This window comes from Pseudovibrio sp. W74, assembly GCF_001623085.1.
Lineage (GTDB): Bacteria > Pseudomonadota > Alphaproteobacteria > Rhizobiales > Stappiaceae > Pseudovibrio.
On record NZ_LMCJ01000024.1, the window covers coordinates 30,565 to 88,235 of the forward strand.

Here is a 57,671-nt window from a genome sequence, read left to right on the forward strand (position 1 = left end):
TACGCTGTAGGGCAGGCTTTGCTATATGAGGCAGCGTTGACAGAGGCGTGTGTTTGCACCACATGTGTGAGGAATGTTCTCTCTGCATGTTGGCTAACTGGTTGGGCTTAATGACAAAGCACATTGTTTGGGACTGGAACGGTACCCTACTGGATGATTTCGAAATCACTGCGCAATATGGCATCGACTATTTTGCAAAGGCTGGATTGAGCGGTGTGACGTTTGAGGATGTTCGCCAGCATCATACCCGTCCTTTTGCGGATTACATCAAGTCGCTGATGGGGCGTGCTGCTACTGAAAGCGAGCTTGCCACCTTCTACAGTGATTTCAGCAAAGTCTACGAGCCTGCGATGTATGATTTGCCACTGGCACCTGATGCGTTTCATGCTCTGGAGACCATAAGCGGGGCTGGTAAGAGCCAGTCAATCTTGTCCATGGCTCCCCATGAGGAGTTGGTCTCACTTGTTCGGCACAATGGTATCTACGAGCATTTTACCCGCGTTGATGGCGCGCGGGATTTGAAGAAGCATTTCAAAATCGATGCACTCAAAGCGCATTTCGATGAGCTGGGTGTGGAACCTGCCAGCGTCTGCGTGATTGGTGACAGCATTGATGATTTTGATGCGGCCAACGGTCTTGGAGCTTCTGCCGTTTTGGTTTCAACCGGCATGTACTCCCACGACCGCCTCGTCACCACAGGCGCCCCAGTCGCCACCAGTCTTACCGGTGCTGTCGCTGAGGCGCTGAAGTAGCGGATTATGAGCGGTGGTTACAGGCCGTCGATGAGATCACGACCTGCGAGGATCTGGAGGGATGAGCCTTCCAGGTCGGTTCCGACTGCCTCCTGCTGGCCGCCCAGATGTTTGGCGAGAAACAGTTCTACCATGGCATGATAGGCCCGACGGTTGTGCATTTTCTGAATGCCGTGGCCTTCGTCCGGGAAAAGGCCGTAGGTGACTGGGATGCCGTGGTCTTGCATGGCGGAGACAATTTGCTCTGACTCTGGTGGCTTGACGCGTACGTCTTTGCCACCCTGAACGATCAGCAACGGTTTTTCGATCTTCCCGACATGGGTGAGAGGTGAGCGTTCCTTCAGGAAAGCGCGGCCTTCTTCAGTTGTGTAGTCGCCAAGACGTGTTCTGTAGAGGGACTTCCACGTTTTCCAGTATTCAGGGATGGTGTCCAGAAAACTGAGCAGGTTTGATATTCCAACCAGATCAATTGCACAGGCAAACTTCTTCGGGGTTTGAGTCAGGCCAGTGAGTGCTGCAAAACCGCCATAGCTACCACCCATGATGGCGATGCGGTTGGGATCGGCTGTTCCTTCTCCGATGGCCCAGTCAACAGCATCGAGTAGGTCGGTTTGCATCTTACCTCCCCACTCATTTTTTGAGGCATTTATGAATGACTTTCCAAAGCCGGTGGAGCCTCTGAAATTGACGGATAGAACGGCATAGCCTCGGTTTGACAACCATTGGTGTGTTGGGTGAATACCCCATGAATCTCTCATCCAAGGGCCTCCATGGACCAACAGTACCATGGGATGGGGCTCTTCTGCTTTGACTGAACGTGACAGGTAGCAGACAAGGTCTAGCCCATCTCTAGTTTTGACGATTGCGGGTGACATTCTGACCAGCGGTAAGTCTTGTAATTTGGGTTGAGTGACAAACAGGAAGGTGCTTTTTCCGGTTGATGTGTCATAGCAGTAGAACTCAACGGGCTGGTTGTCCTGCACATGAGCAATAATGAGTTTATCAGCATTTTCTGAAAGGCTGCTGATTTCTATGTCTCCAGCGAACAGCTCTTTGAAAGCAGAGAGAACGGATTCAAACTGTGGGTCTATTCCCTTCCAATTGGTACGGGTAAATGTAGCCTTAGCTGCTAAAGGGCGCTGTGTGTGCGGGGCGAGCAACAGATTGCTGATGTCTGCCTGCGAGTCTTGTGCCAGAACGGCAATGGCTCGTGTTTGTGTATTTTCTGCTAGTGCAGCGGCTTTGTCTCGCCCGCGGCTGTCGATCCAGAACAGGGTTTGTCCATCTTCGCTGAACTCAACGGGTCTGGTGGTCAAACTATCTTCAAAAGGAATGAGAGTGTAGCGCTGCCAGTCTTTGCCGTCCGGTCTATGAAGATATTCAACCTCACCGTTATCGGTGTAGCGGCGGGCGAGGCGAACGTTGAAGTTGCTGTCCGTGAAGAATCCTGCAAACCTATCGTTTTGCATAATGAGCTGGCTGGCTCCAGTGCAAAGAGAAACCCTGTAAAGGTCGAAATGCTTTTTTGTCCTTACATTATGAGCCACCAAAATTTCATTGGGGTGTTTTCTCGATATTTCCTGAAGGTAGGCTTTTGCTCCGACCTTTGGCGTCAAGTAAACGGGATCGCCACCATGAATAGAGACGCTCATGATACAGAAGTTCTCATCGCCTGACTGATCCCGAGAAAACAGAATGTGATGGCCATCAAACGCCCACTCGAGCGTGAGACCAAGATGGCGATCTGTGAAGCTTGTGAGAGGGCGGGCTGTCTGCGGGTCTTCGATGCAAGCGAGCCAGAGATTGTGTACGCCGTTGATGGGGGCATGAAATGCGATCCATTGACCACAGGGGCTGATTTTAACCAGGCGACGCTCAATGGGATCGAAGAATGTCTTGCGGGGGATGAGGCGAGTTCGTTCCTTAAGCTGCATGGTCAGAAGCCTTAAATTTATTACAGAAAAAAGCAGATCAGGCCTTGGAATAGGTGGCCTTGAAAAACGGTAGAAGAGAGCTAAGCGAAAGTATTGCAGGTGCTTCTGACCCTGTCCAATCTCTGAATGGTGCACAAACCACAACCGGATGTCGATTGCTGAAGGCTGCTTAAGGAAAGAGCATAAGCCATAGATATTTTTTGCTTAGGAGGCTGCGTTAGATCAATGCAGACTGCCATTTACGGACGCATTGTTGATAATAATTCCGAATTGCAGGTGGACGTTTCTCGATGAAAAGAATTCTCTCAACCCTTCTTGTGAGTGTATTGATGGCGGGTGGTGCTCTTGCTGGGGAGGGCAAGACGTATTCCGTTAATCAGGTGACTGATGCCAGTGCGAACACACCTTCTCATATGTTCCGCTTTGAGCCTGATCTGCTTGAGGTGCCGTTGGGCGCTACTGTGAAGTTTGATAATTTTGATGGAAACCACACGGTTATTTCGATCAAGAAGCTGACGCCGGATGGCGGGCCGAAATTCAAGTTCAGCAAGATGTCTCCTGATCGGAATGTTACCTTTGATACACCGGGAATTTATGGTGTGACCTGCGGTATTCATGGCCGTTTTGGAATGGCGATGATCATCAAGGTTGGTGAAGACAGTGCCGAGGACTTGGAGGGGGCTCGTTCTGTGGTGCCGGGTGGCCGGATGGGTACCAAGATCTCCCAGATTTTGGATCGGCTTGAAGGCAAGTGAGCGTGTAGAGCTTGTGCGGAAGTTAGATAGAATAAAGGCAGCCGGTTGGCTGCCTTTTGTGTTTTGTGCTGATGCTTTTTAAAGCTCTATTCGGCCTGTGCCATGCTTCTTCGGGATTTGAGGTAGTGAGGTCCGACTTCAACAAGCAGGATACCGCTGAAGATGAGGGCGCAGCCGACCAGTCCGATTGGTGCGATGCGTTCGCCCAGAATGACGGCTGCAGCCAGAGCGGCGAAGAGGGCTTCTGAAGACAGCATGATGGCTGCATCGGACGGTGTGGTCCATTGTTGGCCAAATGCCTGGAAGGTGAAGGCCACGCCTCCGGACAATGCGCCTGCGAAGAAGATCTCGAACCACGCATCCTGAAGGGCTTGCACGGAGTAGGTTTCGAAGAAGAGTGAGGCTACCACACACACCACACCGAGGAAGGCGAACTGGATGACGGCAATCGTGATCGGGCGGCCAGAGGAGGTTGCGAGGCGTCCAACGAAGATCACTTGCAAAGCCCAGAAAACTGCGCACAAGAGCATGAGCAAGTCGCCGCCGTTCAAAGCTGTCAAACCACCGCCGAGCAGGTAAATGCCGAGCAGGGTGAACAAGCTTGCAGGCCACACGAGGAAGTTTGGCCTTCCTTTAAAGAACAGAGTGACAAGGATTGGCGTCAGCACAACATAGATCGCGGTTAGAAAACCGGCGTTGGTGACGGATGTTATCACGATGCCATACTGTTGCAGGACAGTGCCCAGAGTGAAGGCAACACAAACCATCAACAGCGCAGGAAGGTGGGCCTTGCCAAGTTTTTTGGTGTTGTGAACGCGGCGTTCGCGTAGCGCGAACGGCAAGATCACCAAGGTGGCGAGGAGAAATCGCAGGCCAGAAAACTGCAGGGGTCCAAGACTTTCCATTGCAGTTGATTGCGCGACAAAGGCCATGCCCCAGATGAGGCCGGCCATGAGAAGAAGTATGTTTGCAGATGCCCTAGTCATCCCGCAGCTGTACTGCAAGCGAATAGGTGCTGCAAGCGGTCTGTCAGCGCTTCCGTTGAATTTCTCTCAAGGCGATTTTGAGCTTCTTGACGGTGTCAGAAACGTAGCGTTTGTTTTCACTCGTGCTGCGTGTGCTGGCATTTGTCTTTTAGGATTACGCTCTAAAAGACAAACAAGACCATGATCATTATGCCAACGAAAGCGGCGATGACTGTTGCCGCAACAGGCCATGGTGATTGGGCGTGGCTGACGTGCTCTTTACGATGGTAGTCAACTGGCGAGGTTCTCATTGTGCTCCCCTGCGGCCCTGGTCAGTTGTTTTCCTGAGTAGGGGCCAATAGACGCGGATTACATCGAATACAGAAAGTATATATTACTGGATTTTGGTGTGTTCGAGATACCACAGGTTGAGCTTAAGCAGATCGCTCAATTGCAAAACTGCTATTGCCCATATTTTCTTATAGATTCAGAGCTTCGAGACCAGCCTCGAGATAATCAGGCAAGAGGGGGAGGCCCAAAAGGTATGTTGAGACCGGAGACGTGGATCGTTCGCGTGCTTCAGAGAAGGCAATGTCCAGGTCGTTCTGGTCATAATCACCGCGACCAATCCATGCGATGGCGACCAGTTCTGTCGCTTCGTCGATGTTGAGGTCGTCGATGATCTCTCTCAGTTCAGACTCAGAAAAGTCGTCATGCTCTTCTTCTGCAAGTCCGTCATGGTGGTGAACGTTTTCCAGCTTTTCCGTATCGAAGGAGAGGTCACCTTCGTGCCCGTCCTCGTAAGTGTCTGGCAGGCTTACGGAAACAGCGCGCGCTTTTTGTACGATCAAGCGAACAGTTTCTGCAGATAGTGCTAGTTCTACGGCCATCGTTCGTCCCCGCTTATTGCTGTAACAGAACGTTACTCCTGTTCGGAATTATTCTGCAAGTGGAACTTATGGAACAGCTGCCTGCAGTCCAATCGCGCTGAGTGACAGTATGGCGCTGCTGAGAGTAATAGGCGATTTAAGCGGCAGAAAAGAAAAGGGAATTGGTTAAATGGAGGTTAGCGCGTGACCGCAACTTATCCTATGTAGTTCTACCGGGCGGAATACTGGATATCGTTATGGTTAAAAAAAACAGTATATACCGCAGGGGTAGGGGTTGTTTGTGCGCTGCACCTACGAGTAGCATTTGATGTAAGGGCGAAAATACAATCAAATCTCCCAGAGTTTCTAGGTGCTGGCGGACCTGAGTGCTTTGTGCTGGCAGGGGTGTTTCTTACCCTGTCGGCACATCCAAAAAAGAGCCCCTTTTTCCTGAAATACCTGCGCTTAGATTTTGAATGCGTAGATTTTTGAAAGCACGAAGTTGAAGGTCATGGACACCAGTGTGGCGAGGATAACGGCCAGATAGGTGGAGAAGCCGTCGGTCAGGGTGATCAGCGCGCCATAGGTGCTGTAGTTGATGACCGCCCCCACGCTGTTGACCAGAACGAATCTCACATACTCCCCAAACGGATTGCCTTCAGAGCGGAAGGTGAAGATGCGATTCCAGAACCAATTGTTGGTCATGGCAATCCAGATGGAAAGGATTCGCGCAATGAGGGGATCAAGGCCGACCACTTGCCAGAAAAAGGCGAGGGCTACCAGATCGACCACAAGACCGGAGCCGCCAACCATTCCGAAGCGAATGAACTGGTTTTCGAGTAGTTTTCGCAGCAGGCTTTTCACGGAATTCAGGCTCTCATTTCTGATGGGACCAGCTAAATCTTCAGGTCTTTGGCTTGAGAGGCTGCTTAGCTTTGTTCCTCCGGAAATACAAGAGACGCAGCGTCACAGAACCCCTGATTATATCTGGGGAGTAATATTTAAAAAAATCTGCAGTCTTTGGCGAAATTTGAGCAGAAAAACTGGCGTGTTTGCGCTTGCCAAGCTTTGGTCTGCGCCTTAGGGTCTGCCCGCACTTATTTTGCGAAGAACGTACCCGCTTCTATTGGAGGGCATTATGGGCTTTATCGCTGACTCGCTGTCTCGTGTGAAACCATCTGCAACGATTGCAGTGACCACGAAGGCACGCGAACTGAAAGCCGCAGGCCGCGACGTTATCGGCCTTGGTGCTGGTGAACCAGATTTTGATACGCCAGACAACATTAAAGCTGCTGCAATTACAGCTATTAATGAAGGCAAAACAAAATACACAGCGGTTGATGGCACTCCTGAGCTGAAACAGGCAATCAGCGCCAAGTTCCTGCGTGACAATGGCCTGAAGTATGAGCCAAACCAGATTACTGTCGGAACCGGCGGCAAGCAGGTGCTCTACAATGCATTGATCGCAACCATCAATCCAGGCGATGAAGTTCTCATCCCAACACCATACTGGGTGTCTTACCCTGACATGGTGCTGCTGGCTGGTGGTGAGCCTGTGGTTGTTGAAGCGGATCAGAAGACCTTCAAGATCACGCCTGAAGCGCTGGAAGCGGCGATTGCGCCTAAAACCAAGTGGTTGATCTTCAACTCACCATCCAATCCGTCTGGTGCTGGCTACACGCGCGATGAGCTGAAAGCTCTGACCGACGTTCTGCTGAAGCATCCGCATGTCTGGATCATGTCTGACGACATGTATGAGCACCTTGTCTATGATGACTTTGAGTTCACCACACCTGCGCAGATCGAGCCTCAGCTTTATGATCGCACTTTGACCGTGAATGGCGTTTCCAAAGCGTATTCCATGACCGGCTGGCGTATTGGTTATGCGGGTGGTCCTGCTGATCTGATCAAGGCGATGGCGAAGGTTCAGTCCCAGTCCACTTCCAACCCATGCTCCATTTCTCAGGCAGCTGCGGTTGAAGCGCTGAATGGGACGCAAGACTTCATTCCAGTCAACAACAAGGTTTTCCAGGATCGTCGTGATCTGGTTGTGTCTATGTTGAACCAGTCTTCTGGTCTTGAGTGTCCGGTTCCAGAGGGTGCGTTTTACGTGTTCCCATCTTGCGCTGGCACCATTGGCAAAACTGCGCCATCTGGCAAGGTGATCGAGACTGATCTGGACTTTGCAGGTGAGCTTCTGGAAACTGAAGGTGTTGCTGTTGTTCCGGGTTCCGCGTTCGGTCTGGGTCCAAACTTCCGCGTTTCCTACGCGACTTCCACTGAAGCTTTGACTGAGGCTTGTACTCGTATTCAGCGCTTCTGCGGAAATCTGAAGTAAGCTTATTTGGAAAGAGAACGCCGGAGACCTCTTTGGCGTTCAGCTTTCAATACAAAAAAGGCGCTGCATCACGCAGCGCCTTTTTTGTTTTAGGTGTTTCAGGGCACCAAAAAAACTTTGGTGTTTTGTTTGTGCGTATCCTTATCCGAAAACCGGAATCCACTTTTCGGGGATACGCTTTTGGATGCTTAGTCCGGGAGGAGAGCATCCAGAATGTAACTGTTGTTGACGAATGTGCCGCGGCTTTCCTCAACCAATGTCTGTGCATCGGCGAAGGAAAAACGGACGCCTGCCATGATAGAAGCGTTTTCGAGCTTCTCAGAGCGCAGGTCTGCGAACATTGTCATGCCGTTGGCGGTTTCAGTCCCTGGCTTGAACTCCATACCCATTGCGTAGATATGGCTGTCGCGCAGATAGCGGTAACCCGCGTAAAAGCGTGCATTTTCGCTGGCATAGTAAGATGCGGTTGCACCACCCATGACAGAGCCCGTATCGTCGATCATCTGAACGCCGATGAGGCCGTCAACAGACAGGTTTTCAAAGTGAACCTGTGCTTCTGCACCTACGTAGCCGAAGGAACCGGCTCCACCGTTGATTTGCGCTGCAGAGCCAACAACACCGAAGTAGTTGTAGTCCTGCGTGCGGAAGCCCATGCGGCCTGTGCCAGCATAAAAGCCATAATCCTTGGTCCCGCCTGCGGTCGCATCAAATTGTGATGCAAAGCCTGGACCCTGCCCGAAAGCAGCTGTTCCTGACAACAGGCCCAGCATCTTGCCTTCGAGAGCCCCGAAAGCAGTTGTAATGCGGGCATTGATGGGATTTGCCTGCGCGATCGCTGGAAGAGTTGCAATGGCTATTGCACCGGTTACGCCAAACAAAAGTGTCTTCAAATTTGAGCGCATTGCTGATTCTCCGTACTCAATTTCTGAGTGGAGACTCTCGTGTTTTATTTAAAACATTGTTCTAAAGTGTCCCAAAATGGGTCAAATCGTTAGGCTTAATATCTATGGTTAATAATTGGTATACAGCTTTATGAAACCTTCTGAGAATGTAGGGTTTATCGATAATTTTTCCGTAAGTCCTTCTGCATGCAGGACTTCTCTTAGATGACTTTGAGCGGCTTAAGGGATGCTTAGGGTTAACCCGGTGAGGTGACGGATAGGGCAGGTTGGTCTGTGATGCGTTTATGGTGAAAATCCTAATCACAATTTCTAACGCATATCACTAGGTAAAAATAACGCTGGAACTAAGCGGAGCATTCACTGTGATCGTAGCAAGGCTTTGACAGTCCGTACGCTTTGGTTTCCCATTGTGAAAAGGTCGTAGAGCCTGAGCACTGGAGAACAATAATGAAGAAATGCCTTGCTTTTGCTGCTGTTGCCGCTCTTGGTCTCAGCACTTCCGCCTATTCTGCAGACACGCCTGCACCTCCTCCTGCAGAACCCCAAAAGGATCGCCCTGGTGTTGAAGTTGGATCTTTGACCTGTGATCTGGTTGCCGGGACCAACTTCATTGTTGGCTCCTCTCATGAACTGTCCTGTGTTTTCAAATCGCCGAGCGGAAAGCGTATCGAAGGATATACCGGCACCATCAACAGCTATGGTATCGACATCGGACCCGTCACATCCGGAACGTTGGTTTGGGGTGTTGTTGCGCCGAAGGCTAACTTGAAGCCGGGTTCTCTTGCCGGGAATTACGGCGGTGTGTCTGCCGGTGTCACGCTGGGTGCTGGCGTGCAGGCGAATGTCCTGCTGGGTGGTCTGAATCGCTCTATCGCTTTGCAGCCTTTAAGCTTGCAAGGACAGACCGGAGCGAACATCACAGCTGGTGTCACAGGGCTGCGGCTGACCAAGCAGTGATCCTTTAATTCTTAGGGGGATTGTGAATCCTAACCCTTTGATCTTTATAAATAGCGCCGGTTCATATTGTGCGGCGGACTGTCACGCTTCAGTCCGCTGTTGTTTTGGCGCTTGCATATCACTGTGTTTCCGAGTGACGATACTTATCCAGAGTCTTATAATACTCTGGAAGGCGCGTGTGATTTTGCGCCGCCATGGCGCAAACGCCCGTGTCTGCTTCCCAAACCCAAACAGGGAGTATGGATCATGGGAGACAAGCATGTCGGAGTTGCCGGAGGCAGGGTTCGCAGCCCTCGTTCGGTTGCCATAATTGGACCTTTCGCAAGTGGCAAGACCACACTGCTGGAAGCTCTTCTCGCACGAACGGGGGCTATTGGGCGACAGGGAAGTGTTGACGCGAAAAGCTCGCTGGGTGACAGCAGTGACGAAGCGCGTGATCACAGCATGAGCGTTGAGGCGAACATTGCCACCTGCACCTATAAGGGCGATCACTTCACATTTATCGACTGCCCCGGATCCGTAGAATTTCTTCACGAAGGCAACAGTGTCTTAAACGGCGTAGATATTGCCGTTGTGGTTGCTGAGCCAGATGAAAAGAAGACAGCAGCTCTTCAACTCATTCTCAAATCACTCGAACAGCGGAACATCCCGCATGTTCTCTTCCTGAACAAAATAGACAAGGCAACAGGTAGTGTGCGCGCGATGCTTCAGGCATTGCAGCCAGCTTCGAGCCTTCCAATGGTGTTGCGCCAGATCCCGATCTGGGAGGACGGCACTGCGACAGGCTTTATTGATCTGGCGCTGGAGCGGGCCTTTGTCTACCAGGAAGGCAAGCCAAGTAAGACCATCGAGATTCCAGATGATGAGCGCGCCCGTGAGGTGGAAGCGCGCTATGCCATGATGGAAATGCTGGCAGATCACGATGACGTTCTCATGGAGCAACTTTTAGAAGACGAAGCTCCTGAGAGTGAGGTCATTTTTGATGATCTTGTGCAGGAAATGCAGCGCGGTGAAATCTGCCCTGTGTTCATTGGCAGCGCGATCAAAGGCAATGGCATCCGCCGCTTGCTGAAGGCTTTGCGCCATGATGCACCAGGTATCGTTGAAACCCGCAAGCGTCTGGGGCTCAAGGAAGATGATGCCATTCTTCAGGTGCTGAAAACCTACCACACTTCACATGGCGGCAAGCTCTCTGTTGCCCGTCTGTTTGGTGGGGCTGTGAAGGAAGGTGCGCTTCTTTACGACAGACATGGGGAAGAGTATCGGCCATCTGGTCTGTTCCAGATGCAGGGTTTGCAGCCAAAGAAGATTACAGAGGCTGTTGCTGGTGATCTGGTGGCTCTTGGCAAGCTGGATAACATTGAAACCGGCATGACCCTTGGTGTTGGTGCCAAGCCTTCGCAAAGTCTGTTTGTCGTTGATACTCCGGATGCAGTTCTTTCCAAGGGGATTACGGCGACAGAACGGAAGGATGAAGTCAGACTCTCTACTGCGCTTTCCAAGTTGGTGGATGAAGACCCATCCCTGAGCATTACCCAGGTCCAGAGCACGGGCGAGACCGTACTGGAGGGGCAGGGCGAAATGCATCTGCGTGTTGCTCTTGAAAAACTGACCGGGCGCTATGGGTTGTCTGTGAAGAGCTTTGAACCTCGTATTCCATATAAGGAAACCATTCGCGGTACGACTGAACTGCGCGGACGCCATAAAAAGCAAAGTGGTGGCCACGGTCAGTTTGGCGATGTGGTGCTGGCTATCCAGCCTATGCCACGTGGTGAAGGGCACAGCTTCAACGACACGATTACTGGTGGTGTGGTGCCTAAGCAGTACATTCCATCTGTCGGGGATGGCGTGAAAGAAGCTCTTGAAAAAGGGCCTCTAGGCTTCCCAGTCGTGGATGTGGCAGTGACGCTGAAGGATGGCTCCTATCACTCCGTTGACAGCTCCGATCAGGCTTTCCGCATGGCAGGCATTCTGGCCATGAAAGATGGCTTGAAGGAATGTAAGCCAGTTCTTCTTGAGCCCGTTGATAAGGTTGTTGTGGCCTGTCCGTCAGATACCACAGCTCGTATCAATGCGATTGTTTCCGGTCGCCGTGGACAAATCCTTGGGTTTGATGCCCGCGATAACTGGGATGGCTGGGATGAAGTGGAAGCCATGATCCCTGAGAGCGAACTCAGCGACCTTATTGTAGAGCTTCGCTCTGCAACAGCTGGTGTGGCGACGTTCTCTCGTAACTTTGACCACCTCGCCGAGCTTTCCGGCAAGGCTGCGGACAAAGTGATTGAGGGTGCAACAGCACCAGCCTGATACTCCAAAGCTTGCGCGCGTATTCTTGTCCGAAAACCGGAACCACTTTTCGGGAATACGCTCCAAAGTGAGACAGAAAAAGAACCCGGGGCAATGCTCCGGGTTTTTTGTGTTAGCTAAGGGCTACTGCATTCCTCCTCAGATCAAGGTTTGATCGGTGGCAGGGATGCTGTTTGGGCCATGAGGCGGGCGAGGATGGACCAGTCTTCGTCTGCATATCCAGCTGCGATTGCAGTGCGGAGTTGGTTGGCGACGACGTCTGCTGTGGGGAGCGGTACTTTGAGATCCTGAGCTGTTTGTTGCGCCAGGTTGACGTCCTTCAGGCCCAACGAGGTTTTGAAGCCGGGAGAGGGGTTTTGCTCGCGGGCGATGAGTGGAGCGTAGGCTTGATAGACGGGAGCGCTGAACAGTGTTTCTGTTATTAGTGTGAGGAAGGTCTCCGGATCTATGCCCGCCTTTCTTGTCAGGGTGAAGCTTTCGGCCAAAGCTTCCACCGCTGCCGCTATCATGAAATTCATGCCCAGTTTGGTGACTGCAGCTTGGCGCGGTGTTGGGCCCATCCAGAATTGCCGCATGGATATGGCTTCCAGAACAGAGCGGGCTTCATCCATTGTGCTGCGTTCGCCTGCTGCGACGGCGACCAGTTGCCCTTCCGCGGCTTTGTCTGGACGGCCAAGGACTGGCACACATAAGAATCTGACATTAGCGTGCTCGTGGGCGGCTGTGAGGCGGTCTACCATTGGTGGGCTGATGGTGCTGTGGGAGATGGAGATGCTGTTTTCTCTCAGTGGCAGTGCCAGAGTGTCTCCGGCGAGATAGACGGCCTCAACAGCTGCATCATTTGACAGCATTGAGCAAACGATATTGCAGTCTGCAAAGTCTTGCAGAGATGTGGCTTGTTGTGCTCCCTCCGCGACTAGATCAGCGGCTTTTTCCGGAGAGCGGTTGTAAACTTTCAGAGCATGATTTTTGTTGATGCGCTGGGCCATTCCAAGGCCCATGGCGCCCAGGCCGATAAATCCGATTGTCATGGTGCCGTTCCTTTGCCCTGTCTGACATACGCTGCGCGTTTCAGAATAAGCTGGAGGCGTATTTGAAAGGGTGTCTTGAACCTGCTGAATTTAAAGAAATCTAATCTGATTGGATGTTGATGGCGGCTTTGAACCGAATGGTCTGACAGTTCGTCCTGTGCCCGCCTTCCGTGATCACGAAAAGGATCACGGGGGGTTTACTTGAAGTTTAAGGGGTTTCGCCGCTAAGTCATAGGCCAATATTGGTAGACATTACCGTAACCCTTACCTGCTTGGAGATGGCAGCATGAACATTATTCATAGGCCTGAATGGATTATTCCGGAAAGAGAAGCGACACCTGAGGATGTGTTCTTCAACCGGCGCAGGTTTATGAAGGGCTTGGGCGCTGTTGGCCTTGGTCTGGCTGCTGGTGGTACTGGTCTGGTGAGCAGTGTGTTTGCACAGGATGGCAAAGACCCGACCCTTGATCTCTACCCAGCTGAGCGGAACCCTGATTTCACCCTGAAGCGGGCAATTACGCCTGAGAGTGTGACATCCGTTTACAACAACTTCTACGAGTTTGGCTCACACAAGCGCATTTCCGGTGCTGCGCAGGCGTTGAAGACACGTCCGTGGGCGATCACCATTGATGGTATGGTTGATAACCCGCAGACCATCGATTTTGATGATCTGGTGCGCAAGATGCCTTTGCAGGAACGCCTTTATCGTCACCGCTGTGTTGAAGCGTGGGCGATGGCTGTGCCGTGGACTGGCTTCCAGCTATCCGAGCTGGTGAAGTACGCTGGTCCGCAGAATGGTGCCAAGTATATCCGCTTTGAGACCTTTGAAGATTCCGACGTGGCCAGCGGCCAGCGTCAGTTCTGGTATCCGTGGCCTTACGTTGAAGGCTTGACCATGGATGAGGCCATGAACGACCTGGCGTTTGTAGCGACGGGTATCTATGGCAAGCCGTTGCAGAAGCAGTATGGCGCGCCGATCCGCTTGGTGATGCCATGGAAGTACGGCTTCAAGTCCATCAAATCCATTGTGAAGATCACCTTTACTGATCAACGTCCGGTCAGCTTCTGGGAGAAGATTGGCCCGAGCGAGTACGGTTTCTGGGCGAATGTGAACCCTGAAGTGCCGCATGCTCGCTGGTCGCAGGCTTCTGAGCGTTTGCTGGGTACGGATGAGCGCGTGCCAACACAGCTTTACAATGGCTATGCGGAGCAGGTGGCGCACCTTTATAAGGATCTGGAAGGGCAGAACCTTTATCGGTAAACGCTTGCTGATAAGCTTTTAAAAGGCCTGAGTGGTTTGGTTGCGAATGAGCGACAAAGCCACTCGGGCTTTTTTGTGCGCGTTGTGATGTGGTGTTGGGTTTGGCGAATTAGCCTATTCACTCAATGGGTTTTTAGAGCTGTAGGATTAGGCAGGATTGAACTGGAAGGATAACCTGCCGGTTGTTGTGGATAACTGAAAAGCGGCTTGTCCTCGTTAAAAGAGGAATCAAAGTGTGCCGCTGTTATTCTGCCGGAATGTGCAAAGTGATTTGACTGCCGAGCCGTTCCGCTCTGTCAGCTTCGCTTATGGCGTGGGAGATTTCGCCATAGATTGCGAAAAGTGCGCAGGCAACCAGAGTGTAAAATGCTTTTCTCAGGTCATTCACATCCATTACCTCGGATATTTGCCAATAGGTATGATTCGATAAGTAAAGGATGCAAACTGATTTGTAATTTCGCTGATTAGAGGTGGTGAAATTTGACTGTTTGAAGATTTACCTAGGAAAAATATAGTTAATTTGAGTAGGGATTGCAGAAACTACTAGTTTATGTGAGTTGGGAATACCTTGAATCTGATGGGTTTTCCCAAGGTGGTGCTGCGCAATAGCCTGATGAATCCGCATGTCTCTGCGTGTATCCGGGATAGTTGATTTTTTAGTGTGCCCAAGAAGTAAGCGACCCTAGGTCTGTTTTTAGGCAGGGCGATTTTGAGCATGTCATGCGTGTTTGTCAGCGGCTGTAACTGCTCAGCAAAAGACCTTTCAAAACAGCTTTATAGCGCGTCAGATGAGCTGCTGGCCTTGTGTGCTGCGAGGTGCTTGGAGAGGTTTGCTGACTAAAAGACTTAGGGAGACCCTTGGTCATCTTTGGCATTTGGCAAAAAAAAACCGGACCATGCGGTCCGGTTTCGAAGTGATGAATGATAAAGCACCTAATGGGTGCAATCACCTTCCAGAGGGGAACAGTTGATCGGATGTTGATGTCACTGGGAGGAGAGGTGTGACAACAACTGATCAACAGCAGGTGTATATATGCAGTGCAGCGCCGAAACAGCAATCCTTAATTTTTGCATTGCAGCTATGCATTTTTAAGGGGGCTTAAAGCTCTCGGAACTTCATTGCAGGATTTGACAACTATCAGAAAGCTAACTCTGCGTAAGATGTTGTCATTTCGGGATGAGAGGGCGTGAAAAGGGCCTCGCAGACGGTCTGAGAGGCCTCAAAAGAGATCTGGAATATTATTTATTTTGCAGTGCAAAACTTGGGGTTGAAACTCCTGAGCTGGCTCATCAAGCCAACTTAGCTCTTTTGCAGAGTTCTAGCCTAGTGTGTCCAACGTTCTGCATAGGAGACGAGGAAGTCTCTGAATGCAGTTACACGAGCGGTGTTTTTCAGCTCAGATGGATACACGAAGTAGGTATCAAAGCTTGGCAGCTCTTCCTGTGTGACAGACATAACGCGTTTGATGCCTGCGCCCGGCTCAACCATGTAGTCCGGCAGAATAGCGATGCCGACGCCGGTCTGTACGGCTTTTTTGATGCCAGACAGGTTGTTCACGCGCAAGGAGACATCGCGGCGCTCGCCGTTTGGCAAACCGGCTGTTGCAAGCCAGTTCATCGCGCGCAGGTAGGAGGCCATGTTGTCACCGATGGTGATCAGACGGTGGTGGTCCAGATCATCGATGGTGCTTGGGCTGCCAAAGCGCTCAATATAGGTCGGTGAGGCGTAGACGTGGAAGTGCACCGTAAACAGCTTGCGCTGGATGAGGTCCGGCTGTGTTGGCTGGCGCAGGCGGATGGCGACATCGGCTTCACGCATGCCCAGATCCAGCTCATCATCCATGCAGATGAGTTCCAGACGCATGTCCGGGTAAAGGTCCACGAACTCGTTGACACGGGCGGTGAGCCAAGTTGAGCCAAGACCCACTGTGGTGGTGACACGGAGCGTGCCGCTTGGCTTTTCCTTGGTGTCTGTCAGGCGGGACTGAACGGTTTCCAGTTTCAGCAGAACTTCGCGGGCGGTTCTGTAAAGAAGCTCGCCTTGTTCTGTTGGAATCAGCCCACGCGCATGACGGTGGAAGAGGGGGACACCCAGCTCTGCCTCAAGTGCACTGACCTGACGGCTGACAGCCGACTGGCTCATGTTGAGAGCTTCGCCTGCGTGGGTAAAGCTTCCTGCCTGTGCTGCTGCGTGGAAAATTCGCAGCTTGTCCCAATCCAAAGAACGGCCTGGCATTTGCTTTCCCCCCATCTTCCCGGTTTCTTATTCTGCTGCTTCGGTTTCAGATTCCAAAGCTGCCAGGTAGCGTTCTGCTTCCAGTGCAGCCATGCAGCCCATTCCTGCAGCGGTCACAGCCTGACGGTACTGTTCATCAGTCACGTCGCCAGCTGCGTACACACCCGGAATGGATGTCTGAGTTGAATCAGCTTCGGTCCAAATGTAACCGGATTCCTTCATCTTTACCTGATCTTTGACAAGGTCAACCGCCGGAGCGTGTCCAATAGCGATGAATACGCCGTGTGTGGACATTTCTGTGGTTTCACCGGTCTTACGGTTTTTCAGGCGGATGCCAGTCACAACAGCTGGGTTTTCGGTGCCGAGGATTTCATCCACTTCACTGTCCCAGACCACGTTGATCTTTTCGTTTTTGAAGAGGCGTTCCTGAAGGATCTTTTCGGAGCGCAGGGCATCACGACGATGAACCAGCGTGACTTTTTCTGCCAGGTTCGCGAGATAGAGGGCTTCTTCAACAGCCGTGTTGCCGCCGCCAACCACAACAACTTCCTTACCACGGTAGAAGAAACCGTCACAGGTTGCACATGCGGACACGCCGCCAGCTTGATACTTTTCCTCTGAAGGCAGACCGAGCCATTTTGCCTGTGCACCGGTTGCGATGACGAGGGCATCTGCGGTGTAGAGGGTGCCGCTGTCGCCTTTCAGCTCAAACGGGCGCTTGGAGAGGTCAGCTTCCAGAATGGTGTCGTAATCGATCTTGGTGCCGACGTTTTCTGCCTGCTTGCGCATTTCTTCAACCAGCCAAGGGCCCTGAATTGGATCTGCAAAGCCTGGATAGTTTTCAACGTCTGTGGTGATGGTCAACTGACCGCCAGTCTGCACACCTGTGACCAGAAGCGGTTCCAGCATGGCGCGTGCGCCGTAGATTGCGGCGGTGTAGCCTGCAGGACCGGAGCCTACGATCAGGAGTTTGGTGTGCTTAACAGTCATTTCCTCAGAACCTCAAATTTCGTGCGCGCTTGGATAGTACCAGTGCCGTGTTAGGGAGGGGTTCTATCCGCTCGTTTGCTTTTGTTCAATCGCTTTGGATATGGCATCCGCAATATCCGGTGTTGCGTCTATCGGTTCATAAGTAGGTGCTAATATGTCTCCGGGGAAGGGATGAAGTACTCCCAAATCCTCCATTCTTGATAAAAACCTGTCAAACTTCTTGTGAGCACCTGTCGGGCGGAAGCCGTAAATAGGCTTTCCGGTGGCTGTGGCCTCTCCTACCATGTTGGTGGAGTCTGTTGTAACCACTGTGATTTCTGCGTTGGCCAGATACTGGATGATGGGGTTTTCACCTTCGCCATTCCAGAAGAGATGACCCTCTGATCTGCCCAGATCATGGAGCTGCGTTGCCAGCTCTCTGGGAGTGCGGCGGGAGCAGGTGATCATGAGAGAATATGTTTGTGACAGGTTTTTAAGTGCGGCGAGAAGCGTGTTGATATTGTCGGGAGTAAAGGTGTGATGCTGGGAATTACCGCCAATTAGGACAGCTGCTTTTGGCTTTGATAGCGCTGCGATTGCCTCAAGCGGGTTGTCGCGTGCGTCCTGCAGTTTTTGTGCCGAAAAACGGTGAGGTGACGTAAGTGTTGTTACTATGTTTTTCCCAGAAATTCCGTCATGTTCCGGGGCCCAGACAAAATCAGCAAATTTGCTGTTGATCTTTGGGTCCTTGAGGAAAACAGTAAAGGTCTGGCCCTTGGAAAGCCGCTTTAGTGCGCGTAAGTAGGGCACCGCTCTGCGCCCGGATGCGATCGCGATCGCGGGATAAGGGGGTGCAAGCGGGCTTTCTGGCTTGTGTGGTGCATCTTTGGGATCGATTGGTCCCCAAGGCATTGCGTAGGTAAAAAGCTTGCGGGGGGCAACTAATCGAATTTCGTAGGGCAGTCCCAACGCGTCGGCTATACCGATGCATTGTGCTACATCTCCGATCTTGCCATCTGTTAAAACCCACAGGTTTTGCGACATATTGTTCCCCCAGCTTTCGGGAAGTGTCTGCAAAATGCTATTTGTTGATATAGTCTGTCGCAAATAAGCAATAAACTAGCATTTCGCCTAACTTCGTGTTTTAGGCAGTGTTGTAAAACAGGTTAACTGTTAATCCAATAGGACAAGCAAAGGAGACGAGCTTGAAAGCGCGTCTGGATTCGATCGACTGGCAAATTTTGAAGGAGCTGCAGGGAGACGGCCGCATTACCAATGTGGAGCTGGCTCGTCGTGTAGGAATTTCTGCGCCCCCATGTTTGCGCAGGGTTCGAGCCCTGGAAGAAGCAGGACTCATTCGCGGCTACCGCACGCTACTTGATGAGAAACAACTGGGATATGAAGTCACCGCCTTTGTCATGGTTGGATTGCATAACCAAACAGAGAATGACCTCGTCTCATTTGAAGCGCAAGTCAAGGAATGGCCGTTGGTTCGGGAGAGCTACATGGTGTCAGGTGAAGTTGACTTCATCATGCGCTGTACGGCTAAAGATCTGGAAACCTTCCAGACCTTCATTATTCGCGATGTGACCTCCACAAAGAATGTGGATCACGTTCGCACTGCACTGACCATCCGCCGTATCAAGGATGAGCCGAACGTGCCGATTGATAAGCCTGAGTATTTCTAGGCTTTCGATCTGGGAGAATTTGCAAACGGCCTTCGCGTAGGAAGGCCGTTTTTTTATGTGCAGTATTGCGTGCTGGTAACTGGCTTATGTCCACTTACCAACGGTGATTGTGACTGCGCCTGACTTTATGTTCTCGTTTGTTTTGGAGGGGACTTCGGGGCCGTCATAGGGGCCAACCGGGTTTTCATCCATGCTGAAACCGTAGGCAGCCTGATTGAGCATGAGGGATGGTTTGCCGGAAAGGCGTGAGTCGTTTCCATCACTGTCGCTGTAATGCAGGAACTTTGAGTAATAGTGGCATGTATTTCCTGCCTCGTACCACTTGCTCCAATCGTTCCATTTTGAGGTGCTAAAGGCTGTCTGTGCGCTTTTTGCCGTTTCGGTGGTCAATACGCCGTCCAGTGCTACACCGCGGCACAGTGCTTCCCAGATGCAGTCCTGAAGCAGGCCTGCATCGCCTGCAGCCCCTGCTGGGGTTAAGCCGACACCAAAGGACTGCTGGAAGACGTACTGGCTGCTTTTCAGACCGGTTTCCGGCTTGTAGAAGTGGAAGGTGCCAGCTGGGCCTGTCAGCGTATATGCTTGGGTATGCCTGCTGGAGCCTAAGCCTGAGCGTGTCTGTGTGGTGCAACTTCCTTCGTACAAACGAGGGGCTGCTTTTGAGCCAAGATTGATACTCAAGACGTTTCCCGGTGAGAAGAAGCGGTCGAGAGTTTCATCCCAATAGGTTGCCAGGGGATCATCCGTTGTTTTTTGATAATTGCCGGATTTTGAAGCGAGCCAGTCGTTTGGGTCACAGATGGCGAAGAACTGATTGTCTACCAGTGGTGGCTGGAACCCGCCTTTTGTGAGCGGCGTGGAATACAGCAGAGGAAGGAAGTGGGCAGCTGCCGGGCTCGTCTTTGCTTGGTTCTTCATGAACTTCATGAAGGCCTCGGCAATCTGAGCCCGTGACACATCTTTGCGCATGCCATATTGTGGGCCGTCCGGGCCTTCGACATCGAAGCGAAGGTTGAGGCCAAAGCCGCTCACTGCGGAGAGGTTTAGCTGGGCATCCAGACCAAACTCAAAGACGTCAAACGGACCGGGTGCTTCTATGCCGGGCATGTTGGCGTAAGGGTACTGTGTGTACTGGATTGGATTATTGCTTGTGACCGTAAGGTCCTGCGGCTTGTCTTTGGAGACAACAAACAGGAGGCGGTCATCGCCGTTGGTTTTGTCTTCTAACACTACATTGCTCACATCAGAGAGCTTTTGAAATGGAACGCTGGTTGGCGGCTCCGTCTTGCTAGGCCTTGTGAATTTGTTTCCTTTCAAGACCTTGAAGTGTTCCTGTGATCCTCCGTTGATCCAGCCTGCGACCCAAACCTGTGCTGTGGTGCCGGGAAGACCGCTTTCATCAACGAGTTTGAACTTGATGGACATTGCGTTCCCTTTTTTGTTTTTCTTCTTGGTGTCAGAGGGGACGTGTGCCAGTTGACTTTGTGAGCGGTGGTTCTGGGCTGCAAATACAAAAACGGCCTTCACAAGGAAGGCCGTTCTGGAATGTTTGAGTTGTTGTCGCAACAATCAAAGGCAGCGGATGCTTGAGAAGAACTGAGAGATTTCTTCTGATATCGCTTCGCTTTGATGGCTGAGTTCTGTTGCGGCGGATGTTGCTGTGGATACGGCGCGTTTGGATTCCTCAGCAGTTGCAAGGATATTGCTTAGTTCGCTTGTCACGCCCTTAGCGTTCTGGGAAGCTGACTGGATGCTCGAAGAGATTTCATTGGTTGCGATGGCCTGTTGATCCACCGCATCAGCGATTGCCGTTGCTGTGGAACTCACTTCCTCAATCTTCTGAGAGATTGCAGAAATTTCTTCTACGCAACGCTTGGTCTCGCTCTGAATAGCACTGATTTTGGAGGCGATCTCGTCGGTTGCCTGACCTGTCTGGCTTGCAAGGTCTTTCACTTCGCTTGCCACAACGGCAAAGCCGCGGCCTGCATCACCGGCACGGGCTGCCTCAATGGTTGCGTTGAGGGCCAGAAGGTTGGTCTGTTCCGCGATTGCGCTGATGAGTTCAGTTACCGCGCCAATCTCATTGGTTGCTGTTTGCAAGCCGAGGACGGTTTCATTGGTGCGTTCCGCATCTTTGGAAACGGTCTGTACTGTTTCTGCAGAGCGGGTGACTTGAGAACCGATTTCGGCGACGTTTGCAGACATTTCTTCAACTGCCGCCGCGCCGGAGTGGACATCAGAGGCTGTGTAGTCAGCAGACTGGTTCGCAGCTTCTGCAGCCATTTTGCTTTGCTCAGATGTTTCGCGAAGGGTGAGTGCAGAGTTTTCGACGCGATTGCCAGCCTTCGCTGTCTGCTCTATCCGCTTGGTGATTGTCCGCTCAAAAGCATTGATGGCATCTTCAAGCTGATGAGTGCGCTCATCACGCTCTTCTGTGTAGTGACGATGGTAGGCGGAGACCGCTTGGCCCATGTCGAACATAACTGCTTTTTGAAGAGCGATCAGGCTGCGCGACAAGCGTCCCGGCGAAAAGCGCATCTTGCTGGAGAGCACTTTGGTCAGCTCTTCGAGAATAAACGTATAACCACCAATATACCAATCCGGCTCAAGGTCGGTGTACACGTGGGCGCGGCCAATCTTGTCAACGCGCTCCATATAGGTGGAATCAAAACCGCCAGTGAACAGAATCTTCCAATGGCTTGCTTGAGCTGATTTCAAGCCATCAACCTTGCCGGATACCTTTTTCTTCAGTTCCGGATCACGCTGAACGTGGTTGTAAAAATCGCTCAAAATCTGTGTTAAGTGGCCCTCAACACTGGGCCAGAGATCTGAAAGTGTTTGTATGGTCTGACTATCGATTTTGAAAAAACCGAGCTGGCTTTTCAGACCTGAAAATGAATTGGTGGTCATGGCAGCAAATTTCCCGTCAATTTGTCGAGTTCATTTGCATTTACAAGGGTTAACAGTAAGTAGATTTATCCATGCAAAATAACGAATATATACCTATAATTGTGTTGGTAAGCGCGGATTGTGATGAGATATGAGCTTTTTAGGCAGTGATCCGTGCCAGATTGTCGCAGCGTTTGGCTGCTTTTTCAGATTTTTGAAGTAAATCCGTTAACTTATCGAGGAACCTAATATTTGTTCTGTAATTAGTGGATAACTCGTGTGGATTGCATAAAAAATGCCGCTCAGAGCGGCACTTTCATTTCTTGAAATCATAAGGCTCTGAAATTCAGCAAGGACTATCTCAGTTCATGAGAAGTCCTGAAATGCTGAATTCAGCTCTACAATTTACTTAACCGAATTGGACTTCAGTAATCTCGTAACCGCGTGCACCACCTGGAGCAGTCACTTCGACGCTGTCACCAACAGACTTGCCGATGAGTGCGCGTGCAATTGGGGAGGAGATAGAAATGCGTCCACGTTTTACGTCAGCTTCAACATCACCAACGATCATGTACTTCTTTTCTTCCTCGGTATCTTCGTCAATGAGAGATACGGTTGCACCGAATTTGACAGTATCGCCACTGAGTTTGGTCAGATCGATGATTTCTGCAAGTCCCAGAAGGGCTTCCAGTTCGTTGATCCGGCCTTCGTTCAGGCTCTGCTGTTCCTTCGCTGCGTGGTATTCCGCATTTTCTGAAAGATCACCGTGAGCACGTGCTTCGGAAATGGCTGCGATAATGCGCGGGCGTTCTCCGGTCGTGCGATGCTTAAGCTCTTCTGTGAGCATCACATAACCTTCCGGCGTCATAGGTACCTTTTCCATGGCTCGTACACCTTTCTTACGTTGTGGTGGTGTGGCCCATCACACTAAAAAACTGACCGGGCTGAGAAGCCTCAACCCGGACCTGTTAAACTATACTAGCAGAAGTAAGATTGTAGGGACCTTACTTCAAGCGTTTTCGCTCGGAAAGCTTCGATGCCTTGAGCTGCTGCTACGGCTCCTGCCACAGTTGTGTAGTAAGGAACCTTGTTCATCAGCGCAGCTTGACGAAGTGACCGACTGTCGGAAAGTGCTTGTGCGCCTTCGGTTGTATTGAAGACGAGCTGAACTTCTCCGTTCTTGATAGCATCAACGATATGAGGACGCCCTTCAAGCACCTTATTGACCTTTGCGCACGGGATGCCTTGGTTTTCCAAGTATCTTTGCGTGCCTTCGGTGGATATAATGGAAAACCCTGATGCTACAAGTTTTTTAGCTGCTTCAAGAATTTTCGGCTTATCTGCATCCTTCAATGAGATGAAGACTGTTCCACCTGCCGGAATAACGGTGCCTCCGCCGAGCTGTGACTTGGCGAATGCGAAGGAGAAGTCTGTGTCCAGACCCATGACTTCACCAGTAGAGCGCATCTCAGGACCGAGAACCGTATCAACGCCCGGGAAGCGAGCAAACGGGAAGACCGCTTCCTTCACTGCGACATGATCCAGCTTTTTCGGCTTGAGGTCGAAGTTTGACAGTTTCTCGCCTGCCATGACGCGGGCTGCAATTTTCGCAATCGGCACGCCAATGGTTTTTGCTACGAACGGTACTGTTCTTGATGCACGCGGGTTCACTTCCAGAACGTAGATCTCTCCGTCCTTGATTGCGAACTGAACGTTCATGAGGCCAACAACGTTGAGCTCCAGAGCGAGTTTGCGGCCTTGCTCTTCCAGTCTGGCAAGTGTTTCATCATCCAGCGTGTAGGCTGGCAGGGAACATGCGCTGTCGCCGGAATGGATGCCGGCTTCTTCGATGTGTTCCATGATGCCACAGATAAAGACGTCTTCACCATCACACAGAGCGTCCACATCCACTTCGATTGCGCCGTCGAGATAACGGTCAAACAGAAGCGGGTTAGTACCGAGCAGGGTGTTGATCTGACCGGTCTTATCGTTCGGATACTTGGCGCGCACATCATGTGGAACCAGCTCTGGCAGTGTGCCGAGCAGGTAGTTGTTGAGTGCTTCCTCGTCGCGAATGATCTGCATTGCACGGCCACCCAGCACGTAGGACGGGCGAACGACGAGCGGCAGGCCAAGCTGGTTGGCAATGAGGCGGCCCTGTTCAACAGAGTAGGCGATGCCGTTTTCTGGCTGTTTCAGATCAATTCTGTGCAGCAGACGCTGGAACCGGTCACGATCTTCAGCAAGGTCAATCATGTCTGGTGACGTGCCGAGGATTGGAATTCCAGCTTCTACGAGCGCTTGTGCCAGTTTAAGAGGTGTCTGGCCGCCGAACTGAACGATAACCCCCTTCAGTGTGCCCTTGGAGTTTTCAACGCGGAGGATTTCCAGCACGTCTTCAGAGGTGAGAGATTCGAAGTAGAGGCGATCGGAGGTGTCGTAGTCTGTTGAGACTGTTTCCGGGTTACAGTTGATCATGATGGCCTCGAAGCCAGCATCTTTCAACGCAAACGCAGCATGACAGCAGCAGTAATCGAATTCGATGCCCTGACCGATCCGGTTTGGACCACCACCCAGAATGACAACCTTTTGCTTCTCGCTCGGGTTTGCTTCGCAGGAAGGCAGACCTGGCGTTGGTGTCTCGTAGGTGGAGTACATGTAAGGCGTTGGAGAAGCGAACTCTGCGGCGCAGGTATCAATTCGCTTGTAAACTGGCTTCACGTCGAGTTCAGCTCGTAGAGCAGCAACTTTGTCAGCAGTCGTTTGGGTCAGAACCGCAAGACGGCTGTCTGAGAAGCCCATGGCTTTGACCATGCGCATGGCGGTCGCATTGTCTGGCAGACCGTGCTCGATGATCTTTGCTTCCATGTCCACGATTTCCTGCATCTGCTCCAGGAACCACGGATCAATCTTGCAGATGTCGTGGATTTCTTTTGCAGAGGTGCCCAGGCGCATAGCCTGAGCCACGTTGAGCAGGCGATCTGGTGTTGGGACAGCCAGAGCTTTGCGGATCGCGGTGTAGTCTTCGCCTTGGCCAAGACCTTCGACTTCGATTGGGTCGAGGCCTGTCAGACCTGTTTCCAGACCACGCAGAGCCTTCTGGAGGCTTTCCTTGAAGGTACGGCCAATAGCCATCACTTCGCCAACTGACTTCATAGCTGTTGTCAGGGTTGGCTCGGAGCCCGGGAACTTTTCAAATGCGAAACGTGGGATCTTGGTGACGACGTAGTCGATTGTTGGCTCAAAAGAGGCTGGTGTTGCTCCGCCGGTGATGTCGTTTTCCAACTCATCAAGGGTGTAGCCAACAGCGAGCTTTGCCGCGATTTTCGCAATCGGGAAGCCTGTCGCTTTAGATGCCAGCGCGGAGGAACGGGAGACGCGTGGGTTCATCTCGATCACAACGAGACGACCATCTGCCGGGTTGACCGCGAACTGAACGTTCGATCCGCCTGTTTCAACGCCGATCTCACGCAGAACCGCAATCGAGGCGTTCCGCATGATCTGGTATTCTTTGTCGGTGAGGGTCAGGGCAGGAGCAACTGTGATGGAATCACCCGTGTGGACGCCCATCGGGTCGATGTTTTCAATGGAGCAGATGATGATGCAGTTGTCCGCTGTGTCGCGAACCACTTCCATCTCGTATTCTTTCCAGCCGAGCAAGCTTTCGTCGACGAGCACCTGACCGTTTGGAGACGCATCGATGCCGGAGCGAACAATTTGTTCAAACTCTTCACGGTTATACGCTACGCCGCCGCCTGTGCCGCCGAGCGTAAACGCAGGGCGAATGATAGCTGGCAGGCCGATGGTGTCGATCTGGCGCATGGCTTCAGCATAGCCTGCTCCGCGGTCATATCCGGTGATGGTGCCTTCATCATCAAGGATCGGAGGAGAGGATGCGATTGCGGCGCGTGGATTTTCCAGCCCGATCTTGTCCATGGCAGCGCGGAATTTTTCACGGTCTTCAGCCTTGTCGATGACGTCGGCTTTTGCACCGATCATCTCAACACCGTATTTTTTCAGCACGCCTTTGCGGTCCAGTTCCAGCGCACAGTTGAGTGCGGTCTGGCCGCCCATGGTTGGCAGGAGCGCGTCCGGCTTTTCCTTGGCGATGATCTTTTCAACGGCGTCCGTGGTGATTGGCTCGATGTAGGTTGCATCAGCCAGATCCGGATCTGTCATGATGGTCGCCGGATTTGAGTTCACCAAGATAATTCGGTAGCCCTCATCTCGCAGTGCCTTACAAGCCTGAGTTCCAGAATAATCGAACTCACAGGCTTGACCAATCACGATGGGGCCAGCCCCGATGATCATGATAGATTGGATGTCATTGCGTTTAGGCATGGTGACTCACATATGCTCGCGTTTAAGCACCAGTGCACCCGATCGGTGCTCTGGTGGTGCCCTCTTTAGGAGTATGTCGGCTGAGCGCGCGTTATAAGAAATATTCGAGTAATGATAAACCCCGACGAACGCCTATTTCCGAAATAATCCGGTTTTTTTTCTCAAGACTTAAGGGGAGTTTATTCAGCTAAAGTCGTGTTCTCTGTGGTTTTCTCACCATCAAAGTCAGCAATACCAGTGCTTAAGGCATAGCAGGCCAGCCTGACAGACTTCGGAATTTCTACCGGTTTACCGTCACGATTGCCGTTTTCATAATACTGAATCATTCGTTTTTTTAAGCCGAGGCGTTCCGCTGCCTCTTTTTGCTTATAGCCCATCGACTTGCGCCAAGCCCGAAACTGAGATGGTTTCATGATACTAACCTAATGATTCCCAGACTGAAAATTCATTGTACAGACTGATGCATAATAATCTGCATTCGTACTATTGCATATAACAGAATGTAAAAAGCGCAAAAATTGCGCCATTTACCTTGATGAGGCGCAATTAGTGCGCTTATAATTGTGGCGTTTCAGGAAAACTCCCGTAAGCCTGTGTGATTTCTTTGCATAGAACTGAGGTGGCTTTCCATTCACGCGGCTCATCAAGGAGATAATCATGTTAAACGAACTCATCCTGTATCGGGCTAATCTGAAGAGCAAAAAGATGGATGTGCACCGTCATGCGACTTTCAGATTTCAAATCAGACGGATCGTCAATGGCCTGTTGAAGGGCTAAGCGCAAGTACGTGTTTGATGGTAAATTGAGTTTACCTGCTGAAGAAGGTGTCTTTCTTCTGGCTTGCACATGCTGAAGATGATTCAATTAATGAAATTGGGTGGCCAAAATTGTGCAATGCGCACAATCTGGCACTTTTGACCTAGTGAATCTTTGGGTAATCTTGCCTTTTAATGTGTCAGATTCCACATTATCCCCTCTGTACGCGACGGCAGTTCAAAGTTTTGCAGCGCGAAAAATGAACATCCTGTTTAAAAAATGTGCAGAGTGATCATTTGGTCAGCCAATTTTCGTTTTACTGAGAAAGAATAAAGTCAGAGCAGATCTAAAGAAGGAGAGTAGTTAGAAGTTATATTGCTCACTCTGGCTATCTCTTCGTCATGTTCACATATTATAGACAATATGTAATTGACGCTTCTATAGTATATTAGCTCGGATAACGCAGGAACATCTTTGGGTATTTGCCGGAAAATGTAGAATAAATCAGCGGACTTGCAAAAGTAGGTGCCGCTATTTTTTTATAATACTTATCTAGTATAACTACTTATGATGTTAATTCTCGGATGTCCTAGTGTATACGTTGCATTTACGAAGTAAAAAATGCGATGTCGGGCTATATTTTATCAGTTTCCTTGTGTAGATTATCAATTGTCCAATATGAATTATCATAGATTTCATTGAGGACTTTGAAAGTGGGGGTACTCATTCCTCACTGGGGATGCATTGAAGATTGTTCAAATGAACATCGAAAAGCTTCCGCAGTGTGAGTGGGTATCAAATGCTACTGCATAAGCTAGTACAGAAGTGGGGGAGTACAAAAGTTATTAGGGGAATTCATGGAGGCACCGGGTGGGGAGCTGAAATGATGAGCTTTTGTAACTCTTCTAAGGTTTAACATACAAACCACCGGGCAAATGGAAATGAACAGTATTCCTAGTAAGCTAGATGTCGCTGCGGATATCGCTGGACCTATTCGTGAGGACGATGGGGACGGTCAACTGCTCGCAATCTCTGAAATGTCAGAATTGTTTAGCGTCACTCTGCGTACACTACGATTTTATGAGGAGAAGGGGCTTCTTAACCCAGTACGTCGTGGAGCACGCCGCTTCTACAGAGGTCGTGATGTGAGCCGCATGCGGGTCATTTTGCAGGCCAAGAAGATCGGTCTGACGCTGGCAGAAGTTCGTCGTATTATCAAGCTCGTTGAGGGTTCCAGCCCTCGTCCTGAGCAACTTAAAGAACTTCAGGAAATTTGTGGTGCGCAGGAGCAGCTGCTTCATGAGCAGGAGCAAGCGCTTCAAGAACAGATTGCAGAAGTTCGCGGTGTGTCTCATGCACTGAGCAGCATGCTGGAAACAGAAGCAGCTTAATCGCTTCTGATAAGAGTTACGGAACCCGGCTCCCTTGGTGCCGGGTTTTTTGTTGCCTTGATGTTGCTGAGGCGGTGTTTCCTGTCACGATCTGCTTAGGGTTGGGCAAAAGAAAAGCGGGGCACTGGACCCCGCTTTTATTCATTCTGCTGTGCCGTTTTGATGAGCGAACGCGCTCTAAGCGGCTGCAGGTGTCTTATGGTTCTCAATCAGCTCAATGAAGCGAGAGAACAGGTAGTGGCTGTCCTGTGGGCCAGGAGACGCTTCCGGATGGTGCTGCACTGAGAAGACAGGCGCATCTTTTACACGCAGACCACAGTTGGTGCCGTCAAACAGGGAAACGTGTGTTTCTTCCACGTTGTCGGGCAGGCTGCCAGCACTCACAGCAAAGCCATGGTTCATGCTGGTGATTTCAACCTTGTTGGTGGTGTAATCGTGAACCGGATGGTTTGCGCCGTGATGGCCCTGATGCATCTTTGTGGTGGTGCCACCAAGTGCAAGCGCGAGCATCTGGTGACCCAGACAGATACCGAAGACCGGCAGGCCAGACTTCACGAGACTACGGATGGTTGGAACCGCATATTCACCTGTTGCAGCTGGATCGCCAGGGCCGTTGGACAGGAATACTCCATCCGGCTTAAGAGCGAGGACGTCTTCAGCAGAAGTGGTTGCAGGCACCACAGTTACGCGGCATCCGGCATCTGCCAGAAGGCGGAGGATGTTACGCTTTACACCAAAGTCCAGAGCAACCACGTGATGGCTTGGTTTGTTCTGGGCGCCAAACCCGTCCTCCCAATCCCAGGTGGTTTCGTTCCAGTCGTAGGTTTTCTGAGTGCTGACGCCTTTTGCAAGGTCCATGCCTTCCAGATCCGGGAGGCCGGCTGCTTCTGATTTCAGCGCTTCCACATCAAACTCACCATCAGCGTTATGAGCGATCACAGCGTTCTGCATGCCTTTTTCGCGAATAAGAGCTGTTAATGCGCGGGTGTCTACGCCGGTCAGTCCAACAATGCCTCGTGCCTTGAGCCATGCATCGAAGTGGTTGCCAGAGCGATAGTTGGAAGGGGTCGTGATGTCGGTGCGCAGAATCGCGCCTCGTACGCCAGACGTGCCTTCCATATCTACAGTTTCAACATCGTCTTCGTTCGCGCCCACATTGCCAACATGGGGGAACGTGAAGGTGATGATCTGTCCTGCATAGGAAGGATCTGTGAGAATCTCTTCATACCCGGTCATTGCCGTATTGAAGCAGACTTCGCCGGACGCTGTTCCAAGAGCTCCAACGCCTCGGCCTTCAATGACTGTACCGTCTGCGAGAACGAGGAGGGCGGTAGGTTTAGGTGCTGACCACGCGTCTTGAGCTTTCATCACTTGCTTTCTTGATACGGTTGATGACAGTATGCGTCCATCTGAAACGCACCGAAGGGACTTGACTTTGGCGCGTCACAGTCGCATCAAGGCCGGGACCATAGGAGAAGGGGTTCCTCTGGTCAATATCACTCGTGTAGAAATAATAGCGCTCGAGTTACAGGAAATCAGCCCAAATCAGATGGATGAGACGTATTATCCGGGATTTGGAGAGCCTCTTTTAAAGTTTCCGCGTCAGGGTTCCTTTAGTATGTTGCGAGACAAAATAGCGAATGCGCTGAAAGCCGCGCAAGAAGACACTAACAAAAGACGTGCCGCCACGTTGCGCCTCATCACCGCTGCCATTATGGACCGGGATATGGCTGCTCGTGAGCAAGGCCGTGATGGCTTAAGCGACGAAGAGCTGATGGACCTCCTGCACACCATGCTAGTTCAGCGTGAGCAGGAAGCGGCGCATTGTGAAGCGAGCGGTAAGGTAGAGCTTGCTGTGCAAGAGCGTGAAGAAGCAGAAATGATCCGTGAATTCTTGCCTTCGCAGCTCAGCGAATACGAAATGAAGCTTGTTTGTCAAACAGTTGTCGAGTGCGTTGAAGCGCGCGGACTGCGTGATATGGGCCGCTGTATGGCTGAGTTGAAAGAGCGTTATCCGGGCCAGATGGACTTTGCGAAAGCCAGTTGCATGGTGAAGCAGATGCTGCGAGCTCCGCAGTAAGCCAACGTTTTTGGAGCACTTACAGGCCGCCGCGTCATCATGATGCGGCTTTTCTTTTTTCCTGAAGCGATAAATTGAGTTAAGCCAGCGCAAATGGGGGTTTTGCTGGCTTCTTGGGGCCTTCACGGCTATATAATACCCAGCTCAGCTGCTTTCAGGCCACTACGACAAATTGGACCATTATGCGTTTCGATCAGCTCTTTCTTGATGACATTCGCAACCGCGTCTCGCTTACAGATGTGGTGGGGCGACGTGTAACCTGGGATCGGCGTAAATCGCAGCCCGGAAAGGGTGATTATTGGGCCTGTTGTCCCTTCCATTCAGAGAAGTCTCCCAGCTTTCATGTTGATGAGCGCCGCAACCGCTACAAGTGCTTTGGCTGTGGTGAAAGTGGAGATCATTTCAAGTTTCTGATGGAGACTGAGGGCCTCAGTTTCCCCGAAGCTGTGGAAGAACTGGCCGGTGTAGCCGGAATCGCGATGCCTGCGCCCGATCCTCAGGCCGCAAAACGAGCTGCAAAGCGCAATTCTCTGACCGATGTCTGTGAGATGGCGGCACGCTATTTCCGGCATGTGTTCCAGTCTGCTGACGGGCGCGCTGCGCAAGAGTATGTGCAGCGGCGCGGTTTGAGCGCCGAGACACTGAACGAGTTTCAGTTTGGTTTTGCGCCTCCGGGACGTGATAATCTGAAGAAGGCTTTGATGGCGAAAGACGTCACTGAAGCTGAGCTGATTGAAGTGGGGTTGCTCATTAAACCCGAGGACGGGCGTCCGTCCTATGACCGGTTTCGCAATCGTCTGATGATCCCGATCCATGATGATCGGGGCAGGGCAGTTGCTTTTGGTGGCCGGACCATGGACCCGGATGGCCAGCCGAAATATCTGAACTCACCGGAAACACCTGTCTTTCACAAAGGGACGATGCTGTTTAATGCGCATCGCGCGCGCCAGCCTGCTTATGAGAGCGGACAAGCGATCGTGGTGGAAGGGTATATGGATGCCATTGCTCTCTGGCAGGTTGGCATCAAAGCGACGGTCGCGAGTTTGGGGACTGCGTTTACCGAAGACCAGATTATGCGGCTTTGGAAGTTTGCTGATGAACCAGTGGTCTGCTTTGACGGTGACGTCGCCGGTATCTCTGCTGCCCACCGAGCGGTTGATCGTATTCTTCCAGTTCTGACCAGCGGTAAGTCTTTCCAGTTTGCGTTTTTGCCTGACGGGCAGGATCCGGATGATGTGATTAATGCTGGTGGCACTGCTGCTATGTACGGAGAGATTGAGAAAGCTCTGCCACTTTCAGAAGTGGTTTGGCGCCGTGAGAGCGAGCAAGCCCGGATTGATACGCCTGAGCGTAAAGCTGCGCTGGAAAAGGCCGTTGAAGATCTGGTTGGGACCATCAAAGATGAGCGCGTTCAGAAGCGTTATCGGATGGACTTGCGTCTCAAACTCTCCAACTTGTTTTATGAGGAGAGCCGCCGGAACCGTGGCAAAAGCGGCGGTGGGCGTGACGAGGGCTGGCGCGGCAACAAGAAACAAGGTGCAGATGATGAGTGGGCGTCCCGTGCCCGCGTTGAAGCGCCTGATACGCCTTCTTATGGGGTGGAGCGCAGTTTCTGCACCATGTGCCTGATGTATCCGGAGTTGTTTGACCGCCACTTTGAACGGATTTCCCAGCTAACATATTCCAACGAGCTGCACTCCATGTTCATGACGGCGCTGGTTCGGATTGCGACGGACCTTGCTGAAGGTGCCGTGACGCAGATCTATAACAAGCTGGATGAACGGTTCTATCAAATCCTGCAGGAAGCTATTGTGAGCGCAAGTTCTGAAAGCGACAGCAGCAAGGCAAGTACCTTGCGCCGCTGGGACGCTCTGACCAACCGTCTGCAGGTTTTGAAGGAAGACCCGCCCGAGGACTTCGTGGAGATGCTGTTCCTGAATTATGCAGATATGCTTGAGTTGCGCATGTTGGAGCAGGAGCTTGAGCATGAAACGCGGGCCATGGAGCAAGATCTGACCGAAGAAAGCTGGGGCCGGTTTCAGGCGCTTACGCAGGATTTGGCTCGTCGCCGTGAGGATTGCCTGCGTGATGAGCAGGAGCTGGCGGAGCGAGCAGCCAAAATGCGCTCCTCAAAAGGGTCTGTTCTGGCTTGATCTGAGAGGAGGGATTGCGGATCTGTTTATCTGCTTCCCCCAGAGGATCTGGTGATCGCAACTTGAGGTGGAATTGTGATGGAAGAACTCTTGTTTTTCAAAGTTATCCAGAAAAACAGGCAATGAACTGTCCAAAATCCCCCAGAATCAGATTGACCATGCCGAATCGCCCTTGCGAATCACAAAAGGCGGGCTACATACACTAAGTCAGACAGCCGATACGAGCGCCCGTAGACCTTAGATGTCTTTAAAGCGGCGATATCATAATCGGATAATCAGCGCTGTCGATGCCTGGAATGTGCCGGATACGGCCTAAAACGGTAGGGATGCCGGTGAGCAGTCCTGCCCGAATGAGTTTTGGGTTTTCAATTCCGTGAAAACATTTTGATACCAGGGTTAAGTCAGGTTTAAGGGACTTTGCGTTAAACCCCAAAGTCAAATGTGATTCAAATGCCGCCTGTGTGGTCCAAACACGGGGGTGATTGATTGCGTAACGCGATAGTTCGCTGGAGCACGACCAGCGACTTTGGAGCAGAATATGGCGACGAAGGCGACACAAGCTGAAGATACGCAGGAACCGGCAGGCGCAGAGGGACAAGATGGTCCGCTCTTGGATTTGTCGGTCGCCGCCGTCAAGAAAATGATCAAGTCCGCTAAAAAACGCGGATACATCACTTATGACGAACTGAATGAAGTTCTTCCACCTGATCAGGTGAGCTCTGAGCAGATTGAAGACACCATGTCGCTTCTTTCTGAAATGGGCATCAACGTTGTTGAGGCGGAAGATGCAGAAGAAGGTAAAGAAGAAGAGGAAGCTCCACCTGCTGTAGACGGCGGTGAGTTGGTTGTTGCTTCTTCTACTGCTGTTACCAAAACCACGACTGCCAAAGAACCTACAGACCGTACCGATGATCCGGTGCGTATGTACCTGCGCGAGATGGGCTCTGTTGAGCTGTTGTCCCGCGAAGGCGAAATTGCCATTGCAAAGCGTATTGAGGCTGGCCGTGAGGCTATGATCTCAGGTCTTTGTGAAAGCCCACTGACCTTCCAGGCGATTATCATCTGGGGTGAGGAGCTGGCAGAAGGCAAGGTTCTGCTGCGTGACATTATTGATCTGGATGCAACATATTCCGGACCTGATGACAAGAACGGTCCATCTGATGATGACCTTTCTGAGCAGGAAAACGCTGGCGAGGGTGAAGTTCCTGAGGCTGTGCGCCTTAAGGAAAAAGAAGAAGCCCGCAAGCGCAAGGAAGAAGAAGCCCGCAAGCCTAACGGTGCTGCGGCTCCTGCCGCTGCTGCACCAGGTGATGCCGCTTCGGGTGCGCCGGGTGAAGCACCTGCAGAAGGTGGTGAAACCACTGATGACGATGACGACGAGTACGAGGCAAACGTTTCTCTTTCCGTGATGGAAGCAGAACTGAAGCCTATGGTCGTTGAGATCTTTGACAAGATCACAGAGGACTACAAGAAGCTGCGCAAGCTTCAGGACCAGCTGGTTGAAAACAAGCTGGCTAACAAAACTCTGTCTCCGTCTCAGGAGCGTCGTTACAAGAAGCTCAAAGAAGACATCATTGTTGAAGTGAAGAGCCTGCACCTCAATAACAACCGTATTGAGACGCTGGTTCAGCAGCTTTACTCCATCAACAAAATGCTGATGGGTTATGAAGGTCGCTTGCTGCGTCTTGCAGACAGCAACGGTGTTAACCGCGCTGACTTCATCAAATACTATCAGGGTTCTGAGCTGGACCCGAATTGGATCCGCAAAGTTGCAAACCTTTCTGGCCGTGGCTGGAAGAAGTTTGTGACTAATGATGGCGACATGATCCGCGAATTGCGCGGCGAGATTCAGACGCTTGCGACTGAGACTGGCCTTGAGATCACCGAATTCCGTACTCTGGTTTCCATGGTGCAGAAGGGTGAACGCGAAGCACGTATCGCGAAAAAGGAAATGGTGGAAGCGAACCTTCGTCTCGTTATCTCCATTGCCAAGAAATACACCAACCGTGGCCTGCAGTTCCTGGATCTTATTCAGGAAGGTAACATTGGCCTCATGAAGGCGGTAGACAAGTTCGAATACCGCCGTGGTTACAAGTTCTCCACCTATGCGACCTGGTGGATTCGTCAGGCGATCACCCGATCCATCGCGGATCAGGCACGCACCATCCGTATTCCGGTGCACATGATCGAGACGATCAACAAGATCGTTCGTACCTCTCGTCAGATGCTTCACGAGATTGGCCGTGAGCCAACCCCGGAAGAGCTCTCTGAAAAGCTGCAGATGCCGCTTGAGAAGGTCCGTAAGGTGCTGAAAATCGCTAAGGAGCCTATCTCCCTTGAAACACCGATTGGTGACGAGGAAGACAGCCATCTTGGTGACTTCATTGAGGATAAAAACGCCATCCTGCCGATTGATGCGGCTATTCAGGCGAACCTTCGTGAGACCACGACCCGTGTTCTGGCATCGCTGACACCTCGTGAAGAGCGTGTCCTGCGTATGCGCTTCGGTATCGGCATGAACACCGACCACACTCTGGAAGAGGTTGGTCAGCAGTTCTCCGTTACCCGTGAGCGTATCCGTCAGATTGAAGCGAAAGCGCTGCGTAAGCTGAAGCACCCAAGCCGCTCCCGCAAACTGCGGAGCTTCCTGGACAGCTAAGCTGCTGCACTGGTTGAGAATTAGGAAAGCCGGTCTCTGTAAGGAGACCGGCTTTTTTGTTGGGTTGAGAATTATGCTGGTATCGTTTTCGCTTTCCTCGTTTCTGCCACCATCTTTTGTATCGACAGAATATGCGCTGTCAGGAAGAGGGGGACGAAGAAGGCCGGGACGAGGACGAGGGGGTAGTTGTCTATGATATTGGGAGCATCTGTTGAGAGCAGGTGGAAGTAGCCGTTTGAGGTGAGGACACCTGTGCCGATTGCGGCGACGAAATCCAGCAGGCCGAGAATGTGGACACGGACCATTAGAGCTCGGGCGTTGGCGGCGTTGCTGCGGACCGCTTTGTAAGCAAACACCGCCAGTATACCTGTTGCGATATCTCCAAGGCCCGCTGGCATGGCAAATTCCCATGGCACTGGCCCTATTGCCCACCCCACTAGAAACACAAAGCCGATCACACGCAGGATTTGAACTCCCATGAAGATGCTTTGGTCTGTGGCTTCCAGAATCTTGCGTCCTGCTGCCGTGAAGTTTGCCAGTGCCCATACGGTGATGGAGCCGCCCAGAAGCAGAAGGATCAATCGTGGAACCTGTGGGGCTTCGGTGGGCAACGTGAACAGATCTGCCTTGGCAAGCAAGACGGCAGCTGCAAACCACACCCCAAGCAATGTGATGAAGACGCCGACGGCCCAACATTGAGCGAGAGGTGATAGCTGGGCGTGGTTGGCTCTGTTTGCGACGATAGCAACAAGTGTAGCAGGGAAGATCACAGCGAAGGCTAAAACAATGAATTCCAGAATGATTGAAGTCATGGGAGTTCTCCTGAATAACTTCAATATTGGTAGTGACTTCAAATATAGGAGTCAATTCCATTTTTGAATTTACTATGCTACCTCTGCTTTTATGACTGAGTTTGACCCTTCTCTTCTGCCGCCTGAACTTGCTGGAATTGACCGCGATAACTGTCCCATCATGCGCTCGCTCGGCGTGCTGGGTGATCCGTGGAGCCTCTTGATATTACGTGAGTTTTTTCTGGATGGGCCGCGTAAGTTCAAAGATCTTGAAACGAGTTTGAAGGTCAGTCCCAACACGCTCTCAACTCGCCTGAAAAAGCTGGAGGAACACGGTGTCCTCAAAAAACGCTTCTACTCTTCCCACCCCCCACGGGCCGATTATGTCCTGACCGAAAAAGGCCAAGCCGTCGGCCCCATCCTGCTGGAACTGTTGAAATGGGGTGAGACGTTTGCGTGAGGTGAGAGGCTTTCGGGAGTGCATCAATTGTGAGCGATTGATGTAAGTTGGTGTTCCGGTGTTTCTGAGAGGATTGTTCTATCGTTTTTGATGGAGCAGGATATGGAACCGGAAGATATGCGGCGTGAGCTGGATGGGTTGAGGGCTTCGATTGGGCGGAAGCCGAGCAGGGGATGGGTGATTGCGACTTCGATTATCACGACTCTGCTGGTTCTTGTGGTGATTGCCGCGATTATGATGTTTGCGATGATGAACCGCATGCATGGTGTTGGTTGGCGTGGGCATGGGCCTGACAGGTATTTTGATCAGCCGTTGCGACGAGCGCCTCCGCCGCCACCGGGTCAACCGCTTCCACGCTGACTTACTATTACTTTCCTGCGTGTCCTGATCCGAAAATCAGCACTCACTTTGGTAAGGTGCGCTTAAAGCACCGGCTAGTGCCTGCACCTATGGTGGGTCACGTCCGGGGTTGTCTCCACATTTGCGGCACATGTTTGTCATCCCTTCAATGTGACTAGACCATTCTTGGCATTTTGAACGCCAATAGAGCGGCAATGCTTGCGATGCCTGCCATGATGAGGAACAAGACCGGGCCGGACTGGGCAGCATTTTCCAGTGTAATCAAGTCTTCTGCACCTGGAACGGAGAAGCCAGAGAGGCCAGCCAGAAGGCCTGCCAGCGCTGCGCCAATGGCCATGCCTGCGGATTGCAGCGGCCCGATGAAACCGGAGGCTCTGTCGCGCTCGTCATCGGTTTCAGCGTAAATGATTGCTTTTTTCAAGAACTGACTGCTCATGCCAAAGCCTGCTCCGTTAAAGACGGAGGAGAGCAGGAATATCCATAGGGACATGGTGTAAAGCGAAACAACGGTGAGCAGTGTGCCAGCAATGATGTTTAAGGTTCCCAGACGGATCAGATAGGTTTGTGCGTGTGGTGTCTGCACACGGGCGACGATCCATGCGGCGGCTGTCCATGTGAAGGCTGTGATGGCCATGGCATAGGATGCCTGAGTGACGGAAAGTCCCCACAGCACCTGCCCCATAGCAGCGCCATAAACAACACGGGCGGCGCTGGCGATGGACAGCAGCAGCGTGACCCACATGCCAAGACCCAGAATGCCGGTGAACTTGAACGCACTGCGCGGAATGAACGGACTGGTGCTTTTCTTATCCCATTTCACGGCGAGGAACAGCAGGATCAAGCCAATGCCTAGAGCGCCAGTGATGCGGGGAAGGCTGCGCAGTTCGCCCACATACGCAATGAGCAATACAGCCACAGCCAGAAGCCCGAGGCGGGGGAACATGCTCATCTTATCCGAGGATTGCGTCGTTGTGGCTTTGTCTCTGGTGGTGGACGGGATGACGGTGATTGCCAGCAGGAGTAGCATCAAAGACAGAGGCAGGTTGGCGTAAAACACTGCACGCCAGGACCAGCTTTCTGTCAGGATACCTGCGGTGAGGGGGCCGATGCCTGCGGAGACAGCCCAAACTCCTGAGAGCAAAGCAAAAACTGAGGAGACGGCGTTTTCCGGATAAAGGTCTGAAATCAACGTATAGCAGAGGGAGACAATCATGCCTTCGCCCAAACCTTGCAGCATTCTGCCAAGCAGCAGGTGTTCCAGCGAATTTGCGGCGCCGCCAACGAATGAGCCTGCCAGAAAAGACAGGGCCGCCGCGATAAAGAGAGGGCGTGCGCCAATGCGTGCTTTCAACGAGCCTGTGACCGTGCCTGCCAGAATGGAGCCGATCTGAAACAAGCTGAGGACCCAGAAGGCGCGTTGCTGGCCGCCAAGATCGCGGATGATATCTGGCATGATGGCGGAGGAGAGGAAGTTGTTCATGCTTGCCGACCCAACACCCAAAATCATGATGAGAGACGCAAGCCAGCGACCATCCATGGTCAGCTTTTTGAAGGGCGATAATGGGATTGTTTGTGCCGGGCTGGATATGGTCATGAGTATCGCCTATTTAAAAATATATCACTTATTTAATTTGAGGTGTTTAATAAGTAAAGTCTTTTCTTATTAAATCGTGGCGCACCTGCTATTTCAATAAATCGATTTTGCAAAAATTGGCCCAACATAAATTGGCGGATTGTTCCTTTTGTTTCGCAAGCTTAGCTTTCTTACAGCACGAGGAGGTCCTTTTTTCGGCAGATGTGAAGGCAACTTGAATAGCTAGGTTTATGCAGGCACTTGGCGGTCGCCTACGTGAAGTCTGGCGCGGTTTTGAGTTGTTGAAACGATGAAAAATGCCGCGTGCTTTGTGAGGTGTTCTGAATCGAGGTGGCTTCAGAATATGCTTAAATAATGAATGTCTGGGGGAGATTATCAGACCCCAATATAGGAGCACTCGTGGGAATGTGCATGTTGCCGGACTATGATGGTTGTCGGCATTAAAAAAGAAAACCCCGCTTGGGGCGGGGTTTTGAGAGGTTGCATTGGAGGCTTGTGTTACTGCACAAGTTCGTAGGTTATTGTAACTGATGACGAGAGGGTCTCCTGACCTGCTGCAATTGGCGGGGCACTGTCCATTTTTGCAGCTCTCATGCCCATCATTTCCGGGTAAGGGCGTGGGTTGTACCCGGCTTCGGAAATGCTGAGAATTTTGCCGAGGCTAACACCAGCAGCTTTCGCGTAGGTTTCCGCCTTGGTGCGGGCGTCTTTCACGGCACTTTCGCGAGCTTCATCAATATATTTTTCAGGATTGGATACGCCGAACTGGATCTGGCCAACATCGTTGGAGCCGTTTTGCACCAGCATGTCTAGCGTGGTGCCCAGTTTGGTGATGTCCTGCAGACTGATGCGGATGCCGTTCTGCACACGGTAGCCAACAATCTCAGGAGCTTTTGGCTCATTGTTTTTGAGGCGGCGGTTGTCGTAGATCGGTGAAATGTCAAAACCGGTGGTCTGGATGTTCTTTTTTTCGATGCCTGCGTCTTCAACATCCTGCAGGATGGCGCGCATGGTGACGGAGTTTTGCTGAAGGGCGGACTTTGCATCATCACCCTGTGTGATTACGCGGGAGACCAGCGTCGCCATATCAGGCGCCACGTTGACCGACCCCTGGCCGGAGATTGTGATCTTGCCAGTTTGCTCAGCAGCCTTGGCATTGACACCGCTGGATACAACAAGGGCGGCGGCAACAAGACCAGCAACTGCCAGCGCGCTTATACTTGGAAGACGCAATTTCTTCTGTTCGCTCTGCATTAAATTCTCCAGTTTCAAATTTGTTGAGGCTGATGCCTGATCCGTGCTGCGGACTGTCATTCTTGATCAGCCGAATATCGAGAAATGCAATTAGAAGTTACAATTGCGGCGGCTCTCAGGCGTGATCATGTCAATTCACGGGTTTGATTTTGATGATCCAGGTTTATCGGATCGCCGACATTGCCATCCCCCGACAACAGGATTGCAATGGGGCGCGAAGAAGGGAATTGGGCGCAAATGATGATGGCAAGCACGACAAGCGGCACGCACAACACCATTCCAATGACGCCCCATAATGCCCCCCAAAAGCTCAAGGAGATCATAATGACGAGGGGTGAAATGTTAAGTTGTGTGCCCATCAGACGTGGTTCCACCAGATTGCCGAGAATGAACTGAACTGCTCCCAGCCCAAGAGTAATCGCGATGAATGGTGTGAGGGTGTCGAAATAGACCAGTGACAGCAGGCTTGGGAAGATGACCGCAATCAGAGAGCCGATGGTCGGGATGTAGTTGAGCAGGAAGGCGATGAACCCGAAAAGGGCCGCGTAGGGCAGGCCTGCCCATGACGTGATGCCGTAGGTGAGGAAACCGGTGATGATGCTGACACCGGTTTTGATGCCCATGTAGTGGCGCATGCGGCGACCAATCTCTCCGCGGATGGCGAACGCAAGCTGTACGCGGTCAGAATCTTCAAAGAGGGCAGCGAGCTTTTTGTCAAAGGTTGCCGCCTCGAAAATCATGAAGAGCACGTAGATGAAGACCAGTGAGCTGGATCCGGCCAGACTGGTGAGAACGGATGCCCCGGTGCTGAGGGCTGCACTTAGCGAGAAGTTGGGCAAGATGTCTGAAAGCTGGAGCGGCTTTTCCATATTCAGTTGATTGGCAAGCTTGAGCAGCAGCTCATCCAGCCGTCCTTGATAGGTCGGTGCATCGAACGCCAGCTGTTGCAGGTTGACTGAGACGATGTTGAACAGGATGCCGACGACATAAAAGATCGCGAACAGGGCCAGCAAAATGGTGAGCGGGCGCGGCAGATACGGTCCAACCACAGGCAAATGTCGCAGGGCAGAGGACATGGAGTTGATAATGTACCAAAGCACCAGTGCGATAATCAGGGGTATAATGAGGGAGCGCCCTATGAAGAGTAGCCAGCCAATAATGACAAGAAGGAACAAAGAGGCGGTGAACTTAATGAGAGGCTGGCGCATCATGCACTCCAAGGGGTCAGGCTGCCGGAAGCTGTTAGTTTTCACATAGTCTCTTAAAATCAGGTATTTATAAAGCTTTGTGATGAATGCTCTGTTGATCTGCCGGGGAAAAGGCGCATCCCCAAGTTTCAACAGGATCTGCCTTGTTCACTGCTATAAACAATTTACTCACCCGTGGTTGTTGGTGTAGAACCTGTCTTCGGTAAGGGCCTGTAGCTCAACTGGTTAGAGCCGTCCGCTCATAACGGACTGGTTGGGGGTTCAAGTCCCTCCGGGCCTACCACCTTTCCTATCTTGTTCATTTCCCTTTTAGAACAGCTGCCTTGATGTAACTTGCATTCAAGTCATGCATTTATGCTATCTGCATGATGTAATCGTGTGGGCTCTATTAGAATTGATATTTATACCACTATGAATTTATAGGTGATATATTCTATCAGGTATCTACTGGGTGAAATTGGTTTAAAGTAATCACTTGGTTCTTACCTTGTTAAAAGAAACTAATAACTCGATATGTCGAGAGATGACACAATAGTATTCCCCCAATATACCAAAGCTACATCGATACAACTGACACTTTCTTTCTCAGAAATTTATCGTGAAGTCCTCGTTAGATTAGGGGTTGCTATGAGACTAAATTCTGCTCTCGGGCTTATGCTGGGGTGTGTCCTCAGTGTTGGCTCCTCTCACGCACAACAACTTGTTTATCAGCCGACTAATCCGAGCTTTGGCGGATATGCGGCTAATACTACCCACCTTTTTGCAACGGCGAATGCCCAGAAAACTGCAACTGTCGGAGGAAGCAATAAATATGGTTCCGGGTCTGGTAGCGGTGCTGATGGTTCTGGCAGTAGCCTGGCTGATTTGTTTGTACGCCAGCTGCAGAACCGATTGATTTATGCTTTGGCGGATCAGGTATCCCAGGCGATTTTTGGTGATGATCCGAAAGACAGCGGCACTGTGAGCTTTGGCGACCAGAAGGTTTCGTTTGTTCGCGGCACAGATTCCATTCAGCTGCAGATTATTGATGAAAGCACGGGTGCCATTACCGATATCACGGTTCCTGTCCTGCAGGACGGTACTCCCATAAATTAATGCCAGGTTATTGATATGATGAAGAAAACCATTGTTGTTGCCATGGCGTTGTCGTTGTCTGCCTGCGGGCCGGTAACACGCATGGCATTTAGTCCCGGACCTCAGCTTGCAACGATTTCGGTGCAAGCCAGCAAGCTGAAAAAGCTGCCCGCTCCGAAGGAACCGATTTACGCTGCTGTCTACAGTTATCAGGATCTGACAGGCCAGTATAAGCCGTCGGATAAGGTTCAGACACTGTCACGATCTGTGACGCAGGGCGCTGACACTATGCTGGTTCGTGCGCTTCAGGATGCCGGGGATCGCAAATGGTTCCGCGTGGTTGAAAGGGGCAATCTTGATGCTTTGCTGAAAGAACGCCAGATCGTTACGCAGATCCGCAAAATCTATCTGGGTGAAGACAAAGTTGATCCGAAGGTTCTGCCACCACTGCTTTATGCGGGGGTTCTGTTTGAAGGTGGTGTCGTTGGGTATGACAGCAACACCCGAACAGGCGGATTAGGGGCTCGTTATCTGGGCATTGGCGGGAATGCGGATTACCGGCAGGATGACGTGACTGTTTCGCTGCGTGCTGTCAGCACACGGACCGGTGAAGTCATGGCCAACGTGATGGTTCAAAAATCCGTTGTCTCTGTCGGGCTGAAAGGCGGCGCGTTCCGCTACATCGCTTTAGATGAAATTTTGGAAGCCGAAGCTGGCATCACCAAGAATGAGCCTGTCACCCTTGCTGTGCAGCAGGCCATTGAGAAGGCGGTTTACTCCATTGTTATGGAAGGGGCGCGTGTTGGAGCGTGGAGTTTTGAGAACCCGGCTCAAGCCAATGCTTTGTATCAGGAATACACATCTGAGAAGGCACAGGTCACCCAGCGTGTAAAGGTTAAAAAGGCTCGCCCCCCATCGAATATGGGTCCTTACAGAGGCAGTGTTCCACTGGCACGGTCAAACCTGTGGGCGAATAAGAAATCTTAGGATGTTGCAAAATGTTCAGCAGTTCTAGAACAACATCCATCTTTTTCCTCTTGATCCAAAATTTCTCTAAGCCATTGAAAATAAGTGACTATGAGAAATGGTGGCAAGAGATCTCGGTTACCGTAAAAACGGTAATAGAGGGTGTGCGACCTCGCAAAAACTCACACACCCTCATGTCGCAACGGAGCAAATGTGATTGGTTACAATCTCCTTTGCTCACCCGAACTATTATAGGTGAAGGTTCGTAATTATGAAGCAAATTCTTATTTTGTCATGTTCAGCTTTGGCATTTTCAGTTGCTGCTGCACATGCGGGAGATGGTAATGCATCTTCCCTGAGCCAGGTAAATCTTGCTGGTGCAGGCAACACGGGTACAATCACCCAGATTGGCGACAGCAACGACGCGATTGTAGTGCAGACCAACACTGCAGGTGGTGGTAATAACGCAACTGTGCTGCAAACTGGCAGCAACAACATTGCTGGTAGCAATCGTAGCCCAAGCGGTAAGTACGACGGGCAGATGGTGCAGGATGGCGCTAGCAATACTCTTTCCATCAACCAAGATAACAATCAGATGGTAAGAAATGTTAGTCAGTCTGGTGACCAGAACACTGCAAGTATCTTGCAGCGTGCAAATGGCTCTCCTTCTGATCGTACTCCTGATCATCGTGTCTGGCGTGTAAATCAGACCGGTCAGGCCGGTGCTGTTGCCTTACAGAACAGCCTGACAATTGACCAGCGTGGTGACACCAACGTTGTTGCTAAGGTTAGGCAGGAAAATACCTCTGTAACTGGTGGTGTAAACACTGCTTCAATTCGTCAGCGTGGGGACTTTAACGGCGCTAATATTGATGATGTTCCACCAGATCCAACAGGAACAGGTACTCCTGTTGTTGAAGGTCCATCCCATGGTGCGAAGCTGATTCAGGTTGGTTCTGCCAACGACACATCAGCTCTTCAGAATGGCTCGCGCAACAACTTCTGGCTTGAGTCCAGAGGTGTCGGCAATATGGTTGATCTGGTTCAGGATGCTGGTTCAAATCAGTCCTACACCAAATCTGTCATTGAAGGTGACATGAATGATGCTGGATACCGCCAGACTGGTGACATGCAGGATATTGATGTCAGTCTAAACGGCAGCAACTTTATGATCCGTGCGCGTCAGGCTGGAGACTCCAACACAGTTGATTACGTGGGTGCTGGTACCAACGGCAAAGTTTCCATTCAGCAGAATGGTGCTGGCAATGAATTCTCCGGTTACTCATGGGGCGATCGGCAATATATTGCTGTGAAGCAGTCTGGTGATAACAACGGCGTTTTCATTGATGGCTTGAATGGTCCTAATCTCAACAAGTTCTATGTGTTGCAGACAACAAGCGACAACGGCGTAACGGTTGGGGTTGTTGATGGTAGCTACAACCGCCTGCAGTTCATTCAAAAAGGTGGTGATGGCAACAACATCGATTTTGAAGACGTTAATGGTGATCAGAACAAGATCTTCCTCACCCAGAACGGTACAGGCAATATGATCACCGGTAATGTTGGTAATCGGACTGATGCCTCTACCAGCAATGATAACCACATTCAGGTCGGGCAGATCGGTGATTACAACGAAGCCGGCGTCTCTGTGATGGGAAGCCACAACAGAGCAATGGTTGGCCAGAAGGGTGACTTCAACATTGCTAGTGTCAGCCAGACCGGTGACAGCAACTCTGCAACTATTAACCAGGGTGCTGCCAGTGTGGGAGTTCCAGCTATCGTGACTGACAGTTCTGTTCCGTTCAATACTTTGATGGGCTCGAACTGGTAAGTCTTTTTTCCCCGGCCTACGGGCCGGGGTCTTTTCAGTTTTAGTGACTGAATGCAGAAAAAAAAGAAAATGCTGTGATGTGATGGGAGTGGAGTATTCCACTCCCGGAGCATTGCAATGTTGTTTAGGCGTGTCGGTTTTTTCGTTTTTGGCAGTGTTGTTTGTGGTGCGCTTTCTGGTGTTTCTGCCCAGGAAATGGCTGTTATTCCGCAAGTTGATGTCTCTGGGTATCAGCAGGATGCCTCAACTGCTCAGTTACTGGAAGACATGAGCGCTAAGGTGTTTACGGGCAATATTCCTCAAGTGACGGAATTTGGTGGGAACACCATCAGCCTTCGGGGGCTGGAAGAGAGTTACGCCACTTTGATCGTTCCTGTGATGCCAGAAACAGTCAGCGGCGTGCCGAACTCTCCGGTTGCCGGGCAGGGGCTCATTATCGGGACTGGGAATACGGTGCTTTATGAGGCTGAGGGAACAGGGAATGGCTTTGGATTTATCCAGTATGGATATGGCAATGCACTCTCCGGCAGAGCCTATGGGCACGACAACAATGCGCTGGTGGGGCAGTTCGGGAACAACAACCGGGCGCTCTTCAATCAATTTGGAGATGGAAACTCTCTGAGTATCATGCAGGGGCAATAGCCTTCATTGGGCTCCTCGCTCCGAATTTTCGGGTGATGGATATGTTTAGGAAATTAGCGGGTTTAATTCTGGCATCTGTTTTGATGCCATCTGCGGCTTTTGCAGGTGATGGGAATACGGCTCTCATCCGGCAGGTGGGGGACAATCACGAAGTTCAGGTTTCTCAAAATGCGAGTGGCAGTGATGTGACTGTCTTGCAAGGGGGAGACACTTTAACCGCAGGCTTGGGTCAACAAGCTTTGCGTGGGACATGGTTTGTCGGCAAGCTGTTGGGTGCCTCAAAAAATACACTGGATACAGCAGATAATGTTGCTGCGCTTGCCGTGCGCAACAGCTTTCTCGCCCCTTCTGCCGCTGGTGTTGGGAATGAAGCAACCGTTGTGATTTCAGGTGATAATTCAACGGGCAATCTGTTCCAGACGGGTGACGGTAATCAGGGCTCGGTAGAAGTATCCGGCAGCAGTTCCAAGGGCACGTTATGGCAACATGGCAATAACAACGAAGCCGGGCTTGCTGTGACGAGCAACGGGACCAATGTGCTTTACACGCAGCGTGGGAACGGGCTTAAAACTTCAGATGTTGCTGCTGGCAACACGCTTACCGTCTATGCACCAGGTAATACTGTGATGGTGCATCAGCAGTAGGCTGAGCCATGCTTTAGCAGAGGCGAGCTTCAAGTGTTCAGGGCGTTCTCACGCTCTGCCATTGCCAGAGCACCGCGCAGGGCGTCGTTCTTGGCGGGCACAATGAACTGCTTCAGGTCTGGAGGCAGAAACGAGTCGTAGGCGTGGCTCAGGCCGCCGAGCAAAGCGATGGGGAGTTTGCCATCATCGCTTAAAAGCCGCAGGGCGGAGGCCACGTAGGTGGTGCCTTCCTCGACAATGTCGAGGGCAAGGCGGCTTTGCTGTTTGGCATAGACGAGGATGATGGGCATGAACTCGCCAAAGTCTTTTGGCTTTGCGGTGCGGGCAAACTCGGAAAGCTTACGCGGATCGTCGTTAAACTGGCGCAAAATGTGTTCCGTTAGCGGACATAGGCTGCGCAGGCCGTCGTGGGCGAGCAAGGCTTCTTCCAGTGCGCGTTCGCCCATTTTGGCACCGCTGCCCTGATCTCCGCAATGGAAGCCCCAGCCGCCAAGGTAATAGTGCTTTTCGCCTTTGCGGGCCATGAAGTTGGACCCTGTGCCGAGGATGCCGATGACACCGTCGTCAGAATCATGAGCGCCTTCCAATGCGATTAAGCTGTCGGAGACGACCTGAACGGCGGCGAACGGCAGGTTTTCGGCAAGGCCAATGGGGTCGTTGTGGGCGTTGGCGCCTGCCAGCCCCAGCACTGCGAATGTCTGTTGTAAGGCTTCTTCGGTCAGCCCTGCGTCCTTGCAGGCCTCTTTGGCGGCATGGAGAATGGAGCTGAGGCTCTGGGTCGGGTCGCTGTAGATGTTGGCTGATCCGGCTTTGCCGCGTCCCAGCAAACGTCCATCTGCTGTTGCGATTGCAGCACGACAACTGGAGCCGCCGCCATCAACACCCAGAATGTAATCCATGAAGCTTGCCTCTGTTTGTTCCAATCCCACTGCTGTGTATGGCAGCAGGTGTTTAATGCATGGTTGAGACTTGTCAGTTTTAGCGGGCGGTGGTTTGAGGGGGATTGGTTGACGGTGGCTGGAATAGGATGTGTTGGTTGACGAGTTTGTTGATGAGCAAGCGGTTTACCCGGCGTTGGACCTCGCAGAGCATAAGCGCACTGAGGTGTTTAGGTCTGCAGCGCGCTTATGATGTGATGGCTTGCTTGCTGAGAGCTGAGCCCCTTGCCGTGAGGTGTGCCTGTCTTACTTCGTGTTCACCCTTGCAGAGAGTTCGGCGGCGGTTTCTTTGCGTTCGGAGTAGCGGTCGGTCAGGTAGTCTGCATGGCCGCGGGTGAGGTGGGTGAATTTCATGAGTTCTTCCATCACGTCCACCGCGCGGTCGTAGAGAGAGGACGGCTTCATGCGGTCGGTCTCGTCGAACTCCAGAAACGCTTTGGGGATTGAGGACTGGTTTGGAATGGTGACCATGCGCATCCAGCGGCCCAGCACGCGCATCTGGTTGACGGCGTTGAAGCTTTGGGAGCCGCCGCTGACCTGCATCAGAGCGAGTGTCTTGCCCTGAGTTGGGCGGACTGCACCGACGGAGAGGGGCACCCAGTCAATCATGGTTTTCATGATACCGGTCATGGAGCCGTGGCGCTCTGGTGAGCACCAGACCTGACCTTCGGACCACATCATCAGCTCACGCAGTTCCTGCACCTTGGGGTGGTCAGGCTCTGCATCATCAGCCAGTGGCAGGCCGCTTGGGTTGAAGATGCGGGTTTGCGCGCCGAGCTGCTCCAGTATGCGCTGGGCTTCCAGCACTGCGAGGCGGGAGAAGGAGCGTTTGCGCAGGGAGCCGTAGAGCAGCAGGATGCGTGGGGCATGGTCTGGCGCGTCGTCTTTGCGCAGAGCACCAGTGTTGATGGGTTGGAAGCTGTCGGCCTCCACCTTTGGCAGATCAGAAGACATCTCAGACACGGCTTAACCCTTTGCCGGAATGACGACTTCGCCGTCTTCCTTGGTGAATGCGCCTATCTGTTCCTCATCCAGAATTTCCAGCAGGACGTCAGAAGGGCGGCAGAGGCGGGTGCCTTTGGCGGTGGTGACGAATGGGCGGTTCATGAGGATCGGGTGTTGCTCGATGAAGTCGATGAGCTGCGCGTCGGTCCATTTTTTATCATCGAGGCCGAGCTCTTCGTAGGGTGTGCCTTTTTTGCGCAGGATTTCGCGCACGGTGAGGCCGCTGTCTTTGATCAGCTTTTCCAGTGTAGCGCGGGAAGGCGGGGTTTTGAGGTACTCGATGACCTCTGGTTCCATGCCTGCCTGCTTGAGCATGGCGAGGGTGTTGCGGGAGGTGCCGCATTTTGGGTTGTGGTAGATGATCGGGTTCATTTGGTCTCTCCGATGGGGTCGGTCAACGACAAGGAAACGGGTTGAAATCCAGACACAGGGTGGGATCGCCGCTGCAGCAATCCTGCGTCAGGAAACGAAGCAGGCCGCGCATGGTGTGCGGGGCAATGGCATAGCGCACCACACGCCCTTCGCGCTGGGCGGTGAGGAGCCCGGCGCGTTCAAGCGTTGCGAGGTGAAAGGACATGCGTGTGGGGGCGATGGATAGATCTTTGGCGATCTGTCCGGAGGGCAGGCCCTTGGGCATTGCTGTCAGGATGAGACGGAAGGCAGCGAGCCTGTCTTTGTGAGCCAGAGCGCTCAGCGCTGCGACGGCTTCGTCTTCCTTTAGATTTGCGAAGGTGTTGCACTCAGAATTCTCTGTCATGCAATAATACTACAAATATCCTTGTAGTATTGCAAGGTGAGTCTTCTGAAGGAAAAAAGAGAGGGAGGCTTTTGTTGTTATTGAGGAGTGCCTCCCTCCAATGTGCCAATGCCAACCTGTCAGGCATTGGGCGGTCCAGATGGGGTGTGCGTTGTGTTTAGCCGCGCGGTGCAAGGTGGAAGAGAATGACCTCAGCCCCATTGCCGTTGCTCAGTTCCAGCGTGCCACGGCCTTCAGCTTCAATGGCATCGCCATCACTCAGCGTTTGGCCACCGATCTGCACTTCGCCGCGGGCCACGTGCACGTAGACTGCGCGCTCGTCTGCCAGCTCAAAGCTGATGATGTCAGCGCCATCCAGCTTGCCGGAGTAGATATCGGCGGCGGCTTCTGTGCGGATAGACCCGTCACGGCCATCGTGCGAGAGGAACAGTTGCAGTTTGCCGCTGCGGGCTTCGTCGCTCAGGTCCAACATCTCATAGCGCGGTGTGGTGTTCTTGCGGTCCGGGATCAGCCAGATCTGGAGCAGGTGCGTTTCGTCCGTGCTGGACGGGTTGAACTCGGAGTGCTGCACACCGGTGCCGGTGCTCATGAACTGGATGCCACCTTTGTGCACGGTGCTGCCGTTGCCCATGGTGTCTTTGTGTTCCAGTGCGCCTTCCAGCATGTAGGAGAAGATTTCGAAGTTCTCATGGGGGTGCATGGGGAAGCCGCCATCGGGGCCGACCCAGTCATCGTTGATGACCCGCAGATTGTGGAAGTTCATGTTATTGCGGTCAAAATAGCTGGCGAAGCTGAAGGAGTGGGCGGATTTCAACCAACCTGCATCGGCATGGCCGCGCTGGTGGGAAGGGCGAACTCTCAGTTTCAAATCGGATGCTGTAACAGACATGGGGCTCTCCTGATTTCTTAATATTTACAGTGGTGTCGTCATGCCCTTAAAGATATTCCAGTGCTTGGAATGAACAAGGTAAGCTTTGGTGATCTGATTGTTCGCCATTAGTGAACGAACAGATTCGGGGCGTGTTTTCGGAAAATGCAAAATCCGGCTCTGAATTTCTCAAAAATTTCGCAGGGGGAGGTGCTGACTCAGATTCCTGTGCGCTACTTGTGTCAAAGCCCCTAAATCTGTGGGTTAGCGCCGCGCTTTAAAGACTTCTGGTAGGTCCTCCGCCTAATTTGCGGATTGGTTAATGAAAGATTTCTGAGTCATGATGCAGCTGTCCTTCAAAACGGCTGCCCTTAAGGCTTGGAGCGTGGAACAGGTAGTATGGCGTTGAAAATCCTGCACACAGCAGACTGGCATATTGGCCAGAGTCTGAATGGCTGGTCGCGCACCTATGAGCATCAACAATTCTTCATGGAGCTTGAAGAGTTGATTGAACGCCATGAGGTGGATGCGCTGGTTGTGGCAGGAGACGTGTTTGACAACCAGAACCCATCCGCAGATGCCACGCAGATGCTGTATGAGGCACTCGCGCGGTTCCGCGAGAAGCGCCCGCATCTGGTGACGGTGCTGACTGCTGGCAATCATGACCCTGCCGGACGTGTGGAAGCGCCGGGTGTGCTGTTTCAAAAGATTGGCGTACAGGCGGTTGGCATGGTGCGCCGAAACGATGGCTTGCTGGACCTTTCCCATCATCTTGTACCGCTTTATGACAGTGATGGCGCCGTGAAAGCCTATGTGCTGGCGCTGCCGTTTCCTCGGGCAACGGATTTGCCGGGACTGAGCTTTTCTTCTTCAGAGGAAGGGTCTCCTGTGGTGCGGGCTGTGGCAGAGCTTTATGAGGCGGCAGCCTCGCAAGCTCGTGAGCAGATTGGTGAGATGCCGCTTATTGCGACTGGTCACTTGCATGTGGCGGGTGGTCTGGAGTCAGAAGGGGCGGAGCGCCGTATTCTGATTGGCGGTGAGCATGCCATGCCGTGGGAGCAGTTTCCTGATGATCTGACTTATGTGGCGCTTGGGCATTTGCATAAACCGCAGAAGGTGGGCAAAGAAACCATCCGCTACTCCGGGTCCCCGTTTCCTCTTTCTGTCACCGAGCAGCATTACAAGCACGGCGTTAATCTGCTGAGCTTTTCTGATGCCGGTGTGCTTTCCATTGAGCGCTTGCCTCTTAGCCGACCTGTGCCATTCCATCGCCTGAAAGGGGATGGTGGTTTGTTGCTGGAGGAGCTGGTGCCAGCCCTTGAGGCGCTGGAGCTGGATGCGGATCTGCCAGTGGAGCAGCAGCCGTTTGTGCATGTGGATTTGCGACCGCAGGTTTCTGCCGGTGGGCTCAAAGCTGAGGTGGATCAGATCCTTGCGCAATATCCAGTGCGCAGTGCCGGTGTTTCTGTGTTGCGGCAAAAACAGGAAGAGGTGGTGAGCGCTGAGGCCGAGAGCCTCATTCGCCTTTCTGAAATTCAGCCGGATGAGCTTTTCAAATCCGCTTTTGAGCGGGTGCACGGCATTGAGCCGGAAGCCAAACATCTGGATTATTTTTATCGCGCAATCGCAGAAGCGGAGGTTGAGTAATGCGTATTCTAGCGGTGCGTGGCGAAAACCTTGCCAGTCTGGCGGCTCCGTTTGAGATTGACCTTGAACAGGAGCCGTTGAACGGGGCTGGTTTGTTCGCGATTACCGGAGAAACGGGCGCGGGCAAATCCACATTGCTGGACGCCTTGTGTCTTGCCTTGTTTGGGCAATGCCCACGTTTGAGCGCTGCAGGCAGCAGCGACAGTGTGCCGGATGTTGCCGGTGCTGAGCTGCGAGAAACAAACCCGCGCACCGTGCTTACGCGTGGGGCTGCCTCTGGCTTTGCTGAGGCGGACTTTGTTGGCGCGGATGGAACGGGATATCGCGCGCGCTGGACTGTGCGCCGGGCCCGCAACAAAGCATCTGGACGCCTGCAGAATGTGGAGCGCTCGCTGGTTCGCATTGAAGACAATGCCGCGGTTGAGAGCGGCATCAAACAGGTGGATGCGGCTGTCGAAGAGCGGTTGGGCCTGACCTATGACCAGTTCAAGCGTACGGTGCTGTTGGCGCAGGGGGATTTTGATGCCTTCCTGAAAGCCAATGACAATGAGCGCGCTGCCTTGCTTGAAAAAGTGACGGGTACGCAGCGCTACAGAGATATTTCCAAACAGATTTTCCAGCGCTTTACTGATGCGAAGGACGCAACCTCAAAACTGGAAGAAAAGTCTGATGTGGCTGGTCTTTTAGAAGAGGAAGAACGCACTGCGCTTGTTGGGCAGTCAGAAGAGTTGGAAAAGCAGTCCAAGTCTGTGCAGTCGGATATGGATGCGATTGCCAAGTCTCTGGGGCATTTGCAAAAATTGGATGAAGCCAAGACAAAGCTGGCGTCTGCGCAGGACGAGTTTGTGGCGTTGAAGGCCCGCCATGAAAATGCGAAGGCCAAGCGGGATCTGAAAGCACAATTTGAGCGCATCAAATCTCTTGAGCCTGTGAACCACCGTGTGGTTGAGGCCGAGAAGGATGTTGCTGGCACCCGTGCTGCTGCTGAAAGAAGCCGGGTGATGCTGGAAGGTACTCGCAAAGACCTTGCTGGCAAGGAAGAGCAGGCCAAACAAGCTGATGCGGTTTTTAATGAACTGGAAGCTGAACTTGCCAAGTTGACACCGGAATGGAGTGCAGCTGAGCAACTGGACACCAAGTTGGGTGAGCTTGAGGTTGAAGGCAAACAATTGCGGGACCGCTCTGACACTGCTGTGGCGGATGCCATGCAGGCGGATGCAGCGCTGGCAGAGCACACCAAATCTCTGGATGAGCAGAAAGCCTTGCAAGCCACTGTGAAAGAGCAGATGGCGCGGTTGAGTGCGACCAAGATTTTGAAAGACCGTCAGGATAGCCTGATTGCAGATCTGGATGAGTTTGAACGGGTTCAGGTTGCGCTGACGAAAGATGCGACGCACCTTGCCCAGATGCGCAAGCGCGAGAGTGAGTTGAGCGATATCCAGAGCACTCTTTCTGCCCAGCTGGAGCAGTTTGTTTCTGATCTGGAAGGGTGTGAAGGCGCGTTTGCTGCCAAGAAAGGCGAGATTTCCGCTCTTGGTGCTGAGAGTGCCCGTAAAAGCATGGAGCAGCTTTCTACGTTCCGTCAGCGGGCTGAAAAACTGCAGGAGACGTCTCGCCACTTTTTAAAAGCCAAGCGCAACAAGCAGGCTGAGAGTGAGACCTGGAAGAAGCTGGTGGACCAGATGACCGGGTTGCAGCAGGCGAAAAGCAAAGCGTCCAGTGAGCTGACTTTTCGAGGGGAAGCCCTTGAAAAAGCGCGCGGCCTTTCCACTCTTGCTGAAGCGGCGCAAGGTGATCAGGTGAAGCTGTTGCGCGCCGAGCTGGTAGATGATGCACCATGTCCGGTCTGTGGTTCTGACCATCACCCCGTAGATACACAGGAGGGCCGGGCTGCGTTGGACACGCTGTTCGGCGACGTGTTTCTACAGCGCAAGGAAGCGGAAGAAGCTCGCGCAGCTGCGCAGCGAAACCTAGACGAGATCAACGGTCAGCTTGCAGCCTGTGAGGCATCGCAGAAAAATGCGTCCGCCTTGATGGAACGCTATGCCAGTGAGGCTGATGCGCTTCGGGCTGAGGCGGAAGAACAGTGGGCTGCTTTGGCGTCGCCAGTTGAGGTGGCGTTTGCTCTTGATGGCTTGCTTGATGCGCCGGACCTGCTGGACGCTGTGCTTGCGCAAGTGGCGACACAGGTTGAGGCTCTACGCGCCGTTCTTGTTCAGGAGGATGTGCTGCGTCAAGAGCTGGAGCAGCTGGATGTCATGCTGCGTGGTTTGCGGGATGCGCACCAGAAAGCAGTTGGTGATCAGGCTCGCAAGGCTGAAGAGGTTTCATCTATCAAGGTAGAGCTTTCTGGCGTGGAAGGTCGTCACACCGAGAACTTTGAGGCACAGTCGCGACTGGAACAGCGGCTTGGTGAAACGCTGCTGGCTGGTGGCATGGTGTTTGGGTCCCTTGGTGCCGAGGTGCCAGCGCTGAAGGCGAATTTGCAGGAGCGTATCTCCACCTGGGAGCAACTGGAGCAGCAGGAGGGAACAACTTCTGCCGCGCTGCAATCGCTTGAACAGAAAACGAGTGGTTTGAGTGAACGGCGGGATGGACTGGCCAAATCCTCCGGCGAGTTGCTGAGGCAGTTGGAGCAGCTGCGCGTGCTGCATCAGGAGCGCTCTTTAGAGCGGAAACTGTTGTTGGGCGGGATGGCGACCGGGGAGCATCGGGTGGCATTTTCTGAAAAACACAGCAACGCAAAAGAACGCAAAAATAACGCTAGCAACGCACAAAACAACGCAAGAGAAGAATTCGGGCGCATTGAGGCTGGATTGGCAGCGGCAAAAGCTGCGGAGGCAAAAGCGGCCTCTGCGCTAACCGACTGTGCTGACAGGTTAAATGCAGAACTGGCGAGCTTGGGGCTGATGAAAGAAGCCTATGACGGATTGCAGGAGCGGAGCTCTCAGGAGCTGGACGCACTGGCCTCAGAGCTGAAGATGCTGGATGACGCTTACTTAGCAACGCAAACGGCTGTTTCCACCTGGGAGAAGGAGCTTGCTGCTGTTGAGGCACTGCCTCTGCCAGAGAAGCCGCAGGAGGAGTTATCCTCGTTGTTGGAGGCTTCGAAGCAGGCACTTTCCGAGTTGCAGGAGAGTAAGGGGGCTCTTTCTGAAAGGCTACGTGCTGATGCCGTCGCCCGAGAAAAGGCTCAGCAAATCATGGGTTTGTTGTTGGAAGCGAAAGAGACTGCCAAGACGTGGGGTGCGATTTCGGAAGCGATTGGCTCTGCGGATGGTTCCAAGTTTCAGAAGGTGGCGCAGGGTGTTACTCTCGATTTGCTGGTGGAGCTGGCCAACAAACAGCTGCATCAGCTTAAGCCACGGTATCAGCTGAAACGGGCTGACTTCGGTCTTGGCCTGTTCGTCATCGACCGCGATATGGGCGACACACCACGTTCCACACGCTCGCTAAGTGGCGGAGAACGCTTCCTTATTTCGCTCAGCCTCGCACTTGCCCTCTCCGGTTTGGAAGGCCGCCAATCGTTCGTTGATACGCTCTTTATCGACGAAGGTTTCGGTTCTCTTGATGCTGAAAGCCTCGACCTTGCCATTGATGCGCTGGAGATGTTGCAGGGGCAGGGGAGAAAAGTTGGCGTCATTAGCCATGTAGAAGCGCTGAAGGACAGAATTCCGGTTCAGGTTCAGGTGGTTAGGCAGGGTGCTGGACGGAGCCGTGTGGCTGTGAATGCACCAGCAGGATGGTGATAAGTCCTGCTGGGTGCTTGTTGTTTCAGCGCTAGAGTGCGGGTTTAGTCGCCTGCGTCAATCATCTCATGCTCTTGCTTAGCTGCCTGATTTTCCATCTCTTTTAGCTTCAGAGAAGTTTCCTGCAGTGCTGCGATGTATTGGTCTAAAGCCTGAATTTCCAGATTGGCATTGCTGACATGTTTTGCCATCTCGCCATCCATCACTTGCGGACGGCCAATCAAAAAGCCTTGCACTTCATCGCAGGATTCATTGCGCAGCAGCTCCAATTCTGGTTCAGTTTCAACACCTTCAGCGATAACTTCCATTCCCAGGGCCTGCCCAAGATCGATGACTGCACGGATGATTGCTGCCAGTTCCGGTGTCTGAGTTACACCGCTGACAAAGCTGCGGTCGATCTTCAGACGATCAAACGGGAAGCGGCGCAGATAGCTGAGGGAAGAGTAGCCGGTACCGAAGTCATCAAGCGCGATGGTGATGCCTAACTCTTTGAGTTGTCTCAAGGTATTGAGCGCGCGGCGGTCGTCGTGGATCAACACACTCTCGGTGATTTCCAGCTCCAGACGCTCCGGAGATAGCCCACTTCGCGCCAATGCACCTTCAACTTCCTGTATGAGGTACTCATCACAGAACTGCACTGGACTGAGATTCACCCCCACACGATACCGCTCCGGCCATTGAGAAGCTTGCGCACAGGCTTCATTCAGAACCCAGCGGCCAATCGGAATGATCAGACCACTTTCCTCCGCAACCGGGATGAAGTTGTTCGGTCCAATTTGGCCTTTTTCCGGATGGTTCCAACGCAGAAGAGCCTCGAAGCCGACAATGGAACGGGTGTCAGAGCGTGCCTGCGGTTGGAAGTGAAGCTGAAGTTCCTCATTTTCCAATGCGTTACGCAGGTCGCCTTCCATTGTTCTTCTCAGCAGGATGGCCTCTTCCATCTTGTCCTCGAAGAATGCGAAGGTGTTTCGGCCAGCTTCTTTAGCCTCATAAAGCGCGATATCCGCCTTGGACATCAGCTCATCCGGGTCCGTCCCATGGTCTGGAATCAGCGCGATGCCAATGCTGGCGCTCGTTCTGACCGTGATGTTGTTGCCAACATGGATCGGCTTTGACAGGACCTCTAGTATTTTGTTGGTCAGCAGACCGACTTCAGCCGTTGTCTTCAGATTGACCTGAATGATCGCAAACTCATCCCCGCCGAGACGGGCGACTGTGTCGTGATGGGTGACGCATGCATTGAGGCGGCGAGCCACTGTCTGGATGAGTTTGTCACCAATTGGGTGGCCATATAAGTCGTTGATATCTTTGAAGCGATCCAGATCCAGCAGCATGACTGCGGAGATCGTTTGTTCTGCGTTTGCCTGGTTTTTGATTGCTTTTTGGAAGCGCTCGCGGAAGTAAGTGCGGTTCGGCAGGCCGGTCAACATGTCATGCTGAGCGAGGTGGAGAATGCGCGCTTCGTCTTCTTTCTGCTTACGCATATCACGTACAGCTGAGACACGAAGGTTCTCGTCTGCCACTTCCATCAAGCGACCACGAACTTCAATCGGAATACGCTCTCCAGACTTGCTTAAAAGCATGACTTCGTTCGGGGTTGGCTCATTGGCCAGAATGCTCTCACGCGCTTTTTCGCGGAAGTCTGGCGCGACATGAGACAGCAAACTGGTCCCGCGCATCTCACCTGCCTGATAGTCCAGCAGCTCGTAGAGCACGTGGTTACATTCCACGATAATACCGTCTGTCGAGATGGCCAGGCCTTCGAATGCACCTTCTGCAAATGTGGCGAGTTTGCTGAGTTCTTCCTGCTGCTTACTGTTTGATGTTTCGCTGATTTTCCGCCGTTTCTCGTCGCTCTGAAGCTTGTCGAGGAACGTGTTGAAGAGCGAAGCGAGGCGTTCTTGTGAGTCACTGTCCCGTACCGGCAAGCGCTCATCCAGCTTGGCGTCATGCCAAACCAACTTACCGATCAGATTCTCCATCTGGCTGATGGTGCTGACAATCGGCGTTTCATTCAGATCAATTTCGTCGGCTTTGCGGAACTGCTTTGCAAATTTGAAGGCCGTAAACAGGATTAGACCTGACAAGAAGGCCCAAAGGATGGTCAGTAAAGCTCCAACTGCCTGAAGTATAAGGTTATCCAGACTGAACCCAGCCAGCGCATGGTCTGCTGGTAGTGCGGTTGTGAAGCCGAAAAGGCCAATGAGAGAGCCAATGCCAAGGCTGGTGTAGTAAATGATGACTTTGTGGGTCTTTGACCTTGCATAGATAATGCGGGCGACTGCTATAGAAGCAGCTGAGGCCGTCAGAGCAATAAGTGCGACGCCTGCAACCGTCAGATGCTGGGCATTTCCGAGAACGGAGGACAAGCCGCCGATCATGCTCAGCAAAATGGTTGGGTACATGACCTTGCGCGGTGCGAAGAAGCCGAGGGCGACTCCCAATAGTACCGAGACGCCAGTTGCGACAAGGACGTTGAAGATTGCGCTGCCCAGCTCTCCTGAGTAAATGCTTGTGTTACCGACAGAAAAGCCAATGCCGCCAACGGCCATCAGCGCCGCGCCTGCTTTGATCTGCAGCACATTGTAGTTTTGTGTGTTGTGCAGAATGTACTCAGGTAACGCTGGTGAGTTTCTTAGTCCGGTCACTA

46 protein-coding genes and 1 tRNA gene (1 of these 47 running past the window's edge) are annotated in these 57,671 nt (G+C 52.3%); 21 read left to right on the plus strand and 26 right to left on the minus strand.

The window, feature by feature from the left end:
- The first annotated feature begins 110 nt into the window (after nucleotides 1-110).
- On the plus strand, nucleotides 111-752 hold the full coding sequence (locus PsW74_RS17810; protein ID WP_063290154.1) for an HAD family hydrolase: 642 nt from the start codon (nucleotides 111-113) through the stop codon (nucleotides 750-752).
- A gap of 17 nt (nucleotides 753-769) precedes the next feature.
- Here PsW74_RS17810 and PsW74_RS17815 read toward each other — a convergent pair whose 3' ends face one another.
- Nucleotides 770-2,686: a S9 family peptidase gene (locus tag PsW74_RS17815; protein ID WP_082830608.1), complete on the minus strand. Its 1,917-nt coding sequence runs from the start codon at nucleotides 2,684-2,686 to the stop codon at nucleotides 770-772.
- Nucleotides 2,687-2,976: 290 nt separating this feature from the next.
- On the opposite strand from PsW74_RS17815, the gene PsW74_RS17820 reads away from it, so the two are divergent.
- The gene (locus tag PsW74_RS17820) at nucleotides 2,977-3,441 is read left to right on the plus strand and encodes a plastocyanin/azurin family copper-binding protein (RefSeq protein ID WP_208988053.1); all 465 of its coding nucleotides are present in this window, start codon (nucleotides 2,977-2,979) and stop codon (nucleotides 3,439-3,441) included.
- An 86-nt stretch (nucleotides 3,442-3,527) separates the two neighbouring features.
- On the opposite strand, the gene PsW74_RS17825 is transcribed toward PsW74_RS17820, so the two are convergent.
- From PsW74_RS17825 to PsW74_RS17840, 4 genes are all read right to left on the minus strand, one after another.
- Entirely contained in the window at nucleotides 3,528-4,427 is a 900-nt protein-coding gene (locus PsW74_RS17825; RefSeq protein WP_082830609.1) for a DMT family transporter, read from the minus strand.
- Between the two features lie 161 nt (nucleotides 4,428-4,588).
- The gene (locus PsW74_RS30150) at nucleotides 4,589-4,717 is read right to left on the minus strand and encodes a hypothetical protein (protein ID WP_256387170.1); all 129 of its coding nucleotides are present in this window, start codon (nucleotides 4,715-4,717) and stop codon (nucleotides 4,589-4,591) included.
- Between the two features lie 168 nt (nucleotides 4,718-4,885).
- Nucleotides 4,886-5,296 carry a DUF3775 domain-containing protein gene (locus PsW74_RS17835; RefSeq protein WP_063290005.1) on the minus strand — a complete coding sequence of 137 codons (411 nt, stop codon included), beginning with the start codon at nucleotides 5,294-5,296 and terminating at the stop codon, nucleotides 4,886-4,888.
- Between the two features lie 444 nt (nucleotides 5,297-5,740).
- The gene (locus PsW74_RS17840; protein ID WP_153041759.1) at nucleotides 5,741-6,139 is read right to left on the minus strand and encodes a GtrA family protein; all 399 of its coding nucleotides are present in this window, start codon (nucleotides 6,137-6,139) and stop codon (nucleotides 5,741-5,743) included.
- Between the two features lie 274 nt (nucleotides 6,140-6,413).
- Between PsW74_RS17840 and PsW74_RS17845 the strand changes: the two genes are divergently transcribed.
- Nucleotides 6,414-7,613, plus strand: a complete 1,200-nt coding sequence (locus PsW74_RS17845) for a pyridoxal phosphate-dependent aminotransferase (RefSeq protein ID WP_063290004.1) — start codon at nucleotides 6,414-6,416, stop codon at nucleotides 7,611-7,613.
- Nucleotides 7,614-7,801: 188 nt separating this feature from the next.
- Here PsW74_RS17845 and PsW74_RS17850 read toward each other — a convergent pair whose 3' ends face one another.
- Nucleotides 7,802-8,515 carry a hypothetical protein gene (locus PsW74_RS17850; RefSeq protein ID WP_057461134.1) on the minus strand — a complete coding sequence of 238 codons (714 nt, stop codon included), beginning with the start codon at nucleotides 8,513-8,515 and terminating at the stop codon, nucleotides 7,802-7,804.
- Nucleotides 8,516-8,962: 447 nt separating this feature from the next.
- Here PsW74_RS17850 and PsW74_RS17855 point away from each other — a divergent pair, with 447 nt between their 5' ends.
- Complete coding sequence (locus PsW74_RS17855) at nucleotides 8,963-9,472, plus strand: DUF992 domain-containing protein (RefSeq protein ID WP_057461132.1); 510 nt, start codon at nucleotides 8,963-8,965, stop codon at nucleotides 9,470-9,472.
- Nucleotides 9,473-9,718: 246 nt separating this feature from the next.
- Nucleotides 9,719-11,779 carry an elongation factor G gene (locus PsW74_RS17860; protein WP_063290003.1) on the plus strand — a complete coding sequence of 687 codons (2,061 nt, stop codon included), beginning with the start codon at nucleotides 9,719-9,721 and terminating at the stop codon, nucleotides 11,777-11,779.
- A 143-nt stretch (nucleotides 11,780-11,922) separates the two neighbouring features.
- On the opposite strand, the gene PsW74_RS17865 is transcribed toward PsW74_RS17860, so the two are convergent.
- Nucleotides 11,923-12,810 (minus strand): NAD(P)-dependent oxidoreductase, encoded by an 888-nt coding sequence (locus PsW74_RS17865; protein WP_063290002.1) that lies wholly within the window; start codon nucleotides 12,808-12,810, stop codon nucleotides 11,923-11,925.
- Nucleotides 12,811-13,096: 286 nt separating this feature from the next.
- On the opposite strand from PsW74_RS17865, the gene msrP reads away from it, so the two are divergent.
- Nucleotides 13,097-14,071 carry a protein-methionine-sulfoxide reductase catalytic subunit MsrP gene (gene msrP / locus PsW74_RS17870; RefSeq protein WP_057461130.1) on the plus strand — a complete coding sequence of 325 codons (975 nt, stop codon included), beginning with the start codon at nucleotides 13,097-13,099 and terminating at the stop codon, nucleotides 14,069-14,071.
- 1,324 nt (nucleotides 14,072-15,395) lie between these two features.
- On the opposite strand, the gene PsW74_RS17875 is transcribed toward msrP, so the two are convergent.
- The 3 genes from PsW74_RS17875 to PsW74_RS17885 all read right to left on the minus strand — a co-directional run bounded on the left by PsW74_RS17875 (nucleotide 15,396) and on the right by PsW74_RS17885 (nucleotide 18,320).
- Complete coding sequence (locus tag PsW74_RS17875; protein ID WP_057461129.1) at nucleotides 15,396-16,307, minus strand: LysR family transcriptional regulator; 912 nt, start codon at nucleotides 16,305-16,307, stop codon at nucleotides 15,396-15,398.
- 27 nt (nucleotides 16,308-16,334) lie between these two features.
- Nucleotides 16,335-17,297 (minus strand): thioredoxin-disulfide reductase, encoded by a 963-nt coding sequence (gene trxB / locus PsW74_RS17880; protein ID WP_063290001.1) that lies wholly within the window; start codon nucleotides 17,295-17,297, stop codon nucleotides 16,335-16,337.
- A gap of 63 nt (nucleotides 17,298-17,360) precedes the next feature.
- Complete coding sequence (locus tag PsW74_RS17885) at nucleotides 17,361-18,320, minus strand: mitochondrial fission ELM1 family protein (RefSeq protein WP_063290000.1); 960 nt, start codon at nucleotides 18,318-18,320, stop codon at nucleotides 17,361-17,363.
- Nucleotides 18,321-18,481: 161 nt separating this feature from the next.
- Here PsW74_RS17885 and PsW74_RS17890 point away from each other — a divergent pair, with 161 nt between their 5' ends.
- Nucleotides 18,482-18,964: an Lrp/AsnC family transcriptional regulator gene (locus tag PsW74_RS17890; protein WP_063289999.1), complete on the plus strand. Its 483-nt coding sequence runs from the start codon at nucleotides 18,482-18,484 to the stop codon at nucleotides 18,962-18,964.
- An 84-nt stretch (nucleotides 18,965-19,048) separates the two neighbouring features.
- Here PsW74_RS17890 and PsW74_RS17895 read toward each other — a convergent pair whose 3' ends face one another.
- The 5 genes from PsW74_RS17895 to PsW74_RS17915 all read right to left on the minus strand — a co-directional run bounded on the left by PsW74_RS17895 (nucleotide 19,049) and on the right by PsW74_RS17915 (nucleotide 26,607).
- On the minus strand, nucleotides 19,049-20,389 hold the full coding sequence (locus tag PsW74_RS17895; RefSeq protein ID WP_153041758.1) for a hypothetical protein: 1,341 nt from the start codon (nucleotides 20,387-20,389) through the stop codon (nucleotides 19,049-19,051).
- 144 nt (nucleotides 20,390-20,533) lie between these two features.
- Nucleotides 20,534-21,874 carry a globin-coupled sensor protein gene (locus PsW74_RS17900; RefSeq protein ID WP_063289997.1) on the minus strand — a complete coding sequence of 447 codons (1,341 nt, stop codon included), beginning with the start codon at nucleotides 21,872-21,874 and terminating at the stop codon, nucleotides 20,534-20,536.
- Nucleotides 21,875-22,262: 388 nt separating this feature from the next.
- Nucleotides 22,263-22,736, minus strand: coding sequence for a transcription elongation factor GreA (gene greA, locus PsW74_RS17905; protein ID WP_057461124.1), 474 nt, complete (start codon nucleotides 22,734-22,736; stop codon nucleotides 22,263-22,265).
- Nucleotides 22,737-22,831: 95 nt separating this feature from the next.
- Nucleotides 22,832-26,194 carry a carbamoyl-phosphate synthase large subunit gene (carB, locus tag PsW74_RS17910; protein WP_063289996.1) on the minus strand — a complete coding sequence of 1,121 codons (3,363 nt, stop codon included), beginning with the start codon at nucleotides 26,192-26,194 and terminating at the stop codon, nucleotides 22,832-22,834.
- Between the two features lie 179 nt (nucleotides 26,195-26,373).
- Nucleotides 26,374-26,607, minus strand: a complete 234-nt coding sequence (locus PsW74_RS17915; protein WP_057461122.1) for a helix-turn-helix transcriptional regulator — start codon at nucleotides 26,605-26,607, stop codon at nucleotides 26,374-26,376.
- A 1,284-nt stretch (nucleotides 26,608-27,891) separates the two neighbouring features.
- On the opposite strand from PsW74_RS17915, the gene PsW74_RS17920 reads away from it, so the two are divergent.
- Nucleotides 27,892-28,341, plus strand: a complete 450-nt coding sequence (locus tag PsW74_RS17920) for a MerR family transcriptional regulator (RefSeq protein WP_208860172.1) — start codon at nucleotides 27,892-27,894, stop codon at nucleotides 28,339-28,341.
- Between the two features lie 177 nt (nucleotides 28,342-28,518).
- Here the strand turns inward: PsW74_RS17920 and carA are convergent, their stop codons facing one another.
- Nucleotides 28,519-29,709, minus strand: a complete 1,191-nt coding sequence (carA, locus tag PsW74_RS17925) for a glutamine-hydrolyzing carbamoyl-phosphate synthase small subunit (protein WP_063289995.1) — start codon at nucleotides 29,707-29,709, stop codon at nucleotides 28,519-28,521.
- A gap of 67 nt (nucleotides 29,710-29,776) precedes the next feature.
- Here carA and PsW74_RS17930 point away from each other — a divergent pair, with 67 nt between their 5' ends.
- The 3 genes from PsW74_RS17930 (at nucleotide 29,777) to rpoD (ending at nucleotide 35,233) form a co-directional block, all read left to right on the plus strand.
- Complete coding sequence (locus tag PsW74_RS17930; RefSeq protein WP_306418668.1) at nucleotides 29,777-30,421, plus strand: GatB/YqeY domain-containing protein; 645 nt, start codon at nucleotides 29,777-29,779, stop codon at nucleotides 30,419-30,421.
- 182 nt (nucleotides 30,422-30,603) lie between these two features.
- A complete protein-coding gene (dnaG, locus tag PsW74_RS17935) occupies nucleotides 30,604-32,574 on the plus strand; it encodes a DNA primase (RefSeq protein ID WP_057461118.1) in 1,971 nt (656 codons plus the stop codon).
- Nucleotides 32,575-33,112: 538 nt separating this feature from the next.
- The gene (gene rpoD, locus PsW74_RS17940; protein ID WP_063289994.1) at nucleotides 33,113-35,233 is read left to right on the plus strand and encodes an RNA polymerase sigma factor RpoD; all 2,121 of its coding nucleotides are present in this window, start codon (nucleotides 33,113-33,115) and stop codon (nucleotides 35,231-35,233) included.
- Between the two features lie 71 nt (nucleotides 35,234-35,304).
- Here rpoD and PsW74_RS17945 read toward each other — a convergent pair whose 3' ends face one another.
- Nucleotides 35,305-36,045: a hypothetical protein gene (locus tag PsW74_RS17945; RefSeq protein ID WP_063289993.1), complete on the minus strand. Its 741-nt coding sequence runs from the start codon at nucleotides 36,043-36,045 to the stop codon at nucleotides 35,305-35,307.
- Between the two features lie 91 nt (nucleotides 36,046-36,136).
- Here PsW74_RS17945 and PsW74_RS17950 point away from each other — a divergent pair, with 91 nt between their 5' ends.
- Nucleotides 36,137-36,484, plus strand: coding sequence for a helix-turn-helix domain-containing protein (locus PsW74_RS17950; protein ID WP_057461116.1), 348 nt, complete (start codon nucleotides 36,137-36,139; stop codon nucleotides 36,482-36,484).
- A gap of 102 nt (nucleotides 36,485-36,586) precedes the next feature.
- Nucleotides 36,587-36,844: a hypothetical protein gene (locus tag PsW74_RS17955; protein WP_063290151.1), complete on the plus strand. Its 258-nt coding sequence runs from the start codon at nucleotides 36,587-36,589 to the stop codon at nucleotides 36,842-36,844.
- 154 nt (nucleotides 36,845-36,998) lie between these two features.
- Here the strand turns inward: PsW74_RS17955 and PsW74_RS17960 are convergent, their stop codons facing one another.
- From PsW74_RS17960 to PsW74_RS17970, 3 genes are all read right to left on the minus strand, one after another.
- Entirely contained in the window at nucleotides 36,999-38,438 is a 1,440-nt protein-coding gene (locus PsW74_RS17960) for an MFS transporter (RefSeq protein ID WP_208980533.1), read from the minus strand.
- A 498-nt stretch (nucleotides 38,439-38,936) separates the two neighbouring features.
- Nucleotides 38,937-39,692 (minus strand): SIMPL domain-containing protein, encoded by a 756-nt coding sequence (locus PsW74_RS17965; protein ID WP_063289991.1) that lies wholly within the window; start codon nucleotides 39,690-39,692, stop codon nucleotides 38,937-38,939.
- Between the two features lie 125 nt (nucleotides 39,693-39,817).
- Nucleotides 39,818-40,900 (minus strand): AI-2E family transporter, encoded by a 1,083-nt coding sequence (locus PsW74_RS17970; RefSeq protein WP_057461156.1) that lies wholly within the window; start codon nucleotides 40,898-40,900, stop codon nucleotides 39,818-39,820.
- A gap of 206 nt (nucleotides 40,901-41,106) precedes the next feature.
- On the opposite strand from PsW74_RS17970, the gene PsW74_RS17975 reads away from it, so the two are divergent.
- The 6 genes from PsW74_RS17975 to PsW74_RS18000 all read left to right on the plus strand — a co-directional run bounded on the left by PsW74_RS17975 (nucleotide 41,107) and on the right by PsW74_RS18000 (nucleotide 46,057).
- Nucleotides 41,107-41,183 (plus strand) — tRNA-Ile (locus tag PsW74_RS17975).
- Nucleotides 41,184-41,527: 344 nt separating this feature from the next.
- The gene (locus PsW74_RS17980; protein WP_208860170.1) at nucleotides 41,528-41,995 is read left to right on the plus strand and encodes a curli assembly protein CsgF; all 468 of its coding nucleotides are present in this window, start codon (nucleotides 41,528-41,530) and stop codon (nucleotides 41,993-41,995) included.
- Nucleotides 41,996-42,010: 15 nt separating this feature from the next.
- Nucleotides 42,011-42,961: a CsgG/HfaB family protein gene (locus PsW74_RS17985; protein WP_063289990.1), complete on the plus strand. Its 951-nt coding sequence runs from the start codon at nucleotides 42,011-42,013 to the stop codon at nucleotides 42,959-42,961.
- 250 nt (nucleotides 42,962-43,211) lie between these two features.
- Nucleotides 43,212-44,771, plus strand: coding sequence for a curlin (locus PsW74_RS17990; protein WP_063289989.1), 1,560 nt, complete (start codon nucleotides 43,212-43,214; stop codon nucleotides 44,769-44,771).
- 117 nt (nucleotides 44,772-44,888) lie between these two features.
- Entirely contained in the window at nucleotides 44,889-45,413 is a 525-nt protein-coding gene (locus tag PsW74_RS17995) for a curlin repeat-containing protein (RefSeq protein ID WP_063289988.1), read from the plus strand.
- 41 nt (nucleotides 45,414-45,454) lie between these two features.
- Complete coding sequence (locus PsW74_RS18000) at nucleotides 45,455-46,057, plus strand: curlin (protein WP_063290150.1); 603 nt, start codon at nucleotides 45,455-45,457, stop codon at nucleotides 46,055-46,057.
- Nucleotides 46,058-46,086: 29 nt separating this feature from the next.
- Here PsW74_RS18000 and PsW74_RS18005 read toward each other — a convergent pair whose 3' ends face one another.
- The 5 genes from PsW74_RS18005 to PsW74_RS18025 all read right to left on the minus strand — a co-directional run bounded on the left by PsW74_RS18005 (nucleotide 46,087) and on the right by PsW74_RS18025 (nucleotide 49,646).
- The gene (locus PsW74_RS18005; RefSeq protein WP_063289987.1) at nucleotides 46,087-46,956 is read right to left on the minus strand and encodes a BadF/BadG/BcrA/BcrD ATPase family protein; all 870 of its coding nucleotides are present in this window, start codon (nucleotides 46,954-46,956) and stop codon (nucleotides 46,087-46,089) included.
- Nucleotides 46,957-47,241: 285 nt separating this feature from the next.
- Nucleotides 47,242-47,949, minus strand: coding sequence for an arsenical resistance protein ArsH (gene arsH / locus PsW74_RS18010; protein ID WP_063289986.1), 708 nt, complete (start codon nucleotides 47,947-47,949; stop codon nucleotides 47,242-47,244).
- A 12-nt stretch (nucleotides 47,950-47,961) separates the two neighbouring features.
- On the minus strand, nucleotides 47,962-48,372 hold the full coding sequence (arsC, locus tag PsW74_RS18015) for an arsenate reductase (glutaredoxin) (protein WP_063289985.1): 411 nt from the start codon (nucleotides 48,370-48,372) through the stop codon (nucleotides 47,962-47,964).
- 22 nt (nucleotides 48,373-48,394) lie between these two features.
- Complete coding sequence (locus PsW74_RS18020; protein WP_063289984.1) at nucleotides 48,395-48,757, minus strand: metalloregulator ArsR/SmtB family transcription factor; 363 nt, start codon at nucleotides 48,755-48,757, stop codon at nucleotides 48,395-48,397.
- Between the two features lie 157 nt (nucleotides 48,758-48,914).
- Nucleotides 48,915-49,646, minus strand: coding sequence for a pirin family protein (locus PsW74_RS18025; RefSeq protein WP_063289983.1), 732 nt, complete (start codon nucleotides 49,644-49,646; stop codon nucleotides 48,915-48,917).
- A gap of 378 nt (nucleotides 49,647-50,024) precedes the next feature.
- Between PsW74_RS18025 and sbcD the strand changes: the two genes are divergently transcribed.
- Complete coding sequence (gene sbcD, locus PsW74_RS18030) at nucleotides 50,025-51,272, plus strand: exonuclease subunit SbcD (protein WP_063289982.1); 1,248 nt, start codon at nucleotides 50,025-50,027, stop codon at nucleotides 51,270-51,272.
- On the plus strand, nucleotides 51,272-55,021 hold the full coding sequence (locus tag PsW74_RS18035) for an AAA family ATPase (RefSeq protein WP_063289981.1): 3,750 nt from the start codon (nucleotides 51,272-51,274) through the stop codon (nucleotides 55,019-55,021). The genes sbcD and PsW74_RS18035 overlap by 1 nt, the downstream gene beginning before the upstream one ends.
- A gap of 44 nt (nucleotides 55,022-55,065) precedes the next feature.
- On the opposite strand, the gene PsW74_RS18040 is transcribed toward PsW74_RS18035, so the two are convergent.
- Nucleotides 55,066-57,671: the 3' portion of an EAL domain-containing protein gene (locus PsW74_RS18040; protein WP_063289980.1), read on the minus strand. 604 nt of this gene lie beyond the right edge of the window; only the last 2,606 of its 3,210 coding nucleotides appear in the window; the start codon falls outside the window, past its right edge; it ends in the stop codon at nucleotides 55,066-55,068.

Bases quoted from the DNA above. Each gene is read 5' to 3' on its own strand.
- PsW74_RS17810 (WP_063290154.1), top strand. From the start codon at position 111: ATGACAAAGCACATTGTTTGGGACTGGAACGGTACCCTACTGGATGAT.
- PsW74_RS17815 (WP_082830608.1), bottom strand. From the start codon at position 2,686: ATGCAGCTTAAGGAACGAACTCGCCTCATCCCCCGCAAGACATTCTTC.
- PsW74_RS17820 (WP_208988053.1), top strand. From the start codon at position 2,977: ATGAAAAGAATTCTCTCAACCCTTCTTGTGAGTGTATTGATGGCGGGT.
- PsW74_RS17825 (WP_082830609.1), bottom strand. From the start codon at position 4,427: ATGACTAGGGCATCTGCAAACATACTTCTTCTCATGGCCGGCCTCATC.
- PsW74_RS30150 (WP_256387170.1), bottom strand. From the start codon at position 4,717: ATGAGAACCTCGCCAGTTGACTACCATCGTAAAGAGCACGTCAGCCAC.
- PsW74_RS17835 (WP_063290005.1), bottom strand. From the start codon at position 5,296: ATGGCCGTAGAACTAGCACTATCTGCAGAAACTGTTCGCTTGATCGTA.
- PsW74_RS17845 (WP_063290004.1), top strand. From the start codon at position 6,414: ATGGGCTTTATCGCTGACTCGCTGTCTCGTGTGAAACCATCTGCAACG.
- PsW74_RS17850 (WP_057461134.1), bottom strand. From the start codon at position 8,515: ATGCGCTCAAATTTGAAGACACTTTTGTTTGGCGTAACCGGTGCAATA.
- PsW74_RS17855 (WP_057461132.1), top strand. From the start codon at position 8,963: ATGAAGAAATGCCTTGCTTTTGCTGCTGTTGCCGCTCTTGGTCTCAGC.
- PsW74_RS17860 (WP_063290003.1), top strand. From the start codon at position 9,719: ATGGGAGACAAGCATGTCGGAGTTGCCGGAGGCAGGGTTCGCAGCCCT.
- PsW74_RS17865 (WP_063290002.1), bottom strand. From the start codon at position 12,810: ATGACAATCGGATTTATCGGCCTGGGCGCCATGGGCCTTGGAATGGCC.
- msrP (WP_057461130.1), top strand. From the start codon at position 13,097: ATGAACATTATTCATAGGCCTGAATGGATTATTCCGGAAAGAGAAGCG.
- PsW74_RS17875 (WP_057461129.1), bottom strand. From the start codon at position 16,307: ATGCCAGGCCGTTCTTTGGATTGGGACAAGCTGCGAATTTTCCACGCA.
- trxB (WP_063290001.1), bottom strand. From the start codon at position 17,297: ATGACTGTTAAGCACACCAAACTCCTGATCGTAGGCTCCGGTCCTGCA.
- PsW74_RS17885 (WP_063290000.1), bottom strand. From the start codon at position 18,320: ATGTCGCAAAACCTGTGGGTTTTAACAGATGGCAAGATCGGAGATGTA.
- PsW74_RS17895 (WP_153041758.1), bottom strand. From the start codon at position 20,389: ATGTCCATCAAGTTCAAACTCGTTGATGAAAGCGGTCTTCCCGGCACC.
- PsW74_RS17900 (WP_063289997.1), bottom strand. From the start codon at position 21,874: ATGACCACCAATTCATTTTCAGGTCTGAAAAGCCAGCTCGGTTTTTTC.
- greA (WP_057461124.1), bottom strand. From the start codon at position 22,736: ATGGAAAAGGTACCTATGACGCCGGAAGGTTATGTGATGCTCACAGAA.
- carB (WP_063289996.1), bottom strand. From the start codon at position 26,194: ATGCCTAAACGCAATGACATCCAATCTATCATGATCATCGGGGCTGGC.
- PsW74_RS17915 (WP_057461122.1), bottom strand. From the start codon at position 26,607: ATGAAACCATCTCAGTTTCGGGCTTGGCGCAAGTCGATGGGCTATAAG.
- PsW74_RS17920 (WP_208860172.1), top strand. From the start codon at position 27,892: ATGAACAGTATTCCTAGTAAGCTAGATGTCGCTGCGGATATCGCTGGA.
- carA (WP_063289995.1), bottom strand. From the start codon at position 29,709: ATGAAAGCTCAAGACGCGTGGTCAGCACCTAAACCTACCGCCCTCCTC.
- dnaG (WP_057461118.1), top strand. From the start codon at position 30,604: ATGCGTTTCGATCAGCTCTTTCTTGATGACATTCGCAACCGCGTCTCG.
- rpoD (WP_063289994.1), top strand. From the start codon at position 33,113: ATGGCGACGAAGGCGACACAAGCTGAAGATACGCAGGAACCGGCAGGC.
- PsW74_RS17945 (WP_063289993.1), bottom strand. From the start codon at position 36,045: ATGACTTCAATCATTCTGGAATTCATTGTTTTAGCCTTCGCTGTGATC.
- PsW74_RS17950 (WP_057461116.1), top strand. From the start codon at position 36,137: ATGACTGAGTTTGACCCTTCTCTTCTGCCGCCTGAACTTGCTGGAATT.
- PsW74_RS17955 (WP_063290151.1), top strand. From the start codon at position 36,587: ATGGAACCGGAAGATATGCGGCGTGAGCTGGATGGGTTGAGGGCTTCG.
- PsW74_RS17960 (WP_208980533.1), bottom strand. From the start codon at position 38,438: ATGACCATATCCAGCCCGGCACAAACAATCCCATTATCGCCCTTCAAA.
- PsW74_RS17965 (WP_063289991.1), bottom strand. From the start codon at position 39,692: ATGCAGAGCGAACAGAAGAAATTGCGTCTTCCAAGTATAAGCGCGCTG.
- PsW74_RS17970 (WP_057461156.1), bottom strand. From the start codon at position 40,900: ATGCGCCAGCCTCTCATTAAGTTCACCGCCTCTTTGTTCCTTCTTGTC.
- PsW74_RS17980 (WP_208860170.1), top strand. From the start codon at position 41,528: ATGAGACTAAATTCTGCTCTCGGGCTTATGCTGGGGTGTGTCCTCAGT.
- PsW74_RS17985 (WP_063289990.1), top strand. From the start codon at position 42,011: ATGATGAAGAAAACCATTGTTGTTGCCATGGCGTTGTCGTTGTCTGCC.
- PsW74_RS17990 (WP_063289989.1), top strand. From the start codon at position 43,212: ATGAAGCAAATTCTTATTTTGTCATGTTCAGCTTTGGCATTTTCAGTT.
- PsW74_RS17995 (WP_063289988.1), top strand. From the start codon at position 44,889: ATGTTGTTTAGGCGTGTCGGTTTTTTCGTTTTTGGCAGTGTTGTTTGT.
- PsW74_RS18000 (WP_063290150.1), top strand. From the start codon at position 45,455: ATGTTTAGGAAATTAGCGGGTTTAATTCTGGCATCTGTTTTGATGCCA.
- PsW74_RS18005 (WP_063289987.1), bottom strand. From the start codon at position 46,956: ATGGATTACATTCTGGGTGTTGATGGCGGCGGCTCCAGTTGTCGTGCT.
- arsH (WP_063289986.1), bottom strand. From the start codon at position 47,949: ATGTCTTCTGATCTGCCAAAGGTGGAGGCCGACAGCTTCCAACCCATC.
- arsC (WP_063289985.1), bottom strand. From the start codon at position 48,372: ATGAACCCGATCATCTACCACAACCCAAAATGCGGCACCTCCCGCAAC.
- PsW74_RS18020 (WP_063289984.1), bottom strand. From the start codon at position 48,757: ATGACAGAGAATTCTGAGTGCAACACCTTCGCAAATCTAAAGGAAGAC.
- PsW74_RS18025 (WP_063289983.1), bottom strand. From the start codon at position 49,646: ATGTCTGTTACAGCATCCGATTTGAAACTGAGAGTTCGCCCTTCCCAC.
- sbcD (WP_063289982.1), top strand. From the start codon at position 50,025: ATGGCGTTGAAAATCCTGCACACAGCAGACTGGCATATTGGCCAGAGT.
- PsW74_RS18035 (WP_063289981.1), top strand. From the start codon at position 51,272: ATGCGTATTCTAGCGGTGCGTGGCGAAAACCTTGCCAGTCTGGCGGCT.